Here is a 56,672-nt window from a genome sequence, read left to right as displayed (position 1 = left end):
AGGGCGTCGAGGTCGTAGACGTACCGGCCGGCGCCGCCGTCGGGCGCGGCCTCGCGCACCAGCGGCACCTGGAGGATCTCGCGCCCGAGGGTGCGCGGCAGCTCCAGAAACGGCATGTACGCCGGCGTCGGCACGATCACCGGCGAGCCGGGCGACGTGAAGTGCGTGATGGCGGCGCCCAGGGCGGCCAGCACGTCCGGCAGCGGCCGCACCCGGGCGGCGGGCACGTGCCAGCCGTACCGGTCGGCCGCGAACGCGGCGAACGCCGCCGAGGTGCGCTCGACCAGCGCCGGCGGGGCGTACCCCAGCAGCCCGCGGTCGACGACGTCGTGCAGCGCGCGCGTCACCTCCGGGGCCGTGCCGAAGTCCATCTCGGCGACCCACGCCCCGATGGCGCCGTCGGCCCCGGTCCACTTGAGCGAGCCGCCCGCGCGCAGCTGCGCGGCGGTCCGGGCGTCGAGCGTGCGGGCGAGCGGCGGGTGGGTCACGAGGTCCTCCGGTCGGGCGTGCGGTCGCGTGCCGTCACTGGTGCTGCCAGCTGTTCCAGAGCCGGGCGTACTCGCCGCCGGCGGCGACGAGCTCGTCGTGCGGCCCGATCTCCGTGATCCGCCCGCCGTCCACCACCGCGACCCGGTCCGCGTCGTGCGCGGTGTGCAGCCGGTGGGCGATCGCCACCACCGTACGACCCGCGAGCACGGCGTTGAGCGAGCGCTCCAGGTGCCGCGCGGCCCGCGGGTCCAGCAGCGACGTCGCCTCGTCGAGCACCAGCGTGTGCGGGTCGAGCAGCACGAGCCGCGCCAGCGCCAGCTGCTGCGCCTGCGCGGGCGTCAGCGGGTGCCCGCCGGAGCCCACCTCGGTGTGCAGCCCCTCGGGCAGGGCGTCCACCCACGTCAGGGCGTCGACGGCGGCGAGCGCGTCTCGCAGCCGCTCGGGGGCGGCGTCGACGTCCGCCAGGCGCAGGTTGTCCGCGACCGTCCCGACGAACACGTGGTGCTCCTGGGTGACCAGCGCGACGTGGCGGCGCAGGTCCTCCAGCGGCAGCTCGACGAGCGGCACCCCGCCCACCGTCACCGACCCGCCGGTGGGCGGGTGGATGCCGGCGAGCATGCGGCCCAGGGTGGACTTGCCGGCGCCCGAGGGGCCGACGATCGCCAGCCGCTCGCCCGGGCGCAGGTCGAGGTCGATGCCGTGCAGCACGTCGTGCCCCTCGCGGTAGGCGTAGCGCACGCCGCGCGCCGTCACCGTCTCGGACGCCGGCACGGCGTCGCCCGCCTCGCGGTCCGGCGCCACGAGCCGCACCCCGATGATCCGCGACAGCGAGGTGGCGGCGACCTGGATCTCGTCCAGCCAGAAGATGAGGTTCCACACCGGCCCGGTGAGCTGCATCGTGTACATGACGATCGCGGTGACCGTGCCGACGGAGACGCTGCCCTGGGCCGCGAGCCAGCCGCCCCACACGAGCACCGAGATCGGCGCCAGGACGAACGTGAGGTCCACGCTCGGGAACAGCACCGAGCGCAGGTTCAGCGTCGCCGTCTCGGCGGCGAAGGCCTCGGCCAGGTCGGCGTCGGCCCGGCCGGTGCGGCGCGCGCCCAGGTGCAGCGCGTCGACGGTCCGCACACCCTCGACCGACTCGGTGACGGTGCCGTTGAGCACCGCGTACGCGGCCGACTCGCGCTGGTAGGCGGGCTCGGCGCGGCGCAGGTACCAGCGGGTCGCCACCAGCAGGATCGGCAGCCCGACGAACATCGCGACGGCCACGAGCGGGGAGAGCAGCAGGGTCGCCGCCACGGTGAGCACGATCGTCACCACGGCGACGACGAGCTGGGGCAGGCCGAAGCGCACCGTGTGCTGGATCTTGTTGACGTCGTTCGTCGTGCGGGCCACGAGGTCGCCGGTGCCGGCGCGCTCGACGACCGACAGGGGCAGCGCGGTGACGGTGTCGAGGAACTCCTCGCGCATCTCGGCGAACACCGACTCGCCGAACACCATCGACCGCTGCTGGGCGACCTTCTGCAGCACGGCGCGCGCGACGATCGTCGCGACGGCGAACAGCACGAGGTCGCGCACGTGGTCGGCGGTGGTGCCGGCGGTGACGTCGTCGACCAGCCGCCCCAGGAGCCACGGCCCCACGAGGCCGGCCGTCGCGGCGAGCACGTGCAGCACCGCGATGACCGTGAAGGCCCCGCGGTGGCGGCGCAGCATCCCGACGGCGTAGCGCCAGGTGGTGCGCCCGTCGGCGATGGGCAGCTTCATGCGCGGTCCTCCGCGAGGTCGGTGGTGGCGGCGTCGGTGGCGCCGAGGCCCGTCGGGGCGAGGGCGTCGGCGGGCGCCTCGTCCAGCGAGCGGCCGACGACGGCGCGGTAGCGCGCCGCCGCCTCGCCGCCCTCGGCGGCGCGCGGACGCTCGAGGAGCTCCCGGTGCGTGCCGCGGGTCGTGACGCGCCCGCCGTCGAGGAACAGCACCTCGTCGACGTGGTCGAGCACGAGCGGGCTGGCCGTGACGACCAGGGTGGTGCGTCCGCGCCGGGCCTCGGCGAGGCGCGCGGCGATCCGCGCCTCGGTGTGCGCGTCGACGGCGCTCGTCGGCTCGACCAGCACGAGGATCTCCGGCTCGGTGAGCAGGGCGCGCGCCAGCGCCACGCGCTGGCGCTGCCCGCCGGACAGGGACCGGCCCTTCTCCGGCAGCTCGCCGGCCAGCCCGTCCGGCACGGAGTCGAGCACGTCGCCGGCGTCCGCGACGTGCATCGCGCGCTCCAGGTCGGCCACCGCGGCGCGGTCGCGGACGTCGAGCTCGGTGCCCAGGCGGCCGGAGAAGATCGTCGGCGTCGCCTCGGCGACCACGACCCGCTCGCGCAGGTGGTCCTTCGGCAGGTCCGCCAGCGGCACGCCGCCGAGCGTGACGGGCGTGGCGGCCTCGGCCGCGTCGTCGAACCGCCCCAGGCGCACCGCGACGCGGGCCGACTCGTCCGGGTCGGGGGAGACGAGCGCGACCACCCGGCCGGGCTCGAGCGCGACGCCGGTGGTCTCGTCGCGCAGCACGGCGCCGGGCGCGGGCGGCGTGGCCGTGGCGGGACGGGTCCCGGTGGCGGGCTGCACCCGCAGCACGGTGATGAGCTTCTTCGCCGAGACGTGGGCGTTGGTCGCGATCTTGAGGAACTGGGTGGCCAGCTGCACGGGCCACGACAGGAACGCGGCGTAGCCGTAGAACGACACGAGCTGGCCGGTGCTGATCCGCCCCGACATGGCGTGGACGGCGCCGAGGTAGACGACCAGGGCGACGAAGAGGCCAGGCAGCAGCACCTGCAGCGCGTCGAGCCACGACTGCGTGTGGGCGACCTTGACGCCGGCGGCGCGCACCCGCTGCGACTGGGAGCGGTAGCGGTCGGTGAAGACCTTCTCGCCGCCGATGCCGCGCAGGATGCGCAGCCCGGAGACGGTGTCGGCACCGAGCGTCGTCAGCCGGCCCGACGCCTCGCGCTGCGCGGACTGGCGGCGGTTCAGCGGCCGCACCAGGAGCGCCAGGACGGCGGCGACGACGGGCAGGCCCAGGGCGATGACCAGGCCGAGCTCCACCGAGGAGGCGAGCATGAGCCCGGTGACCACCGCGTAGGCCACGAGGGAGCCCAGGAACTGGGCGGCCATCGCGTAGAGCTCGCCGATGCGGAACGTGTCGTTCGCGACGGCGGAGACCACCTCGCCGGTCGGCAGCTCGGCGGAGACGGCCTGCCCGGAGCGGCTGACGGTGCGGCTGACCAGCTGCGAGGAGCGGAACGTGGCGTGCAGCCAGTTGCGCACGTCCAGGCGGTGGCCCAGCACCGCGGTGCCGGTGAGCGCGAGCCCGACGGCGAGCAGCAGCGCCGCCAGGCGCCACGTGGCGGCGTCGAGGCCGCCGGCCGTGGCGCTGTCGACGATCTCGCCGACGAGGTAGGGCTGGACGGCCTGGCAGGCGAAGACCACGACGCCGCACAGCAGGGCGGCCGTCAGCACGCCCGCCTGGCGACGGGCCACCCACCGCAGGTAGGCCCAGGGGCCGCGCAGGTCGGGCGTGCCGGGGTCGGCGAAGGGGAGCGGGCGCACGCGCCGACGCTACGGGTGACCACCGACACAGTGCGACTGTTTAACCAGGCCCGCCCCGTAGGCTGGGGACGTGAGCACCGCCCCGCAGCACACCCCCGAGCCCACCCCCGAGCCCACCCCCGCGACGCCCGGCGACGCCGCCGGCGCCGTCTCCCGCGCGCAGGCGGCCGACGCGATCCGCAAGGCCCGCGGCGCCCTCGCCCGCTACCGCGTGATGGCCATCGTCACCGGTGTGATGCTGCTGCTGCTCACCGTCTGGATGATCCTCAAGTACCCGGTGCAGTGGTGGGTCGGCGACGTCAGCGGCCTGGTCGACGCCACCTGGATCGTCGCGCCGGTGCACGGGTGGGTCTACGTGGTCTACCTCGTCACCGTGCTCCAGGCCTGGGCCACCATGCGGTGGGGCTGGGGCCGGCTCGCGACGATGGTCTTCGCCGGCGTCGTGCCCGTGATGTCGTTCATCGTGGAGCGTCGGGTGCACGCCGACGGGCAGGAGAAGCTGGCCGCGCTCGAGCGGCGCTACCTGGCCTGACGCGCCCGGAGCGCCGGCGCCCTCCGGCGGGGCGCCCGCCGGAGCGGTGAGCGGCCTCACGGCTGCGCGCCGTGCGCGGCCACTAGACTGGAGCGGTGACGTCTCCCGCCACCGCCCCCGTCTCCCACGCCGCCGCCGAGTCCGCCGCCGAGCAGCAGCACCGCCCCGTCCTGGTCGTCGACTTCGGCGCCCAGTACGCCCAGCTCATCGCGCGCCGCGTGCGCGAGGCTCGCGTGTACTCCGAGATCGTCCCGCACACGTGGTCGGTCGAGCAGATGCTCGCCAAGAACCCGGCGGCGATCATCCTGTCCGGCGGGCCCGCGTCGGTGTACGCCCAGGGTGCGCCGTTCGTGGACCCGGCGCTGTTCGACGCCGGCGTGCCGGTGCTGGGCATCTGCTACGGCTTCCAGGCGATGGCCAAGGCGCTCGGCGGCGAGGTGGCCCAGACGGGCCTGCGCGAGTACGGCGGCACCGAGGTGGAGGTCTGCGCGGCCGGCGTCCTGCTCGCGGACACCCCCGCCAACCAGACCGCCTGGATGAGCCACGGCGACGCCGTGCACCGCGCGCCCGAGGGCTTCGAGGTCCTCGCGACGTCGGACGGCTCCCCGGTCGCGGCGTTCGAGGACACCGCCCGCCGCCTGTTCGGCGTGCAGTGGCACCCGGAGGTCAAGCACTCCGCGCACGGCCAGTCCGTGCTCGAGCACTTCCTCTACGAGGGCGCCGGCCTGGCCCCGGACTGGACGCCCGACAACGTCATCGCCGAGCAGGTCGAGAAGATCCGCGCCCAGGTGGGCGACGCGCGCGTGATCTGCGGCCTGTCGGGCGGCGTCGACTCCTCGGTCGCGGCCGCGCTCGTCCAGCGCGCCGTCGGCGACCAGCTCACCTGCGTCTTCGTCGACCACGGCCTGCTGCGCGCCGGCGAGGCCGAGCAGGTCGAGCGCGACTTCGTCGCCGCCACCGGCGTGCGCCTGGTCGTGCGCGACGAGAAGGAGCGCTTCCTGACCGCGCTCGCCGGCGTCACCGACCCGGAGACCAAGCGCAAGATCATCGGCCGCGAGTTCATCCGCGTGTTCGAGGACGCCGCCCGCGACCTGGTCGCCGAGGCCGGCGCCCACGGCGAGGAGGTCAAGTTCCTCGTCCAGGGCACGCTCTACCCCGACGTCGTCGAGTCCGGCGGCGGCGAGGGCGCGGCGAACATCAAGTCGCACCACAACGTCGGCGGCCTGCCGGACGACCTGCAGTTCGAGCTGATCGAGCCGCTGCGCACCCTGTTCAAGGACGAGGTGCGCGCCGTGGGCCTCGAGCTCGGCGTGCCTGAGGCGATCGTCTGGCGCCAGCCGTTCCCCGGACCCGGCCTGGGCATCCGGATCATCGGCGAGGTCACCGCCGAGCGCCTGGACGTGCTGCGTGCCGCCGACGCGATCGCCCGCGAGGAGCTCACCCGCGCCGGCCTGGACCGCGAGATCTGGCAGTGCCCCGTGGTGCTGCTGGCCGACGTGCGCTCGGTGGGCGTCCAGGGCGACGGCCGCACCTACGGCCACCCGGTCGTGCTGCGCCCGGTGTCGTCCGAGGACGCGATGACCGCCGACTGGACCCGCCTGCCGTACGACGTGCTGGCCACCATCTCCACCCGCATCACCAACGAGGTGCGTGAGGTCAACCGCGTGGTGCTCGACGTGACGAGCAAGCCGCCGGCGACGATCGAGTGGGAGTGAGGGTGGTCGTGGCGGTCGGTCGGGCCGCGGCGGCGCCGTCCGCTCGAATGATTCGCTCGCTGCGCTCGCTCGGCTCTCGCTGACGGCGCCGTCGCAGCCCGTCCTCGCGTCGGGTGGTGCGTGCGGAGAAGGGCCGGAACCCCGAGGGGTTCCGGCCCCTTCGCGCGTCTCAGGGGTTCTCGGCCAGCTTGGTGGCGCGGGCGTAGGCGTCCTCCGTGGCCGCCAGGACCTGCGGCCAGTCGGCGGCCAGGGCGTGGGCGCGGTTGTGGGCCACGATCCGGTCGAGCAGGCCCGGCTCGGTCACGAGGCGCTCGAGGGCGCGGGCCATGGCGGCGTCGTCGTCGGCCAGCAGCGCGTCCACGCCGTCCGTGAGCCGCTCGGCGACGCCCGACTGCGAGCGGGAGACGACGGCGAGCCCGGCGGCCTGCGCCTCGAGCGCGGCGATGCCGAACGCGTCCTGCACCGCCGGGGCCACGAACACGTCGGCCCGGGTGTACAGCTCGCGCAGCTCGTCCGGCGTCATCCGCCCCGGCAGCCGCACGACGTCGGCCAGGCCGGCCGCCGCCACCGCGCGGCGCGCCTGCTCCAGCTGCTCGCCGGCGCCCGCCACCGTCGCGACGAGGGCGCCGGGCGGCAGCCGCCGCGCCGCCGTCGTGACCGCCTCGACCAGCGGCAGCACGCGCTTGCGCGGGGCGAACCGGGTCGCCGAGACGACGTGCACCGCCGCGCCGTCGGGCCGCTCGCCGCGCTCGGTGCGCGCCAGGCGCCAGGCGGCGACGTCGACGCCGTTGCCCAGCACGACCACCCGCTCGTCCGGGTCGCCGCCGCCGGCCGCGACGATGCGGCGCAGGGGTGCGGCCGTCAGCTCGCTCACCGCCGACCACAGCACGGGCCAGCGCGACCAGCCGGCGGCCCGGTCGAGGGCGGCGAAGGCGTGCCGCGCCGCGCCCCAGACGCTGTGCACGGTGAGCACCGCGGGCAGGCCGGTGCGGGTGATCGGCCGCAGCGCCGCCTGCACCGTCGGGGCGAGCACGCCCATGTGCAGGTGCACGACGTCGGGCCGCTCGCCCGCGGCCTCCAGGGCGCGCAGCCGATCGAGCACGTGGGCGGTCGAGCGCGGGTGGACGGGGAAGCCGCCCGGGACCCGGGCGGCGACGCGGTGCACCCGCACGCCGTCGGCGCCCACCGTCGTCGACCGGCCGCGCGCGCCGGGCGCCGCGGGCGTCGTCGTCACCACCTCGACGTGGTGACCGGCGGCGGCCTGCCGGCCGGCGAGCCGGGCCACCTGGGTCTCGATGCCGCCGAGCAGCGGCAGGTAGGAGTCGGTGACGTGGAGGATCCGCACAGGGCCATCCTCTCGTGCCCGCCCGGCGCTCCTGCGCGCGACGACCGTGACGCGAGCGCCTACCGTGAGAGCAGCGGGGCCGGGACGGCCGGCGCCGCCGTGCGAAAGGGGGTTCGCATGTCGAGCACCGTCACCGTCCGTCCCACCCGGGGGGTCCGGGGGATCGGGCTGGTCAGCATCCTGGCCGGCGTGGTGCTGATCCTCGCCGGCGTCGCGGTGTGGGTGGTCGTGGCCTCGCAGCTGGCGGCGGAGGACATCACCGTGTCCGACGACGCCGACTTCCTGGCCGGTCAGCAGGTACGGGGGCCGTTGACGGCGTACGCGCAGGCCGAGGTCATCAACGCGCACGCCCTGGAGGCGTCGGGCGGCCGGACGTACGCCGAGCTGGGTCAGGACGACCCGGTCCGGGCCACGGTCATGAACGCCTCGTTCCTGCGGGCGTCGCTGTTCACGTCGGTCGTCGCGTTCGGCGTGTGCGCGCTCGCCATCGGGCTGGGCGTGCTGTTCCTGCTGCTGGGCAGCGCCCTGCGGCGGCTCGCCGGCGGCCCCGAGGTCGCCGTGACGGGGCCGGCGGCGGGCGGACCCGGTGTGGCCGCGCCCACCGGGCGCCACGCCGACCCGACCACGACGTCGTCACCGGGGCGCGAAGGTCCCGTCCCGCCCCGCTGACGCAGCACACTGGTGGGGCCGTCCGGTCGGACGGCCCCACCCGGTGTGCTGCCGCGCGTCGGGTCAGGCTCCGTCGGTGCGGCTGCGCCGGCGCACGCTGCCGACCACCGAGGCGACCACGAGCACGAGGCCGGCGCCGCCGAGCAGCCAGATCACCCCGAGCCCGACGTCGAAGCGAGCACCCGCGGCGACGGCGACCACCGCGAGGCCGACGGCGAGGATCACCAGTCCCCAGACGATGGTGCCGGTGCGGGGCGTGGTGCTCACCGGCGGTGCGGGCTGTGGCGCGGCCGGTGCCCACTGGGGGGACGCCGGCGGGTAGGGCTGGCCGTACCCCGGCGTGGCGTACGGCTGCTGCGGCCCGGGCGCCGACCGGTCGGCGTCCCGGTCGGACGGCTGCGCGTACCGGGACGGCTGCGCGTACCCGGACGGCTGCGTGTACCCGGACGGCGCGGGAGCCGCGGCGGGCGCGGCGGACGCGGCGGCGGGGGGCACGTCGGTGCGGGAGGCCGAGGAGGCCGGCGGCAGCGGGCCCGGCTCGTCGAAGACGGCGAGCGGGACGTCGGCGCGCTGCGCCTCCGGCTCGTCGTCGTGCTCGGGCGCGGCGACCGGGGCCGGGCCGCGGTCCGTGGCGTCCGGCGCGGCGTCGGCCGTCGCCGGCGGCGCGGCGGACGGGAGCACCTGGGTCTCGCCGGGCCCGGCGGGGAGCACCCGCGTCGCGCCGGCGGCGTCGACCACCTGGGTCTCGCCCGCGGCCGGCTCGAGCACCTGGGTGTCCTGCGGCTCGGCGACCTCCGGCTCGCGCACGGGCTCGGGCGTGCGGCCCTCGCGGGCGTCGTCGCGGGGGTTCTCGCTCATCGGTTCTCCTCCTGGATCCGGATCTCGCCGGCGGCCACCTCGACGTCGAGCACCAGCACGGGCTCGGCGGTGCGGGCCTGGTCGTTCACGAACGTGGTGCTGCCGAACCCGGCCTGCTGGGCGCCGTCGGTGTCGACGTCCCAGACCACGCTGCCGGCTGCGACCTCGACGTCCGCGACCACCGGCACGCCGTCGGGCACGATGACGGTGGCCGCCCCGGCGGCGAGGTCGATGGGCACCTCGACCGGCTCGTCAGCGCTGGCGCCGGACAGGTCCAGGCGCGTGAGGTCGATCGTCGGGTCGCCGAAGCGCAGCGAGTAGCCGGCCTCCGCCTCGTCGACGCCGGACGGGACGACGACGGCGTCGCCGCGCAGCTCGCGGCCGGAACCGTCGAGGCTCAGGACCGGCCACGGGTCGCGGTCGGCGAGCATGCTCCCGAAGGGCACGGCGACGACCAGCCCGACGATCGCCAGGAACCCCAGCACCCCGCTGGAGCGGCCGCGCATGCCGGCGACCACGATGCCCAGGCCGACGACGGCGAGGGCCGCGCCCAGCCACACGAGGCCGACGTTCGCGTCCCACGTCCACGGCAGGTCGAGCAGGCCCTGCTCCTGGGCCAGCAGCAGGGCCCCGAGCAGGAGCGCGACGCCGAGCACGGCGGCCACGGTGCTGCCCCCCGGGCCGCGGACCACCGGCCGCGCGGCGCGTGCCTGGGCACGCTCCTGGGCGGCCCACGCCCGGGCCTGCGCCTTGTCCTGGGCCGCGCGGGCGCGGTCCTGCGCCGCACGCGCCCGCGTCTCGGCCTTGAGCCGGGCGGCGTCGGCCTGCACGTCCGGGCCGTGGGGTGCGCCGGCGGGCGCACCCGGCGGCGGGGCGCTCGTGGTGGCGCCGGGCGCCGGCACGGCGAACGCCGCGGGCCCGCCGGCGGGGGCGCCGGCGGGGGCGCCGGCGTCCGGCGTCGGGCCCTGCCAGCCCTGCGCCCAGGCCTGGCGCTCGTCGCGCCGCTGGACCGCGTACCGCACGACGAGCCAGATCACGGTGCCCCACACGGCGATCCAGACCAGCGCGACCAGCCAGTCCCAGCCGCCGTCCCACCAGCCGCCGAACCCGCCGTTCCAGGCGAAGCCCACGACGGCGGTGGCGGCGGCGCCGAGGATCGCGACGTCGAAGTCGCCGTGCAGCGCGCGCTGGAGGTGGATCCGCCCGTCGCGCTGCTCGGGCAGCAGCGCCCAGCCGATGCCGTAGAGGACCAGGCCGGCGCCGCTGAGGAAGAAGCTGAGGAACAGCAGGCCGCGCACGAGCAGGGGGTCCCAGCCGAGGCGGTCGGCCACGCCGCTCGCGACGCCGCCGACCCACCGGTCCTCGGAGCGGTACAGGCCGGTGCGGCGGATGGAGTCGAAGAAGCGGTCGCCGCCGGCGGGCGGGGTCGGGCCGGGGCCCGGGGGCGTCGACGACGGTCCGGCGCCGGCGGGGCCGGTGGTGCCCGGCCCAGGATGCGGGGGGAACGGCTCGGTGCTCATGACGACGATCCTTCCGGCGCGCCGCGTCGCGGACCATCGGGTGTCGCCCTGAGCCGCCCCTGAGATCCGCTGCCCGGGGCGGGCGGGCGACCCTGAATCCGCCCCCGGGGGGACCCGGTCGCCCTCCTGACGTGCCACGATCGGGGGGTGAGCACGACCGCACCCCCCGGCCCGGCAGGCGCCGGCGGCGCCCGCCCCCGCGGCGCTGCCGCCGCGCCCGCCCGCCTGCCGCTACGCCGCCCCGAGGAGGGGCGGTGGATCGGCGGCGTGTGCGCCGGCGTGGCCGCCCACCTCGGCGCGCCGGTGGGCCTCGTGCGCGCGCTGCTGGCCGTGCTCGCGCTCGCCGGCGGCGCCGGCGCCGCGGTCTACGTCTTCTGGTGGGTCACGATCCCGTCGGGCGACCCGCGCGCGGCCGCGGCGGCGAGCGAGCCCGCCGCGCTGCACCGGCTGGCACCGCGGCTGCGGCTCAGCGGCGCCGCGGCCCGGATCCCGCGGCGCGAGGCGATCATCGGCGGCGTGCTGCTCGCGGGCGCGGCGCTGCTCGTCGCGGTCCGCGCGGGCTGGGACTGGGGCGCCTCGTGGGTGCTGCCGGCGCTGCTGGCGCTCGGCGGGCTGGCGCTCGCGTGGAGCCAGCTCGACGCCGCCCAGCGCGGCATCGAGGCGGAGGGCCCCGGTGGCTGGCGCCGTGGCGCGGCCGTGGCGCGGCTGGCCGGCGGCGTCGTGCTCGTGACGGCGGGCGTGCTGCTGCTCGTGGGGCAGGACACCCCGGGCTGGGCGGCGCTCCAGGCGGCGCTCGCGGCGCTCGCGGTGCTGGCAGGCTTCGCGCTCGTGCTCGCGCCGTGGTGGCTGCGGCTCGTGCGCGAGCTCGGCGACGAGCGGCTGGCGCGCGCCCGCGAGGCGGAGCGCGCCGACATCGCCGCGCACCTGCACGACTCCGTGCTGCAGACCCTCGCGCTCATCCGCGCCCAGGCCCACGACGGCGACGCCGTCGCGCGCATGGCGCGCGCCCAGGAGCGCGAGCTGCGCGAGTGGCTCTACGACGACCGGCGCGAGCCCGGCACGTCGCTCGCGGCCGAGCTGCGCGCGCTCGTCGCCGAGGTGGAGGACGGGCGCGTCGGGCACCGCGCCGACGCCGCCGGTCCCGTGGCGATCGAGGTCGTCGTGGTGGGCGACTGCCCACCCACGGAGGCCACCACGGCGCTGCTGCAGGCCACCCGCGAGGCGCTGGTCAACGCCGTGGCCCACGGCCGGCCGCCCGTCACCGTCTACCTCGAGGTCACCGACGTGGCGGCCGAGGTGTTCGTCCGCGACCGCGGCGACGGCTTCGACATGGCCACCATCGCCTCCGACCGGTTCGGCGTGCGCGAGTCGATCCTCGGGCGGGTGCGCCGGCGCGGCGGCAGCGCCGAGGTCAGCAGCCGGCCGGGCTGGGGCACCGAGGTGCGCCTGCGGATGCCGCAGACGGCGACGGCGCCCGCCAACGGCGCCAACGGCTCCCAGCCCGCGAACGGCCAGGCCGCCGACGGGGCGGCGCCGCGGCCCGCCCCCGCCGCGCCGCCGCCCGCCGCACCCCCGACCAGCAACCCCGACGAAGCGAGGAACCGCCTGTGAGCAGCCCTGCCGCACCCGCCCGGACCGACGTCGCCCTGCCGGTGCCCGTGGTCCTGGTCGACGACCACCACATGTTCCGGGCCGGCGTGCGCGCCAGCCTCGACGAGCGCGTCACCGTCGTCGGCGAGGCGGCCGACGTCGACCAGGCGGCGCGCGCGGTGCGCGAGCTGCGGCCCGCCGTCGTCCTGCTCGACGTGCACCTGCCCGGGGGCACCGGCGGCGGCGGGGCGGAGGTGGTCCGCCTGTGCGCCGACCTGCTCGGCGAGACGCGGTTCCTGGCGCTGAGCGTCTCCGACGCCGCCGAGGACGTCGTCGCCGTCATCCGCGCCGGCGCCCGGGGGTACGTCACCAAGAACATCTCCGGCCCGGACCTGTCGGGCGCCGTGGTGCAGGTGGCCGGCGGCGACGCCGTGTTCTCGCCGCGGCTGGCGGGGTTCGTGCTGGACGCGTTCGGCACGGCGGCCGGCGAGGTGTCCGTGGCCGACGACGAGCTGGACCGCCTGTCGCGGCGCGAGCAGGAGGTGATGCGCCTCATCGCGCGCGGCTACTCCTACCGCGAGGTCGCCGGCGAGCTGTTCATCTCGATCAAGACCGTCGAGACCCACGTGTCCGCGGTGCTGCGCAAGCTCCAGCTGTCCAACCGCTACGAGCTCACCCGGTGGGCGGCCGCGCGCCACATCCTGTGACCGGGGGTCCCGTGATCGGCTGCTCGGTGATCGGCGGCCCCGTGAGAGGCCCCGTGACCGGCCCTGTGACCGGCTCCGTGACCGTCCCTGTGACCTTCGTCGCCGCCGTGCGGGCGTGCGGGCGTCAGCCGACCTGCGCGAGGCGTCGCCGCTAGGCTCGCGGGCGTGAGCTTCCTGTACAACGTCTTCGTGTTCCTGCACTTCCTGGGCTGGGCCATCGTCCTGGGCGGCTACCTCGCGTCGCTGCGCAGCCCGGGCCTGTACCGCGGCGTCTTCCACGGCGCGGCGACCGCGCTCGTGGCCGGCATCGTGATGTTCGGCCTCCTCGAGGCCGGGGCCGTGGACAACCCCTTCGACCGGACCAAGCTGACGGTCAAGCTGGTGGTCGCGCTGGTCATCACCGTGCTGGCGTTCCTCGCCCGGCGCCAGGGCGCCAAGGGCGACAACGGCACGGGCGCGGTGACGCCGGGCCTCAAGCACGCGATCGGCGGCCTGACGATCGTCAACATGCTGGTCGCCGTCTTCTGGAACTGACGTGGGCGTCCTCGGCGAGGTCCTCGTCGGCCTCGCGATCGCCGTCGGGCTGGTCGGCATCGTCGTCCAGGTGCTGCCGGGCAACCTGCTGGTGCTCGGGTCCGTGCTCGTGTGGGCATGGGTGACCGGCGGGGCGGCGTGGTGGGTGTTCGGCGTCGCGGCGCTGGCCGTCGCCGCCGCGGAGGCCGCGCAGTGGCTGCTGGCCGGCCGCCACATGCGCCGGGCGGACGTGCCGTGGTCGACGCTGGTGTGGGGCGGGCTGGCCGGCATCGTCGGCTTCTTCGTCGTCCCCGTCGTCGGGCTGTTCCTGTTCTTCCCGGCCGCGGTGTTCCTCGCCGAGCTGCTGCGGCGCCGCGACCGCGCCGCCGCCTGGCGCGCCACGGTCGCGGCGCTGCAGGCCACGGGCATCACGATCCTCGTCCAGCTAGCCGGCGGCCTCGTCGCGGCCGGCGCGTGGGTCGTGGGACTCTTCCTCACGTGACCGCGCCCGACAGCACCGAGACGCCCGCCCACGGCTCGGCGGGCGCCGCACCGCTCGCGGCGCCCGCCGACCCGGCGCAGCTCACCGTCCGGGTCGCCGGGGTCGACCGGCTCGACGCGCGCACCGCGTACGCCGCGTGGCGGCTGCGTCAGGACGTGTTCGTCGTCGAGCAGGACTGCGCCTACCCCGACCTCGACGGCCGCGACCTCGAGCCGGGCACGCGGCACGTGCTGCTGCTGACGCCGGGCGGCGACGTCGTCGCCACCGCCCGCGTGCTCGACGACGGCGAGAGCTGGCGCATCGGGCGCGTGGTGTGCCACCCGGCCGTGCGCGGGACGGGCGCGTCGCACGTGCTCATGACGGCGGCGCTCGACGCCGTGCGCGACGCCGACGGCGGGCGCGACGTCGTGCTCGACGCGCAGTCGCCGCTGACCGGCTTCTACGGCCGGTTCGGGTTCGTGCCGGACGGCCCCGAGTTCCTCGAGGACGGCATCCCGCACACGCCCATGCGCCTGCGGCGCCCCTGAGGGCCGGCGGCTCGCCCGTCGCCGGCCCGCCCTCAGTCCACCCGGACGGCGAGCTCCACGACGGGGCCGCCGTCCGGGTCGTCCACCACGGTCTGGCGCAGCTCCTGGTCGGTGAGCTCCAGGCTCCGCGCCGCCACGGCGTCGAACAGGGCGACGGCCGCGGGGTGCAACGCCCCGCCACGGGCCTGGTCGTCGTCCGCGTCGTCCGCCCGCTCGTTCGCCGCGTCGGCGGGCAGCCGCACGACGAGCTCGGTGCCGCCCGGCATCTCGCCGACCTCGACACCCGGCCCGCCCCAGCCGGTGGGCAGCCGGCGCGACGTCGGCCACCACAGCAGCAGCTCGACGGCGTCCGGCGCCGGGCCGCGGCGCATCGTCGTCCAGAACTGCCCCGCCGGCCCCACGCCCTCGACGTGCAGGGAGCGCGCCAGCTCGGTGAACCGCGCGTCCGCCGCGTCGTCGGCCGTCGCGACGTCGTCACCGTCGCGGACCATCAGGACGTGGCCGGCATACGGCTGGGCCGGCACGTGGCGCTCCCGGACCTCGGCCGGCCGGGCGAGCGCCGCGAGCGTGCGCTCGGCCACTGCGTGCGCCCGGTCCTCCCGCTCGCGCTCCGCGAGCACGCGCCGCCGTTGCGCGGCGAGCGCACGCGCCGGGTCGCCGTCGGCCAGCGCCGCGGCGACCTCCGTCAGCGGCACGCCGGCGTCCCGCAGGGTTCGCGCCTGGACGCCCGTGCGCACCTGCTCGGCGCCGTAGCGGCGGTAGCGGGTGACGGGGTCCACGTCGGCCGGCGGGAGCACGCCCGTCGTGTCGTAGTGGTGGAGGGCCTTGACGGATAGGCCCGTGAGGGTGGAGAACTCGCCGATGCTGAGCATGCTGCCAGCATCGGGCCTCCGGCTGCGGGAGGGTCAAGCGGCGCTCAGGCCCGCTCGTAGGTGGCGAGCAGCACGCCCGACGGGGTGCTGCGCGCGGCGGCGAGCCGCAGCTGCGCGGACGGCCCGTCGGCCGCGAACAGGCGGCGGCCGGCGCCGAGGACCACCGGGTGCACCTGCAGGTGCAGCACGTCCACGAGGCCGCGGGCCAGCAGCGAGCGCACCAGCACGCCGCTGCCGAAGACCGCGAGCGTCGTGTCGCCGGTGGCGCGCAGCCGCTCCACCGCGTCGGCCGCGTCCCCGTCCAGCAGCTCCGAGCGCTGCCAGCCGAGCGGCGCGCGCAGCGTGCGGGAGGCCACGAGCTTGGGCACCGCGTCGAGCGCGTCGGAGAACGGGTCGGGCCGCGGCCGGGCAGGCCAGAAGGCCGCGAAGTCCTCGTACGTCCGCCGGCCCAGCAGCAGCGACCACGGGCCGGCGAGGAAGGCACCCATCGCCTCCACGACCTGCGGGTCCTGCCGCACGGCGGCCCAGCCGCCGTGGGCGAAGCCGTCGCGCTCGTCCTCGTCGGCTCGTCCGGGGGCCTGCATCACCCCGTCCAGCGACAGGTGCTCGATCACCACCACCCTGCTCATCGCGGCTCCCTCCCCGCCGTCGTCCTGCGCCGTCGTCCCGCCCCGTCGAGAGGCAGACGACGCCGGGGCGTGCGACTCGTCGCACACCCCGGCGTCGGGACCTGCGGCTGTCCCCGGGTGTCACCTCGCGCGCCTAGGCTTGGAGGCACGATGACCTCTCTCTTCGACAGCCTCTCGCTCCCCGGATTCGAGCCCCCGGCCGCGCGTGACGACACCGCGCGCCTGCCCAGCACGGCACCGCGCTGGGACGCGTGGGCCGAGGGCGACGTCGGCGGCGCGCCGGACTGGGTGCGCGACGCCGCGGGCGCGCCGGGCCAGGGCGCCCCAGGTCCGGGCGCGCCCGGTGACGCGCCCGTCCGCCGCGGCCCGTACGCGCACATCGACCCGGACCAGCTCGTCGAGGGGCTCAACGACCAGCAGCGCGCCGCCGTCGTGCACCACGGCTCGCCGCTGCTCATCGTCGCGGGCGCCGGCTCGGGCAAGACCCGCGTGCTCACCCACCGCATCGCCTACCTGCTGGCCACCGGCCGGGCGCGGGCGGGGGAGATCCTCGCGATCACGTTCACCAACAAGGCCGCCGCGGAGATGCGCGAGCGCGTCGAGACGCTCGTCGGCCCGGCGGCGCAGCGCATGTGGGTCTCGACGTTCCACTCCGCGTGCGTGCGGATCCTGCGCCGCGAGGCCAAGACGCTGGGGCTCAAGACCAGCTTCTCGATCTACGACGCCGCCGACTCCCAGCGCCTGGTCACCCTGGTGACGCGCGAGCTGAACCTGGACCCGAAGAAGTACCCGGCCCGGACGCTCGCCAACAAGATCAGCGACCTCAAGAACGAGCTGGTCGACCCCGAGACGTACGCCCGCGAGTCCGGGGCGCGCTCCACGGAGGACGGCTGGCGCGAGCGCGCCGCCCGCGCCCAGGGCGGCCTGCCGGCGGCGGCGCCCGAGTTCGACCAGGTGCTCGCCGACGTCTACACCCGCTACCAGGCCCGGCTGCAGGCGGCGCACGCGCTCGACTTCGACGACATCATCATGTCGACGGTCAACCTGCTGCAGGCCTTCCCGGCCGTCGCCGAGCACTACCGCCGCCGGTTCCGGCACATCCTGGTCGACGAGTATCAGGACACCAACCACGCGCAGTACGTGCTGGTGCGCGAGCTGGCGGGCGTGGGGGCGGACTCGGCGGCGGCGCACGACGGCTCGGGGCTGCCGGGCGGCGAGCCGCAGGCCGTCGCGCTCGACCCGGCCGAGCTCACCGTCGTCGGCGACTCCGACCAGTCGATCTACGCCTTCCGCGGCGCCACCATCCGGAACATCCTCGAGTTCGAGGACGACTACCCGGACGCCACCACGATCCTGCTGGAGCAGAACTACCGCTCCACGCAGACGATCCTGTCGGCCGCCAACGCCGTCATCTCGCGCAACGCCGACCGCAAGCCGAAGAACCTGTGGACGGCCTCGGGCGAGGGCCCGCGGATCGTCGGGTACGTCGCCGACGACGAGCACGCCGAGGCCCGGTTCGTGGCCGAGGAGATCGACCGGCTCGGCGACACCGAGGGCGTGCGGCCCGGCGACGTCGCGATCTTCTACCGCACCAACGCCCAGTCCCGGGCGCTGGAGGAGGTGCTGGTGCGCGTCGGCCTGCCGTACAAGGTGGTCGGCGGCACCCGCTTCTACGAGCGCCGCGAGATCAAGGACGCCATCGCCTACCTGCGGGCGCTGGCCAACCCGGACGACGACGTCAACGTGCGCCGCGTGCTCAACGTGCCCAAGCGCGGGCTCGGCGACAAGGCCGAGGCCATGGTGGCGGCGTTCGCCGAGCGGGAGCGCACCTCGTTCGGCGCGGCGATCGAGCGCGCCGAGGAGATCCCCGGCATGACGACGCGCACGCTCAACCCGCTGCGCGCCTTCCGCGACATGATGGCCGAGCTGCGCGCCATGGTGGCCGACGGCGAGCAGCCGGCCGCGGTGCTCGGGGCGGTGCTCGACCGCTCGGGCTACCTCGAGGAGCTGCGCGCCAGCGACGACCCGCAGGACGCCTCGCGCGTGGAGAACCTCGCCGAGCTGCACGCGGTGGCCTCCGAGTTCTCCGAGACCGACCCCGAGGGCACGCTCGACGACTTCCTCGAGCGGGTGTCGCTCGTGGCCGACAGCGACCAGATCCCGGACGAGGACGTCGCCGACGGCGCGGCCGAGGAGGCCCGCGAGGACCAGGGCGTCGTCACGCTGATGACCCTGCACACCGCCAAGGGCCTGGAGTTCCCCGTCGTCTTCCTCACCGGCATGGAGGACGGCACGTTCCCGCACATGCGGTCGCTGCACGACGACGCCGAGCTGGCCGAGGAGCGGCGCCTGGCGTACGTGGGCATCACCCGGGCCCGCGAACGGCTCTACGTCTCACGCGCGGCGATGCGCTCCGCCTGGGGCATGGCGAACGAGTTCCCGCCCAGCCGGTTCCTGGCCGACATCCCCGAGGAGCTGTGGGACTGGCGCCGGCGGGAGTCCTCGACGCAGTACCTGCGCGGCGGCGGCTCCGCCTGGGGCGGGCGCGGCGGGTACGGCGGCTCGGGCGGCGGGGCGTACGGGTCGCGCGGGCGGTCCGACGACGCCGGGCGGCGCACGCCGTCGTCCGCCCCTGTCGGCGGGCGGCTGGGCACGCCCCGCGACGGCGGGGCGGCGGCGCCGTCCACGGTGGCGAAGTTCGGCTCGGCGACGCCGCGCAAGGACGCCGAGATCCCGAGCCTGTCCGCCGGTGACAAGGTGGTGCACGACGCCTACGGGCTCGGCACCGTCGTCGCCATCGAGGGCACGGGCCCGAACGCCGTGGCCCGGATCGACTTCGGGTCGGACGGCACCAAGCGCCTGCTGCTGCGCTACTCGCCGGTGACGAAGCTCTGACGCCACGGCGACCGCCCCGCGGCGGCCGCCCGGCAGCGGCGCAGGAGCGGCGCACCGGCGCGGCGTGGTGGCGTGCGGCGCCCGGCGCGCGGTCGCATGCTGTCGGGACAGAAGCGGTCGCGCACGACGGAGTGGGGTGGTCGCCGTGGGAGTCGTCGACGACACCGTGGGCAACGAGCTCGCGGAGGTGGTGGCGGGCAGGGCCGGGCCGGCCCTGGGCGAGGCGGCGTGCGACGCTCTGCTGGAGCTGCTGACCTCGACGGCCGCGCAGGCGGTGCCGAGCGCCTCGGGCGCGGCCGTCTCGCTGTCCGACGAGGGCTGGCGGACGGCGACGGCCACCGGGCCGCTGGTGCGCAGGGTCGACACGCTGCAGGCGACCCTCGGCGAGGGGCCCTGTCACACCGCCGCGGGGGAGCGGCGCGTCGTGGTCGCCCCGGACCTGCACGAGGAGGCGCGCTGGCCGCACTGGGCCGCCGCAGCCACCCGGCTCGGCCTCACCGGCGCCATCTCGGCGCCGCTCGTGGTCGGCGACGACGTGATCGGCGCGCTGTCCCTCTACGCCCGCCATCCCAGGGCGCTGACCGAGGCCTCGTCGGTCGTGCTGTCGCTGTTCGCCGCGCAGGCGGGTGTGCTGGTCGCGAGCGCGCGGGCGGCCCGCAGCGCGGAGCGGCTGCCGAGCCGCGTCCAGTCGGCCCTGCGGACGCGGGACGACGTCAACGTCGCCGTGGGCCTCGTGATGGTCGAGGAGAAGGTGTCCCGCGACGCGGCGTTCGCCTACCTGACCGCGCTGGCGCAGCAGTCCGGGCGGTCCCTGGGGGAGACGGCGGACCGGCTGGTCCGCCGGCACGACGGTCACCACCGCGGGCGTCGGGGGGCCGGGGATGGCCACCGCAGCTGAGGTCCAGCGGCGCCGGCTGCGCGGAGCCCTGGCACGGCTGCGGGCGGGCGTCGACGACCTGTGGCTGCGCTATCTCGGGGTGGGGGGCACGGCGGATCCCGCCGAGGTGCAGGCATTCCTGGACGGCGCCGGGACGCTGTCGGCCGCAGAGCGCGACCGCCTGGCCCTCGTCGCGAACGAGCTGCTCGTGGAGTCCGCCGGCCGCCTGCGCGTCCCGTTCGAGCGGACGGTGCGGGACGTGGAGCCGCCGAGCGGGCAGGTCGCCGCGTTCGTCGAGCTGATGGTGCGCACCCACCTGGCCCCGCCCGAGGCGCTGGCGCCCGCCGTCGACGTGGCGGCCGAGCGGCTGGGCGTGCGGGCGGTCGTCTACCTCGCCGACTACGAGCGCGTGCACCTGGTGCCGCTGCCGTCGGAGCACGGGGCGGCCCGCAAGCCGCTGCGCATGGAGGGCACCGTGGCGGGGCGTGCGTTCCGCCTGCTGGAGCTGACGGCGGCCACCGCGGGCGGGCAGCCGCGGCTGTGGGTCCCGATCGCCGACGGGGTGACGCGCATCGGCGTGCTCGACGTCATGGTCGACGACCGGCGGGAGCTGGAGGACCCGGTGCTGCGGCGCCAGTGCTGGTGGCTGACGCACTTCATCGGGCACCTCGTCACGTCGCTGGACGCGCGCGGCGACGGGTTCGACGCCGTGCGGCGCCGCCGGCCGCGCGCCACCCAGGCCGAGCTGATCTACCACATGCTGCCGCCGCGCACGGCGGGCACCGACCGGGTGCTCGTCAGCGGCCGCGTGGAGCCGACCTACGGCGTGGGCGGCGACGCCTTCGACTACGCGCTGTCGCCCACGTCCGCCCAGTTCGGCGTCCTGGACGCGACCGGCCACGACCTGGCGGCCGGCATGGTGGCGGCCACCGGCCTGGCTGCCTACCGCAACGCGCGGCGCAACGGCCTGGGGCTGTTCGAGCAGGCGGAGTTCGTCAACCAGACGCTGGAGGACCAGTTCTACGGCAAGATCTTCGCCACCGGGGTGCTCGGCGACCTCGACGTCCGCACGGGCCGGCTGCGCTACCTCGTGGCCGGCCACCCCAACCCGCTGCTGCTGCGCCACGGGCGGGTGGTCAAGCAGCTGGTCGCGGGCCGCCGGCCGCTGCTCGGGCTCGAGCTGCGCCGCAGCGTGACGATCGGCGAGGAGCTGCTGGAGCCGGACGACATGGTGGCGGTGTACACCGACGGCATCACGGAGGCCCGCAACGGCACCGAGATGTTCGGCCTGCCCCGCCTCATCGACATCCTCGAGCGCGAGACCCTGCACAAGGTGCCGCTGCCCGAGGTGGTCGACCGGGCGACCCGCGCGGTCCTGCGCCACCAGGACGGGGTGCTCCAGGACGACGCGACGCTGTTCCTGCTGCACTGGACCCGCACCGCCCAGGAGGCGCTGGAGCCCGGCCCACCCCGGTGAGGCCGGGCCCCGGCCGGTCGCCGGGGGCGCCGGACCGCCCGCCCTGCCCTGATGCGTGCCCGATGCGTGCCCGATACTGCCGGGGTGGACGACTCGACGACTGGCGGTGTAACCCTGCGCCGGGCGGCGGCCGGTGACGCCGCGCAGGTCGGCCGGTTCCAGACGACGGCGTGGGACCAGAGCTACCGCGGGATCGTCCCCGACGCGGTCCTCGACGCGACGACCTGGCAGGAGCGCGCCGCGCGCTGGCACGACCGGATCGTGGGCGGCGCCCGGGACGTCTGGCTGGCCCACCGCGACGGGCGGCTCGTGGGCGTGGCGAGCACGGCGCCCAGCGACGGCGACCGGCCGGACCTGCACGCCCTCGAGCTCGCCACGATCCAAGCACGGGTTCCGGGCCACGGGGGAGGCGCAGGTCGACCCGGGCACCGGCCTCGAGGAGGTCCGCTGGATGCGGGGCTGACGGGCCCGGCCCGGGTCAGGCGGCCGGACGCTCGCGCTCGAGGGCCTCGCGCACGGCGACCAGGTCGCTGCCGGCATCCTGGGCGAGGGCCACGACGACGCGCCCGCCGGGGCTGTCGGCGCGCAGCACCCCGAGCAGGACGTGCGGCGCGTCGATGCTCCGGTCGCCCAGGCGGATCGCCTCGCGCAGCGACAGCTCGAGCGCCTTCTTCGCGTCACCGGTGAACGGCCGGGTGCGGGCGCGGCGGCGCCGGGGCCGCGCCGCCCGCTCCAGCGCGCCGGGGCCGAAGACGGCGTCGGCGCGGTCGCGCACGGCGTCCAGGTCGATGCCGAGGGACGCCAGCGCCTCGCCGTCCAGCACGGCGCCGGCAGCGATCGCGGACCGTGCGGCAGCGGCGACGTCGGCGGGCTCGACGCCGACCGAGCGCAGGGCGGTGGCGACCGGCCCCGGCACCGCGACCGCGCCCTCGGCGAGGGCCACGACGAGGTGGCGGGTGTCGACGGCGTCGCTGCGCAGCTCCTCGGCAGTGACGACGGCGTCGCGCACGACCGTGCGGGCCGACTGGGTGAACCGCTCGAACATCAGATCCTCCTGCCGTGCTTCTTGTTGACGGCCTGCTTGGTGACGCCGAGCTCGCCGGCGATCTGCTGCCAGGACCACCCGAGCTCGCGGGCGCGGCGCACCTGGAGCGTCTCGAGGCGGTCGGCGAGCTCGCGCAGCGCGCGCACGGCGCGCAGGCCCTGCTGCGGGTCGTCGCCCGCTGCCGCCGTGACGAGCGTCCTGTGGTCGGTCACGTGTCAACTCTGGTTGACCCGATCCCGGCTGTCAACCTTTGTTGACGGACGGCGGGTGCCGGCCGCGGCCGGCGGCGCGGTCGCGCCGCGGGCCGGCGGGGCGGCGGAGTGACGTCCGTCACCTCCGGAGCCGTGGCCCGGCCGCCGGATAGGACGGTCCACCCGCCGGGACTACGCTGTGAGGGGATGTCTTGACGTCGAGACATTGATGTCAGGGCACTCCCGCAGGCAGGCCTCTGCCGACCCAGAGGCTCAACCGATGGAAGGACGCAGCAGGGTGGACCTGTTCGAATACCAGGCGCGCGACATCTTCGAGAAGCACGGTGTGCCCGTGCTGGGTGGCATCGTCGCGACCACGCCGGAGGAGGCCCGCGCGGCCGCGGAGAAGCTGGGTGGCGGCACCGTCGTCGTCAAGGCCCAGGTCAAGACCGGCGGCCGCGGCAAGGCCGGCGGCGTCAAGCTCGCCCACTCGCCCGCCGAGGCGCAGGAGAAGGCCGGCGAGATCCTCGGCATGGACATCAAGGGCCACACGGTCCACCGCGTGATGATCGCCGAGGGTGCCAAGATCGCCGAGGAGTTCTACTTCTCGGTGCTCCTGGACCGCTCGAACCGCAACTACCTGGCCATGTGCTCGGTCGAGGGCGGCATGGAGATCGAGCAGCTCGCCGTCGAGCGCCCCGAGGCCCTGGCCAAGGTCGCCGTGGACCCGATCGTCGGCATCGACGAGGCCAAGGCCGCCGAGATCGTCGAGACCGCCGGCTTCGCCGAGGACCTCAAGGCCCCGGTGGCCGAGGTCATCCGCAAGCTCTGGACCGTCTTCACCGCCGAGGACGCCACGCTCGTCGAGGTGAACCCCCTGGTGCGCACCGAGGACGGTGCCATCATCGCGCTCGACGGCAAGGTCACCCTGGACGACAACGCGTCCGAGGTGCGTCACCCGGAGCACGCGGAGCTCGAGGACAAGGCCGCGGCGGACCCGCTGGAGGCCAAGGCCAAGGCGAACGGCCTCAACTACGTCAAGCTCGACGGCGAGGTCGGCATCATCGGCAACGGCGCGGGCCTCGTGATGAGCACGCTCGACGTCGTCGCCTACGCCGGCGAGGCGCACGGCGGGGTCAAGCCCGCCAACTTCCTCGACATCGGCGGTGGCGCGAACGCCCAGGTGATGGCCAACGGGCTCGACGTCATCCTGAACGACCCGCAGGTCAAGTCGGTGTTCGTCAACGTGTTCGGCGGCATCACCGCCTGCGACGAGGTCGCCAAGGGCATCGTCGGCGCGCTGGAGATCCTGGGCGACGAGGCCACCAAGCCGCTGGTCGTGCGCCTCGACGGCAACAACGTGGACCTGGGCCGCCAGATCCTCACCGAGGCGAACCACCCCCTCGTGACCCTGGCCGAGACGATGGACGGCGGCGCCGACAAGGCTGCCGAGCTGGCCAACGCCTGATCGCCCGCCGACCGCAGAGAGCAGAGACACCACAACCATGTCGATCTATCTGAACTCCGACTCGAAGATCATCGTCCAGGGCATCACCGGCGGGATGGGTGCCAAGCACACCGCCCTCATGCTCGACTCGGGCGCGCAGATCGTGGGCGGCGTGAACGCCCGCAAGGCCGGCACCACGGTGACCCACAAGGATCACGAGGGCAACGACGTCACCCTGCCCGTGTTCGGCACGGTCAAGGAGGCCATGGCCGAGACCGGCGCCAACGTCTCGGTGCTGTTCGTCCCGCCGGCGTTCACCAAGGACGCCGCGATCGAGGCCATCGACGCCGAGATGCCGCTGATCGTGGTCATCACCGAGGGCGTGCCGGTCCAGGACACCGCCGAGGTGTGGGCCTACCTGCAGGGCAAGTCCACCCGGATGATCGGCCCGAACTGCCCCGGCATCATCACCCCGGGCGAGTCGCTCGCCGGCATCACCCCGCACACCATCACCGGCAAGGGCCCGATCGGCCTGGTGTCGAAGTCGGGCACGCTGACCTACCAGATGATGTACGAGCTCAAGGACTTCGGGTTCTCGACCGCCATCGGCATCGGCGGCGACCCGATCGTGGGCACCACGCACATCGACGCGCTCGAGGCGTTCGAGAACGACCCCGAGACCAAGGCCATCGTGATGATCGGCGAGATCGGCGGCGACGCCGAGGAGCGCGCCGCGGCGTACATCAAGGAGCACGTGACCAAGCCGGTCGTGGGCTACGTCGCGGGCTTCACCGCCCCCGAGGGCAAGACGATGGGCCACGCCGGCGCCATCGTGTCCGGCTCGGCCGGCACCGCGCAGGCCAAGAAGGAGGCCCTCGAGGCCGTCGGCGTCAAGGTCGGCAAGACGCCGTCGGAGACCGCCGCCCTCATGCGGGAGATCCTGCAGAACCTGTGACCCTCCGGGCCGCCCCGCGGCCCGGTGCGGGCCCTGCCCGCCGCGTCCACGGCGCCCCGCCTCCCCGAGGCGGGGCGCCGTCGTCGTCCCGGCCTCCCTCCGGGCTCGCCGAGCGTCCCGCTTCCCCGGACTCCGGCCGTCGGCGCCGCTTCGCCCGGCCCCGGCGTGGCCGCGCGGCCCGGGGGGGCGGCGCGGGGGAGCATGGACGCGTGAGCACCACCCGCCCCGCCCCGCGCAGCACCTCCCGCACGCCCCGGTCGCCCCGCACCGTCGAGGCGGCGCTGGGGGCGCCCGTGCTGGGGTCGCGCATCGCGGACGCGATGTCGGGCGTGTGGGCGGTGGTCCAGTCGGTGGTGCTGTCGTCCCTGCTGGTGCTGCTGCTGACGGTGGTCGCGATGCTCGGCGCGCCCGGCACGGGTGCCGTGCCCTGGGGCGTCGCCACCCGCACCGCCGGCGGCGTCTGGCTGCTGGGGCACGGCGTGCCCGTGACGGTGGGCGACGCCGCGGTGACGATCGTGCCGCTCGGCGTGGCGGCCCTGGCGGCCTTCTGCACGTACGTGTGCGCCAAGCGCGCGACGGCGCCCGTGGCGTCCGGAGTGCTGGCCGGCACGGTCCTGTACGCGGTGACGACGACGGCGGTGGCCGCGGCGGGCGGCCTGCGCGGCGGGGCGCTGCTGACCGCGGCGGTCGGCGGCGCGGTGGTCGGGGGCGTCGGGCTCGGCGTCGGCGTGCTCGCGCAGCCCGACGCGCCGCGGGTGGCCGAGGTCGTCGAGGCCACGTTCGGCTGGGTCCCGCCCGTGGCGCGCCTCGGCGTGCGCGCCGGCGCGCTGGCGACGGCGCTGCTGCTCGGCGCCGCGGCGGTGGTCACGACGCTGTGGGTGCTCGCCGGCCGCGCCACGGCGGGCGACGTGCTCGCCGGCCTGGCGCCCGGCTGGATCGGGGGCGTGGTGCTCGGCGTCGCCCAGCTCGCGCTCCTGCCCAACCTGGTGCTGTGGGCGCTGGCGTGGCTGGCCGGGCCGGGCTTCGCCGTGGGGGAGGGGACCTCGTTCACGGTGCGCGGTGTCGTCGACGGCCCGCTGCCGGCCTTCCCGCTGCTCGGGGCCCTGCCGGGGCCGAGCTGGTCGGGCGGCGCGTCCCTCGCCGCGCCCGCCCTGGTCGTGCTGTGCGGCGTCGTGGCCGGCGGGTTCGCGTGGCGCCGGCTCGAGCCGACGCTGGTGCGGTGGTCCGACGTCGCCTGGGTCGCCGGTGCGACGGCGGTCACGGCGGGCGCCGTCGTGGCGCTGCTGCAGCGCTGGGCCGGCGGCGCCGTCGGCATGGGGCGGCTCGCCGAGATCGGCGCGCAGCCGCTCGCCGTCGGGGCGGTCGTCGCCGCCGAGGTGCTCGTCGGTGTCGGGGCGGTGCTCGCCGTCGCGCACTCGGGCGTGCTGACGCGGCGCGGGGGGAAGCGCGGACGCGGCTAGGCTTGCCTGCCGTGCAGACCCCCTCCGGCCACCCCGTCGAGTCCACCTCCGCCACCCGCGTCGTCGTGCTCGCCTCGGGCGCCGGCTCCAACCTCGCCGCGCTGCTGGCCGCGCACGACGACCCGGCCTACGGCGCCCGCGTCGTCGGCGTCGTCTCCGACCGGCCCGCCGCCGGCGCGCTCGACCTCGCCCGCGACGCCGGCGTCGCGTCCGCGGTGGTGGCCCCCGCCGACTTCGCCGACCGCGCGGAGTGGGACAAGGCCGTGGGCGACGCGGTGGCGGTGTTCCACCCGGACCTCGTGGTGCTCGCCGGGTTCATGCGGATCCTGTCGCCCCGGTTCGTCGGCCGGTTCGAGCACCGCATCGTCAACACCCATCCCGCGCTGCTGCCCAGCTTCCCCGGCGCGCACGGGGTGCGCGACGCCCTGGCCCACGGCGTGAAGGTCAGCGGGTGCACGGTGCACGTGGTGGACGCCGGCGTCGACACCGGCCCGATCCTCGCCCAGGCGGCGGTGCCCGTGCGCGAGGACGACGACGAGGCGGCGCTGCACGAGCGCATCAAGGTCGCCGAGCGTGCGCTGCTGGTGGAGACGGTCGGCCGCATCGCGCGGGAGGGGCTCCACGTGGTGGGGCGCCGGGCGGTCATCGGCCGCTGAGCGGTCACCGGCTCCGCGGTGACCGGGCGTCGTCCGGTGCGGGGTCGCCGGCCGGGTCGTCCGTCGCCGTCGCGGTGCCGGGCGAGTCGTCCCGCGGCGCGAGCACGCTGAGCACCTGGTAGGCCTCGCGCGGTGTGCCCTGGTCCGTCCGGGCCTCGGCGAGGCTCTGCTCCGACCACCGGGCGAGCAGCTCCTCGAGCTCCCGCGCCATCGCGCGGCCCTGCTCGGGCGTGAGCAGCACCGTGGTGAGCACGAACTGCCGCGCGGCCTGCGTGCGCTCCCGGTCGTCTCCGGCCGGGGCGGCCGCCCCGCCGCGGTCGTGCTCGCCGTCCCCGTCCCCGGCGTCGTCCCCGGAGTCGTGCCCGGGGTCGTCCCCGGGGTCGTCCCCGTCGTCCTGCCGCGCGCGCCGGTGGAAGACGTCGGTCACCCAGCGCAGCGCTGGCCGCAGGATCGTCTCGGCCGCGTCCCCGGCGTCGGGCCTGACCTGGTAGCTCGTCGCGACGTTGGTCCACACGCGGTCGCGCCGGTCACGGGCGTGCTCCGGCGCCTCGGCGATCATCCCGGCCCGCGCGAGCACGCGCAGGTGAAAGCTCACCGAGTTCGCGGGCTGCCCGATCGCCTCCGCGAGGTCCGCGGCGCGGGCGTGGCCGGCCACCGCCAGCTGCATGAGGATCCGCTGGCGCACCGGGTGCGCCAGCGCGCGCAGGGCGGCCGGGTCGCGCACCTCCATCGTCTCGAGCACGTCCTCACGCTAGCAAGGTTCATCAACACATGTTGCGCAATGGATATTGCGCAACAGTTGTTGCGCGACTACGGTCGCCGCATGACCGACGACCTCGCGGCCGCCGCGCCGCCCGCCGATCCCGCGCCGCCCGCACCCACGCAGGTCCCCGAGCGGCCGCTGTGGCGCAACCGTCCGTACGTGCTGCTCATGTCGGGCCTGACGGCCGAGTCGCTGGGCGCCGGCGTCGCGCTGTTCGCCGTGCCCCTGCTGGCGCTGCAGCTCACCGGGTCGCCCGCGGCCGCGGGCGTGGTCGCCGCCGTCGGGCAGCTCGGGGCGCTGCTCGTCACGCTCCCGGCCGGCGTCGTCGCGGACCGGTCCGACCGGCGGCGCGTCGTCGTCGTCGCGGCCGGCGCCACCGCGCTGCTGTGGGGGACCGTGGTCGCGGCCGGCGCCGCAGGCACGCTCGGCGTCTGGCACCTGGCGGCGGTGCTGTTCGGGACGTCGGTGGCCGGCGCGTTCGTCGACCCGGCGGTCAGCGGAGCCTTCCGCACCGTCGTGCCGGCCGCGCAGCTGCCGACCGCCTACGCCACCGCCCAGGGCCGCGACGCGGCGGCGGGGATGGTGGGGGGCCCGCTGGGCGGCGTGCTGTACGGCATCGCGCCGGTCGTGCCGCTGGTGGGCGCCGTGCTCGGCTACGCGGCCACGGCCGTGGGGGCCTGGCTGGTGCGTGCGCCCCTGAACGACGACGTCGCCGCCGCCCGGGCGACGCGGCCGCTCGAGGCGCTGCGCGCCGGGCTGCGCTACGTCTGGGCGTCACCGCTGTTCCGGGCGTGCATCGTGCTGTTCGTGGCGGTGAACGTCGCGGTCAACGGCATCCTCGTGGGCATCAACCTCGAGCTGGCGCGCACCGGCACCCCGCCGGTGCTCATCGGCGTGCTCGACACGGTCGCCGCGGCGAGCATGCTGGCCGGGGCGGCCCTCGCTCCGCTGCTGGTGCGGCGCCTGCGGCTGGGCGTCGTCGTCGTGCTCGCGCTCGGCGTCCTGCTGGTGGCCCTCGCGGGCATGGCCGTGGCGCGCAGCTACCTCGGCTACGTCGTCCTGCTCGGCGTCGGCGTGCTGCTGGTCCCGGCGGTCAACGCGGCCATGGCGGGGTACACGGCGGCCGTCACCCCGGCGCAGATGCAGGGCCGCCTCAGCTCGGTGCTCGGGCTCACCGGGCTCGCCGCCGCGCCGGTCGCCCCGCTGGTGGGGGGCGGCCTGCTGGCCGCCGGCGGCATCGGCGTCGTGCTCGGGGTGCTGGTGGGGCTCCTCGCGCTGGTCGTCGCGGCCCTGTTCGGGGTGCGGTCCCTGTGGCGGGTGGGCACCCCGGACACCTGGGCCGCGGACGCGCGCCCGGTGCCGGTGTGACCCCGAGGGGAGAGCGGCCGGGCCTGGGCCCGCCGCGCGGCGGGCGGTAGACTCGCCGCGGCCGTGACTGGCGAGGGTGGGTCACCACCGGGGAGCGGCCGCCGCACCGCCCCACCGTGTGCGCCGCCCGCCTGGGCGCCAGGGGTCCTTCGCAAGAACGACCCGAGGAGAACGCCATGTCCGGCGCCCCCGCCGCCCCCGACGTCCAGCTCGCCGACGACTCGCGCCGCCCGGTGCGTCGCGCCCTGCTGAGCGTCTACGACAAGACCGGCCTGGTGGAGCTGGCCACCGCCCTGCACGCCGCGGGCGTCGAGCTGGTCTCCACCGGCTCCACCGCCGGCACGATCGCCGCCGCCGGCGTCCCGGTGACCCGCGTGGAGGACCTGACCGGGTTCCCCGAGTGCCTCGAGGGCCGCGTCAAGACGCTGCACCCGCGCGTGCACGCCGGGCTGCTGGCCGACACCCGCAAGGCCGACCACCTCGCCCAGCTCGACGAGCTCGGCATCGAGCCGTTCGAGCTCGTGGTCGTCAACCTGTACCCGTTCGCCGCCACGGTCGCCTCGGGCGCCGGCCAGGACGCCGTCATCGAGCAGATCGACATCGGCGGCCCGTCGATGGTCCGCGCCGCGGCGAAGAACCACCCCTCGGTGGCCGTCGTCGTCGACCCGGCCCGCTACGGGCTGGTCGTCGAGGCCGTGCAGGCCGGCGGCTTCACCTACGCCCAGCGCAAGGAGCTCGCCGCCGCCGCGTTCGTGCACACCGCCACCTACGACGTCGCGGTCGCCTCGTGGATGGGCAGCGTCGTCGCCCCGACGGACGCCGTCGAGACCCTGGAGGGGCAGGTCTCCACCGGCTTCCCCGCGTGGATCGGCGGGACGTGGGACCGCGCCGACGTGCTGCGCTACGGCGAGAACCCGCACCAGCGCGCCGCGCTGTACACCGTCGGCCACGGCGAGCCGGGCCTGGCCCAGGCCGAGCAGCTGCACGGCAAGGCGATGAGCTACAACAACTACGTCGACGCCGACGCCGCCTGGCGCGCCGCCTGGGACCACGAGGGCCCCGCGGTGGCGATCATCAAGCACGCCAACCCGTGCGGCATCGCCGTCGGCGCCGACATCGCCGAGGCGCACCGCCGGGCCCACGCCACCGACCCGGTCTCCGCCTACGGCGGCGTCATCGCTGCCAACGGCGTGATCACCAAGGCCGCGGCCGAGCAGATCGCCCCGGTGTTCACCGAGGTCGTCGTCGCCCCCGGCTTCGAGCCCGAGGCGCTGGAGATCCTGCAGGCCAAGAAGAACGTCCGCCTGCTCGTGGTGCCGAACCCGCCGCGCGCCGCCGTCGAGACCCGGCCGATCTCCGGCGGCCTGCTCGTGCAGGCGGCCGACCGCTACCAGGCCGACGGCGACGACCCGGCGACCTGGACGCTCGCCGCCGGCGCGGCCGCCGACGACGCCACGCTCGCGGACCTCGCCTTCGCGTGGCGGGCCGTGCGCGCCGCCAAGTCCAACGCCATCCTGCTGGCCTCGGACGGCGCCGCCGTCGGCATCGGCATGGGGCAGGTCAACCGCGTGGACTCCTGCCGCCTCGCGGTCGAGCGGGCCAACACGCTCGCCGAGGGCCAGGAGCGGGCGCGGGGCGCCGTCGCGGCGTCGGACGCGTTCTTCCCGTTCGCCGACGGCCTGCAGGTGCTGCTCGACGCGGGCGTGCGCGCCGTCGTGCAGCCGGGCGGGTCGATCCGCGACGCCGAGGTGGTCGCCGCCGCCGAGGCCGCCGGCGTGACGATGTACTTCACGGGCACGCGCCACTTCGCGCACTGACCCTCTCGCCGAGATAGAGACCCGACCGCGCGAGATAGAGAGGCGCCCCGGCGAGATAGAGAGGCCACCTCTCTATCTCGCCGGGGCGCCTCTCTACTTCGGCGGGCTGGCTCTCTATCTCGGCGTCAGAGGACGGCGTCCTTGAGGCGGACCGTCGGGTCGAGGGCGCGGTCGACGTCCACCCGCAGCGGCTCGCCGCGGTTCATCAGCCGGCGCACGGCGCCCACCTCGCGCGGGGAGTCGACCAGCAGCACCGCGCGCACGAGCGCGACGCGGTGGCCCTCGTGCGTGTGCTGGGGGTGCCGGTCGAGGGCCTGCTCGAGGTAGAGCGCCGCCCACGGGCCGCCCGACGCGGGGTCGCCGCGCAGCGCCACCTCCTCGACGCCGCTCGGCAGGCCGAGCAGCGCGAGGTCGTGACCGAGCTGGCGGGAGAACACGTACGGCGCGTGCCGCGGCACCGGCGGCAGGCCCAGCCGGGCGCGCAGCTCCTCGGGCTCGGCGGGCGACTCGTCGATGCCGAGCAGCGCCCGCACCGTCGTCTCGGGGTCGTGCAGCGCGGCCGACCAGTGCCCGCCCGGCACCGGACCGAACACCGGGTGCTCGCGGGTGGCGACGTCGCCCACCGCCCAGATCCGCGCGAGCGTGGCGGCCCCCAGCCGGCCGGCCGCGTCGGTGGGCGAGGCCCGGCCGGTCAGCCGGCCGGCGGCGTCGACGCGCAGCCCGCCGCGGGCGTCGAGCGGCAGGCTCCCCGCGAGCCAGCCCGACGCCGGCCGGGCGCCGACGGCCGCGAGCACGACGTCGGCCGGCAGGTGCTCGCCCGAGGCGAGCGTGACGCCCCCGGCGTCCACGTCCGCGACCGGCTCGCCGGTGCGCAGCCGCACCCCGGCCGCGGCGTACCAGGGCACCAGGTGCGCGCCGACGGCGGGGCCGAGCTGGCGGTCGAGCGGGGCGGGCGCCGCCTCGACGACGGTGACGTCGGCGCCCGCGCCCGCGGCGACGCCCGCGAGCTCCGCGCCGATCCAGCCCGCGCCCACGACGACGAGCCGCAGCCCGGCCTTCTCCTTCAGCACGGCACGCAGCCGGTCGGCGTCGGCGGCCGTGTGCAGCGTCCAGGCCGTCTCCCAGCCGGGCGGCCGCACGGGCTCGGACCCGACGGCGAGGACGACGGCGTCGGCCACGAGGCGGTCGCCGGAGGCCGTGGTCACGGCGACGGCGTCCGGCTCGGGCTCGAGCCGCACCGCGGGGTCGGCGAGGCGCACCTCGTCGGCGAGCTCCTCGACGTCCACGCCCAGGTCGTCGCGCAGCCACACCGGCTCGGGCCGGGTGAGCAGCTCCTTCGACAGCGGCGGCCGGTCGTACGGGGCGACGCCCTCCGCGCCCAGCAGGGTGATCCGCCCGTCGAACCCGTGGTTGCGCAGCGCGGCGACGCTCTGCGCGCCGGCGAGCCCGGCACCGACGACCACGACGGAGCGCGGCCGCGGCAGCGACGGCGGGGTGGGGAGGGTGGGGTAGCGGCGAGGGGCGGGACGGACTGGCACGCCGTCACGCTAACCCCCGCACGCGTCGAGGGGTGTGGTGGGGGCCACTCGGCGACGCCGGGCCGGCGGTCCCGCGGCGGTAGGCTCGACGCCGTGGAACCGCGACCGACCGCCCAGGGCCCGGCCTGGCTCCCCCGGGCAGCGGCCGGGGGAGCGGACCCCGTTCCCGGCCCGTCGGACGACGAGGCCGCGGCCGCCCGCGCGCCGTCGCCGGGTGACGACGGGCCCGCCGAGCCGGCGGTCCCGGGCCGGGCACCGGCCGCGGCGGCCGGCCCGGCGTCGTCGACCGAGCCCGTGCCCGCGCCCGCGACGCCGGGCTCGCCCTGGGGCAGCGTCCCGCCCGCGGCAGCGCCCGCCCGGCGCCCCTACCGCGGGCCGAACCCGCGGGCGTCGCTCACCGTCGCCATGGTGGGTGTCCTGCTGACCGGCGCGATGGGCCTCCTGGTCGGGGTCCGCGCCGGGGCCGTCACCCTCGCGCTGACGCTCGCCGTCGTGGGCACCTGGCGGGCGCTCGCACCGCGCGCGAACGCCGCCGCCGGCATCGTCGTGCGCAGCAAGCTGCTCGACGTCGCCACGTGCTGGGGGCTGGCGGCGATGATCCTGTTCCTCGCGCTCACCATCCCGTTCCTCGGCTGACCCCCGCGCCGGCCGCAGACGGGACGAGCCCCGCCGTCCGAGGACGGCGGGGCTCGTCGCACGAGCGGCGCGAGGTGTCAGCGCGGCGTGACCCCGCCGTCCTCGCCGTCGCGGCGCTCCTCGGCGTGGGCCTCGGCCTCGGCGGCCTCGACCTCCGCGTCGGTGACGGCAGCCTCGATGCGGGTGTCCGAGGCGGCGTCCGGGTCCGCGGCGGTCGCGGCGGGGGCGTCGCGCTCGGTCGCGATCTCGACGGAGGCGCCGTCGGCGGTCTCGTCAGCGGTCGCGGTGTCACCGGCCGGGGCCGTGGCGTGGGCCTCGTCCGCGGCGGCCGGCGACGTCGAGAACGCCCGGTAGAACAGCGCGGCGACGGCGCCACCCAGCAGCGGCGCCCAGAGGAACAGCGAGAAGAACTGCCCCCACGTCCACCCGCCGGCGAACAGCGCGGCGGCGAAGGAGCGGGCCGGGTTGAGCGAGGCGTTGGTGACGGGCCACGCGATGATGATCAGGGCGCCGAGCACCAGGCCGACCAGCACCGGCGGGTAGGGCGCCCGGCTCGTGCGCTCGCGGCCGGAGGAGAGGATGACGCCGACGAGCACGGCGGTCAGGATCACCTCGACCAGCAGCGCGGCGATCTGCGTGAACTCCGCCTGCTGGTTGGTGAGGGTGAACAGCGGCGAGTGCTCGCCGTAGCCGTTGGCGGCGGTGCGCAGGACGCCGGCCTTGCCGTCGGCCCCGATCAGCTGGGCGTAGCCGGACGGGATGACGGCGAAGACGACCAGCGCGCCCAGCGCGGCGCCGACGAGCTGGGCGACCCAGTAGGGCAGCAGGTCGCGCCACGGCGTCCGGCCCGCGAGCGCGAGGCCGAGCGTGACGGCGGGGTTGAAGTGGCCGCCCGAGACGTGGCCCACCGCCGCGACCCCGGCCATGAGCATGATGCCGCCGGCGAGGGCCACCGGGAGGATCGACCCCCCGTTCACCGCGTTGAGCGCGGCGGTGCCGACGATCCCGAGGATCAGGATGAACGTGCCGAAAGCCTCGGCGGCCAGCCGTGAGGTCATCGAGTACGAGGGCTGCGGGGCGAGGGGCGCCTCGGCAGCGGTGCCGCTGGGCGCGGCGAAGTCCTGGGACATGAGGATCCTTGGAGTGTCGGCAACTGCTGTCATGGGCACCGTACCGGCCGATGCTGGACGTACGCCGGAAATATGCCGGTCCGGGGCCCGGGAGCGGCGGCGATTCGCGGAATTCGTCCGGAACTGCTGTCGCCAGGTCGCGACGCGTGGGCCACAGTGGCCTCATGACGACCGTACCCGTGAACGTCACCGTCACCGGGGCCGCCGGCCAGATCGGCTACGCGCTGCTCTTCCGGATCGCGTCGGGCGCGATGCTCGGGCCGGACACGCCCGTGCGCCTGCGCCTGCTCGAGGTGCCGCAGGCGGTGAAGGCGGCCGAGGGCGTGGCGATGGAGCTCGACGACGGCGCCTTCGACCTGCTGCACGGCGTCGACATCAGCGACGACCCGCGCCGGGCGTTCGACGGCGCCGACGTGGCGCTGCTGGTCGGCGCCCGGCCGCGACAGGCCGGCATGGAGCGGCGCGACCTGCTCGAGGCCAACGGCGGGATCTTCGGACCGCAGGGCGAGGCGATCAACGACGGCGCGGCGGACGACGTGCGCGTGCTCGTCGTCGGCAACCCGGCCAACACGAACGCGCTGATCTGCGCCGCGCACGCCCCGGACGTGCCCAAGGACCGGTTCACCGCGATGACGCGCCTGGACCACAACCGGGCCCTGTCCCAGCTCGCCCGTCACGCGGGCGCGCACGTGGCGGACGTGCGCCGCGTCGCCATCTGGGGCAACCACTCGGCCACCCAGTACCCCGACGTCTTCCACGCCGAGGTGGCCGGGCGCCCCGGCGCCGAGCTCGCCGCCGACCGGGAGTGGCTGGAGAAGGACTTCATCCCGACCGTGGCGCAGCGCGGCGCGGCCATCATCGAGGCGCGCGGCGCCTCGTCGCAGGCCTCCGCCGCGAACGCCGCGCTGCAGCACGTGCACGACTGGGTGCACGGCACGCCCGAGGGCGACTGGACCAGCGCCGGGCTGTGGTCGACCGGCGAGTACGGCCTGCCCGAGGGGCTCGTGTGCTCGTTCCCGGTCACGGCGTCCGACGGCGCCTGGCACGTGGTCGAGGGCCTGGACGTCGACGAGTTCTCGCGCGAGCGGATCGAGCGCTCGGTGGCCGAGCTCGTGGAGGAGCGCGACGCCGTGCGCGCCCTGGGCCTGCTCTGATGCCGAGATAGAGACCTCCGGCGCCGAGATAGAGAGGTGCGCCGCCGAGATAGAGAGGCACCTCTCTATCTCGGCAGCGCACCTCTCTATCTCGGCGCTTCCATCTCGGCGTTGAGTTCGGGGAGCGAAGGCGTGGGTACGCCGTCGGCATCCGGCGCCGCGGTAGCCCAGACGCCCGGGCGAATCGCAGCAAACTGGTCGAATCTCGCCCCGCGCCGCCTCCCGTCCCGGATCGTGACGCGATCGTGACCCGCTGACCCGGTCCCGGCTTTGACTTCGAGTCTCGAACCCATCACTCTGGTGTCCGGACCGGCCCGACCAGGGCCGGGACGCCCCTGGTCCCGCCCGCGAGGGCACCGGCACACGGCTGCGCCGGAGGGACCCTCGACGACGAGTGAAGGAGCGCGAGGATGCGACTCGGCAAGAAGATGGGCGTGGTCGCCGCGGGTGCGGCGCTGACGCTCTCGCTGGCCGCCTGTGGTGGCTCGGGCGCCGGTGGCGGCGGGGACGAGAGCGCCCCGGCCGGAAACGGCGACGACGACGTCACGATCGGCGTGGCCATGCCGACCGAGACCTCGGAGCGGTGGATCCAGGACGGCAACGCCGTCAAGGACGCCCTCGAGGACAAGGGCTACACGGTCGACCTGCAGTACGCGGGTGACGACATCCCCACCCAGACGCAGCAGATCGACCAGATGATCACCGGCGGTGCCGACGTGCTCATCGTCGCGGCGATCGACGGTACGGCGCTGACGAGCCAGCTCGAGGCTGCCGCCGCCGCGAACATCCCGGTCATCTCCTACGACCGCCTGATCCGCGACAGCGAGAACGTCGACTTCTACGTCACGTTCGACAACGAGGCGGTCGGCGTCGCGCAGGCCACGGCGCTGCTGACGGGCCTCGGCCTCACCGACGCCGACGGCAAGCCGACGGGGGAGAAGGGGCCGTTCAACATCGAGCTGTTCGCCGGCTCGCTGGACGACAACAACGCGCACTTCTTCTGGAAGGGCGCGATGGACACGCTCCAGCCGTTCATCGACGACGGCTCGCTCGTGGTCCCCTCGGGCCAGACCGACATCGAGCAGGCCGCGACGCTGCGCTGGTCGCAGGAGACCGCGCAGAAGCGCATGGAGGACCTGCTCAGCCAGAACTACTCCGACGGAACCGAGCTCCACGGCGTGCTGTCGCCCTACGACGGCATCTCGCGCGGCATCATCACGGCGCTCCAGGGCGTCGGCATGGGCCCGTCGATCGCCGACGGCCTGCCGGTCGTGACCGGTCAGGACGCCGAGATCGCCTCGGTCAAGCTGATCCAGGACGGCGTGCAGCAGTCCACGATCTTCAAGGACACGCGCAAGCTGGCCGACCAGGCCGTCGTGGCCGCCGAGGCCTACATCAACGGCGAGGAGCCCGAGGCCAACGACACCGAGACGTACGACAACGGCGTCAAGGTCGTCCCGTCGTACCTCCTCGAGGTCGACACGGTCTACTCGGACAACATCAAGCCGCTCCTGGTCGACTCCGGCTACTGGACGCAGGACGAGATCGACGCCGGCGTCGCCGGCTGACGTCCCGGTGCAGCCCGCCCGGCGGCCCACGGCCGCCGGGCGGGCCCACCCCGCACCACCCGCCCCACCGAAGGAGGAACGAGGGCGCATGAACACCCACGCAACGCGCTCCGGCGTCACCGGGAGGGACCCGCGATGAGCACCATCCTCGAGATGCGCTCCATCACCAAGGAGTTCCCCGGCGTCAAGGCGCTCCAGGACGTCACGCTGACCGTCGAGAAGGGCGAGATCCACGCCATCTGCGGCGAGAACGGTGCCGGCAAGTCGACGCTGATGAAGGTGCTGTCGGGCGTCTACCCGCACGGGACGTACGGCGGGCAGATCCTGCTGGACGGCGAGGAGGTGCGCTTCGGCTCGATCAACGACTCCGAGGCGCGCGGCGTCGTCATCATCCACCAGGAGCTCGCGCTGGTGCCCTACCTCTCGGTGGCCGAGAACATCTTCCTCGGCAACGAGGTGCGCGGCGCCGGGCGCCTGATCGACTGGAACAAGGCCAACCACGAGGCCGCGCGCCTGCTCGAGCGGGTGGGCCTGCGGGAGAACCCGACCACCCCGGTCGGCCAGCTCGGCGTCGGCAAGCAGCAGCTCATCGAGATCGCCAAGGCGCTGTCGAAGGAGGTGCGCCTGCTCATCCTCGACGAGCCGACGGCGGCGCTGAACGACAACGACTCGGAGCACCTGCTCGAGCTGCTGCGCCAGCTGAAGGCCGAGGGCATCACCTCGATCATCATCTCCCACAAGCTCAACGAGATCGCCGAGATCGCCGACTCCACGACGATCATCCGCGACGGGCGCACGATCGAGTCCATCGACATGAAGGACCCGTCCTCGACGCAGGACCGCATCATCCGCGGGATGGTCGGCCGCGACCTGGAGCACCGGTACCCCGAGCGCACGCCGGACATCGGCGACGTCGTGCTGTCCGTCGAGCACTGGACGGTGCACCACCCGACGCAGCCGGAGCGCGTGGTCATCGACGACGCGAGCTTCGACGTGCGCGCGGGCGAGGTCGTCGGCATCGCCGGCCTCATGGGCGCGGGCCGCACGGAGCTGGCGATGAGCATCTTCGGCCGCACGTACGGCCGCAACATCTCCGGCCGGATCGTCAAGGACGGCAAGGAGATCACGATCCGCACGGTGGCCGACGCCATCCGCCACGGCATCGCCTACGCCACCGAGGACCGCAAGCGCTACGGCCTCAACCTGATCGAGGACGTGCGCCGCAACATCTCGTTGGCGGCGCTGGACAAGCTCGCCCGCCGCGGCTGGGTCAACGCGAACGAGGAGCTCAAGGTCGCGGACGAGTACCGCGCCAGCCTCAACATCAAGACGCCGACGGTCATGTCGGTGGTCGGGAAGCTCTCCGGCGGCAACCAGCAGAAGGTCGTGCTGTCGAAGTGGCTGTACACCGACCCGGACGTGCTCATCCTCGACGAGCCGACGCGCGGCATCGACGTCGGCGCGAAGTACGAGATCTACACGATCATCAACCGCATGGTCGCGGCCGGGAAGGCCGTGATCGTCATCTCCTCCGAGCTGCCCGAGCTGCTGGGCATCTGCGACCGCGTGTACACGCTGGCGTTCGGTCGCATCACGGGCCAGCTGCCCGTCGCCGAGGCCACGCAGGAGCGCCTCATGGAGCTCATGACGCTCGAGCGCGACGCCGCGGTGCCCGCCGGCGCCACCGCGCCGACCGGTGACGTCGGCCCCGACGACGTCGCCGCCGAGTCCTCCGCCCGTCTGCGAAACACCACGAAGGAACTGTCATGACCGCCATCGCCGGCTTCAGCGACCTGGTGACGAGGAACCTGCGTCAGAGCGGCATCTTCGTCGCGTTCGTCGCGATCGTCGCCCTCTTCGCCGCGCTCAACCCGAACTTCCTGAGCCCGGGCAACCTCACGAACATCGTCCTGCAGTACTCGTACATCCTGATCCTCGCGATCGGCATGATCCTGATCATCGTCGCGGGGCAGATCGACCTGTCGGTCGGCTCGGTGGTGGCGCTGACCGGCGCCGTGTCCGCCGTGCTGGTGATCAAGAACGGGATGCCCTGGTACGTGGGCGTGCTGGCGGCGATCGTCGTCGGCCTGCTCGTCGGTGCCTGGCAGGGCTTCTGGGTGGCGTTCGTCGGCATCCCCGGCTTCATCGTCACCCTGGCGGGCATGCTGCTCTTCCGTGGTCTGACCTACCGCGTGCTCGACAACGTCTCGCTGTCGCCGTTCGGCGGCACGTACTACGACATCGCCAACGGCTTCCAGAACGGCCTGCTCGGCGGGTACGGGGTGGACACCTTCACGCTCGTGATCTTCGGCATCGCGGTGGTCGGCTACGCGGTGGCGCAGTGGCGCAGCCGCAAGGGCCGCATCGCCTACCAGCAGGTCGTCGAGTCCATGCCGCTGTTCGTGCTCAAGATCGTCGCCGTGGCGGCCGTCGTGATGTGGTTCGGCTACCAGCTGGCCAGCAGCCGCGGCCTGCCGAACATCCTGATCCTGCTCGCGATCCTGATCATCGTCTACACGCTGGTCACGCAGAAGTCGGTGTTCGGCCGGCACGTGTACGCGGTGGGCGGCAACCTGCACGCCGCGGAGCTGTCGGGCGTGAAGGTCAAGAAGATCAACTTCTGGATCTTCGTGAACATGGGCTTCCTGGCCGCGGTGGCGGGCATCGTCTACTCGTCGCGCATGAACGGGGCCCAGCCGGGTGCCGGCAACATGTTCGAGCTCGACGCGATCGCGGCCTGCTTCATCGGCGGCGCCTCGACGACGGGCGGCGTCGGCCGCGTGGGCGGGGCCATGATCGGTGGTCTGATCATGGCGGTCATGTCGAACGGCATGCAGCTCATGGGTGTGCCGCAGTCCATCCAGCAGGTGGTCAAGGGCCTGGTGCTGCTGCTCGCCGTGGCCTTCGACATCTGGAACAAGCGCCGCGCCGCCGCGCTGCGCTGACCGACGCGACGCGCGGGCGGACGACGATGTCGTCCGCCCGCGCCCGCGTGCTCCTAGACTCCCCGGCGTGAGAGGACGGCTGCCGATGGCTGGCTCCCAGTCCTCGTTGCGCGAGGCCAACCGCGCCAAGATCGTCGAGGCGGTCAAGCAGTACGGCGGCCTGACGCAGGTCGAGCTGACCGGTGCGACCGGGCTCTCGCCCGCCACCGTGTCCACGATCGTCAAGGAGCTGGTGGCCGCGGGCCTCGTCGAGGTCCGCGGCACGGTGCGCTCCGGGCGCCGTGCGCAGCTGGTGACGATCGCGCACCGGCTCGGCCTGGTCGCCGGCGTCGTCGTCGGCCAGCGCCACCTGCGCGTGGCGATCGCCGACGCGTCGCACGAGGTGGTGGCCGAGCAGGCGCTGCCGCTGCCCGCGGAGCACAAGGTGGACACGAGCCTGGACCGCGTCGCGCTGCTCGTCGTCGACCTGCTCGAGCGCATCGGGGCCAACCTCGACGAGCTGCTCGGGATCGGCCTCGGGCTGCCCGCGCCCGTGGACGTCGACACCGGGCTGATCTCGGTGCGCGGGATCATGCGGGGTTGGGACGACGTCCACGTGGCGCAGGTGCTGGAGAAGCGCCTCTCGCGGCCCGTGTTCGTCGACAACGACGCGAACCTCGGGGCGATGGCGGAGTCCGCCCTCGGGGCGTCGCGGCACGTGCAGGACTCGGTGTTCGTCGGCGTCTCCCACGGCACGGGAGCCGGCGTGGTGATCGGCGGCCGGGTGCACCGCGGGTTCGCCGGCCTGGCGGGGGAGATCGGGCACGTCCAGGTCGACCCGGCGGGGCGCGTGTGCGTCTGCGGCAACCGCGGCTGCCTCGACACGGTGGTCGGCGGGTCGGCATTCTTGGCGCCGCTGCGCGACAGCCACGGCAACCTGACGCTGCGCGACGTCGTGCAGTACGCGAACGAGGGGGACCTCGGCTGCCGCCAGGTGGTGGCCGACGCCGGCCGGGTGGTCGGCCAGGTGGTCGCCGGCCTGACGACGGTGCTCAACCCCCAGTGCATCGTCGTGGGTGGCGAGCTGGCGCAGACCGGCGACGTGCTGCTCGAGCCGCTGCGCGAGGCGGTGCTGCGGCGCACGCTCGTCAACCGGGTGGCCCCGGTCGAGGTCGTGCCCGCGGAGCTGGGCACCCGGGCAGAGCTGACGGGCGCGCTGCTCCTGGCGCTGCAGTCCACCGACGTGTTCGACCGCGTCGACGAGGCGGGAGCCGGGATCGTGGAGGAGATCGGGTGACGAACGTGGTCCGCACGCCGCTGTTGTCGGTGCGGCAGGTGAGCAAGCACTTCGGGGCGGTGGAGGCGCTCGTCGGGGTGGACCTCGACGTGCACGCCCACGAGGTGGTGGCTCTGGTGGGCGACAACGGTGCGGGCAAGTCGACCCTCGCCAAGGTGATCGCCGGCGTCCTGCAGCCCGACGCGGGGATCATCGAGCGCGACGGCGTGCCCGTGACGTTCTCCTCGCCGTCCGCCGCGTCGGCGTCCGGCATCGCCACGGTGTTCCAGGACCTGGCGCTGTGCGAGAACCTCGACGTCACCGCGAACGTGTTCCTCGGTCACGAGCTGCGGACCTCCGGCGGGCTGCTCGCCGACGGCGAGATGGAGCGCGTGACGCGCCGCATCCTGCAGAACCTCACCGTGCGCATCCCGTCGGTGCGCACGCCCCTGCACCACCTGTCGGGCGGTCAGCGGCAGGCGGTGGCGATCGCCCGCACGCTCATCGGCGAGCCGCGGGTCGTGGTGCTCGACGAGCCGACGGCGGCGCTGTCGGTCGCGCAGTCGGCGGAGGTGCTCACGCACATCCAGCGGCTGCGCGACATGGGCCTCGGCGTCGTGCTGATCAGCCACAACATGAACGACGTGCGCGCGGTCGCGGACCGCGTCGAGGTGCTGCGGCACGGGCGCAACAACGGCTCGTTCCCGGCCGACGTGAGCCACGAGTCGCTGCTGGCCGCGATCACCGGCGCGGCCTGACGGCGCCGCGGGCGACGGCTGTCAGTGGAAGGCGACGGCCGTCAGCGGAAGGCGACGGCCGTCAGTGGAAGACGACGGTGCGGTGGCCGTTGAGCAGCACCCGGTGCTCGGCGTGCCACCGCACGGCGCGGGCCAGCGCCCGGCGCTCGACGTCCTCGCCGAGCGCCACGAGGTCCGTCACCGCGCGGGTGTGGTCGACCCGCTCGACGTCCTGCTCGATGATCGGGCCCTCGTCGAGGTCGCCGGTGACGTAGTGCGCGGTGGCGCCGATGAGCTTGACGCCGCGCTCGTGCGCCTGGGCGTAGGGGCGGGCGCCCTTGAAGCTCGGCAGGAACGAGTGGTGGATGTTGATGACCCGGCCCTCGAGGTCCCGGCACAGCTCGTCCGAGAGGATCTGCATGTAGCGCGCCAGCACCACCAGCTCGACGTCGAGCTCGGCGACCAGCTCGCGCAGCCGCTGCTCGGCCTGCGCCTTGGTGTCCTTGGTGACCGGCACGTGGTGGAACGGCTTGCCGTAGAAGGCGGCGATGTCCGCCAGGTCGGGGTGGTTGCCCACCACGCCGACGACGTCGACGGGCATGCCCTGGTTGCGCTCGCGGTAGAGCAGGTCGACGAGGCAGTGCGCCGCCTTGCTCACCAGCACCAGCGTGCGCACCCGCCGGCCGACGACGTCGAGCTCCCAGGTCATGCCGAACGCCTCGAAGGCCGGGGTCAGCGCGGCGACGAGCTCGGCGCGGGTCGCCGTCGTCTCCACCTGCAGGCGCAGGAAGAACCGGCCCGACGCCGGGTCGCCGAACTGCTGGGACTCGGTGATGTTGTCGCCGCGTGCCGCGAGCGCTCCGGTGATGGCCGCGACGATCCCGGGGCCGTCGGGGCAGGAGACGGTGAGCACCCACTCGGTGCGGGGCGAGGCGGCAGGAGCGTCGGTCACGGGGCACACGGTACCGGCGCGCCGGCAGGTGGTGGCGGTCCGATCCGCTGGGTGGGCGCGGGCCGGTCCCTACCGCCGGCGGGTCCGCGACGCGCGGCGTGGGCGCCGCTGCGCACGCCCCGGCGGTCTGGTTCGATGGGCGCATGAGCGAGGCACCACGCACTCGGATCGCACTGGTCGACGACGCCGACGCCGGCGAGCTGCTGACGCTGCGGCGCGCTGCCTTCGTCACGGAGGCGCAGCAGTACGGCGACCCGAACATCCCGCCGCTGACCCAGACCCTCGCCGAGCTGCGCGAGGACCTGGCCCGCGAGGACGTCGTCACCGTCGGCGCGTGGGAGGGACACCGCCTCGTGGGGTCCATCCGCGTGGAGATCGAGGGCAACAAGGCGACGCTCGGCCGGCTCGCCGTCGCGCCCGACATGCAGGGCCGCGGCATCGGCACGTCGCTGCTGTTCGCGATCCTGCCGCACCTGCCCGAGCAGGTCGCCGAGATCTGGGCGTTCACCGGCAAGGACTCCCAGAACCTGTCGATGTACACCAAGCACGGGTTCGAGGCGCAGTACGACGACCCTGCCGGCGAGCTGACCTACACCTACCTGCGGCGCGTGCTGCACGAGGTGGAGGCCCGCGGCGGCAGCGCGCCCGACTGACCGTCGCGCCCGCCGTCGGGCCGAGGGCCCTCGGCCGCCGGGCGCCGTTGCGCTACCCTGGGCGGGTCGCGACTGGCGCACCCCGGCAGCCTGCCCGCGCCCCGCACCCCCGGTGCGGGCGCCACGGGAACGGCCCCGCCGGGCGGGTGGATCACCACCGGGGAGCGACACGCTGTGCAGACGACGGGTCGTTCGCCTGGGCCCGGGGTCACCTCGTGCGAGGTGCGTGCCCGGGCGTGCCCGGGGCGGCCGAGCCCGAACCGCCTGAATCAGAACGCAGCCTGAGGAGACGCCCATGAGCGCCCGCACTCCCGACCCCGTGTTCGACGCGAGCATCGCCGACGTCGACCCCGAGATCGCCGCCGTCCTCGACGGCGAGCTCGCCCGCCAGCAGGGCACCCTCGAGATGATCGCCTCCGAGAACTTCGTGCCGCGCGCCGTGCTGCAGGCCCAGGGCTCGGTGCTGACCAACAAGTACGCCGAGGGCTACCCGGGCCGCCGCTACTACGGCGGCTGCGAGCAGGTCGACGTCGCCGAGAACCTCGCGATCACCCGCGCCAAGGAGCTGTTCGGCGCCGAGCACGCCAACGTCCAGCCGCACGCCGGCGCGCAGGCCAACGCCGCGGTGCTGCACGCGCTGATCAACCCCGGCGACAAGATCCTCGGCCTCGAGCTGGCCCACGGCGGCCATCTCACGCACGGCATGAAGATCAACTTCTCCGGCAAGCTCTACGACGTCGGCGCCTACGGCGTGGACCCGCAGACCTACCGGATCGAGATGGACGAGGTGCGCAAGAAGGCGCTCGAGCACCGCCCGGACGTCATCATCGCCGGCTGGTCGGCCTACCCGCGCCACCTCGACTTCGCCGCCTTCCGCGAGGTCGCGGACGAGGTCGGGGCGAAGCTGTGGGTGGACATGGCCCACTTCGCCGGCCTCGTGGCCGCCGGGCTGCACCCGTCCCCGGTGCCGCACGCCGACGTCGTGTCCTCCACGGTGCACAAGACCATCGGCGGCCCGCGCTCCGGGTTCATCCTGTCCAAGGCCGAGTGGGCCAAGAAGATCGACTCCGCGGTGTTCCCGGGCCAGCAGGGCGGCCCGCTCATGCACGTGGTCGCCGCCAAGGCCGTGGCCTTCAAGGTGGCCGGCTCCGACGCGTTCAAGGACCGTCAGGAGCGCACGCTGCGCGGCGCGCAGATCATCGCCGAGCGCCTGGCCCAGCCCGACGTCGCCGAGCGCGGCGTCGAGGTGCTGACCGGCGGCACCGACGTGCACCTGGTGCTCGTGGACCTGCGCCACAGCGACCTCGACGGCCAGCAGGCCGAGGACCTCCTGCACGAGGCGGGCATCACCGTCAACCGCAACGCCGTGCCGTTCGACCCGCGCCCCCCGCGCGTCACCTCCGGCCTGCGCATCGGCACGCCGGCGCTGGCCACCCGCGGGTTCGGCGACGAGGAGTTCACCGAGGTCGCCGACATCATCGCCGTCGCGCTGCGCGACGGCGCCGCGGCCGACGTCGACGCCCTGCGCGCCCGCGTGGCGAGGCTCACGGCGGACTTCCCGCTGTACCCGGACCTGCAGCAGTACTGAGGGGAGCGGGACGCATGACGACGACGGACGCCCCCGTGGGGGCCGCGCAGGCCCGCGTGCTGGACGGCAAGGCCACCGCCGCCGCGATCAAGGCCGAGCTGAAGGAGCGGGTCGCCGCGCTGCGCGAGCGGGGCATCACGCCCGGCCTCGGCACGCTGCTCGTGGGGGAGGACCCCGGCTCGCAGTGGTACGTGGCGGGCAAGCACCGCGACTGCGCCGAGGTGGGCATCGAGTCCATCCGCGAGGACCTGCCGGCCGACGCGACGCAGGAGGAGATCGAGGCGGCCGTGCGCCGGCTCAACGAAGACCCGGCGTGCACCGGGTTCATCGTGCAGCTGCCGCTGCCGAAGGGCATCGACACCAACCGCGTGCTCGAGCTGGTCGAGCCGGCCAAGGACGCCGACGGGCTGCACCCGACCAACCTCGGCCGCCTCGTGCTGCGGGTGGGCGAGGAGATCGACTCCCCGCTGCCCTGCACGCCGCGCGGCATCATCGAGCTGGTGGAGCGGCACGGCGTGTCGCTGGCCGGCAAGGAGGTCGTGGTGCTCGGCCGCGGCGTCACCGTCGGCCGGCCGATCGGGCTGCTGCTGACCCGCAAGGCGGTCAACGCCACGGTGACGCTCACGCACACCGGCACCCGCGACCTGGCGGCGCTGGTGCGCCGCGCCGACGTCGTCGTCGCGGCCGCCGGCGTCAAGGGCATCGTCACGGCCGACATGGTCAAGCCCGGCGCGGTGCTGGTCGACGTCGGCGTCTCGCGCGAGACCGACCCGGAGACGGGAAAGTCCCGCGTGGTGGGCGACGTCGACCCGGCCGCCCGCGAGGTGGCCGGCTGGTACTCGCCGAACCCCGGCGGCGTCGGCCCGATGACCCGGGCGATGCTGCTGGCCAACGTCGTGGAGACGGCGGAGCGGCTGGCCGGCTGACCGGCTCGCCACCCCGGTGGCTCCGACCGCGGCGCCCCGGGACTCGATGAGTCCCGGGGCGCCGCGTCGTCTTCTCCTGCGAGGGCCGGCCACGGACCGGGCCACGACCGAGGAGGACGACCATGGTCAGCGTGCGACCGCATCTCTGGTTCGACACCCAGGCGCTCGACGCGGCGCAGTTCTACGCCGAGCACATCCCCGGCTCGTCGGTCGACGTGGTGCACCACGCGCCCGAGGGCGTGCCGGACGCCAAGCCCGGCGCGCCGTTCGTCGTCGAGGTCACCGTGTGCGGGCTCCCGGCGATCTTCCTCAACGCGGGCCCGTCGCTGAGGCTCGACGAGGCGTTCAGCTTCTACCTGCGCGTGGACGGGCAGGAGGAGGTCGACCACTACTGGGACCTGCTGACCGCCGACGGCGGCAAGCCCGGCCAGTGCGGCTGGTGCACCGACCGGTTCGGGGTGTCCTGGCAGGTGGTGCCCGTGCAGCTCGAGCAGGCGATGGGCGACTACACGTCGGAGGGCTCGGGGCGCGCGATGCAGGCGATGCTCGCGATGGGCAAGATCGACGTCGCGGCGATCGAGGCGGCCTACGCCGGCCGCTGATCCACGACCTCGGGGGCCGGGGTGTCGGGGGACTCTGAGAGAATCGCCGGGTGCCTCAGCTCGTCGTCGCCACCGCCAACGTCAACGGCATCCGTGCCGCCTACCGCCGGGGGATGGGCGACTGGCTCGCCGCCCGCACGCCCGACGTCCTGCTGCTGCAGGAGGTCCGGGCGCCCGACGCGCTGGTGAACGAGTACCTCGACGGCTGGCACGTGGCGCACCAGTCGTGCGACATCAAGGGCCGCGCCGGCGTCGCCGTCGCCTCGCGCCTGCCGCTGCACGCCGTGCGCGTCGGCCTCGCCCAGCACGCCGCCGACGGCGGCCCGGAGCCCGACGTCGACACCGGCCGGTGGGTGGAGGCCGACGTCGAGCTGCCCGACGGCGGCCTGCTCACCGTGGTGTCCGCCTACCTGCACTCCGCCTCCGCCGCCCCGGGGCAGGAGCACACGCTCGTGGCCAAGTACGCCCACCTCGAGAAGGTCACCGCCCGCCTGGCCGAGCTCGCCGCCGACGGCACGCCCGCGCTCGTGGCCGGCGACCTCAACATCGCCCACCGCAACGTGGACATCGCGAACTGGAAGGGCAACCTCAAGAGCGCCGGGTTCCTGCCGCAGGAGCGCGCCTACCTGGACCGCTGGTTCGACGACCTCGGCTGGACGGACCTGGGCCGCGCCCACGGCGGCGAGGGCCCCGGCCCGTACACCTGGTGGACGTGGCGCGGGCGGGCCTTCGAGAACGACAAGGGCTGGCGCATCGACTACCAGCTCGCCAACCCGGCGCTGGCGCCCCGGGCCGTCAAGGTCGAGGTCGACCGCGCCGCCACCTACGAGGAGCGCTGGAGCGACCACGCGCCCGTCGTCGCGACGTACGCGCTGTAGCGCGCGGACCGCCCGGGCCGGCGGGCCCGGGCAGCGCCCGCCGACGCCGGACGTCAGTACCGGATCGCGTCGATCACCTTGACCCGCACGGCGTAGACCGCGGGGATGAGCCCGGCCAGCGCGCCGACGGCCACGGCGCACGCCATGCCCGTCAGCGCGGCGCTGAACGGGAACCCGGGCTCGTCCTGCAGCGCCGTGCCGAACACCGCCTCGACCGGGATGTTCTTGACCACCGCGACGGCGGCGACCACGCCGACCACCCCGGCCACCGTCGTCGCGACCACCGACTCCATGAGCACGCCGAAGAACACGCGCCCCCCGGTGGCGCCGAACGACCGCCGGATGCCGATCTCGCGGATGCGGTAGCGCACCGTCACCAGCGAGATGTTCAGCAGCCCGAGCCCGCCCAGGAGCAGGGCGAAGCCGCCCACGCCCAGCACCACCCACTGCAGCGCCCGGTCCATGACGAACGGCTGGTCGTACGGTGGGTCGACCTGCATCGGCACGCCCGCGGCGGTGAGGTCGCGGCTCAGCACGGCGGCGAGGTCGGTCGCCGTCTCGGGCGGCACCCAGAACCGGTAGCTGTCGGCCCGGGCCTGCTCCGGCGCCCAGCGCGCCAGGTGGTCGAAGAGCATGAGCGCGCGGGGGCCCTCGTCGGGCCAGCGCGCCCGGAGCTCGCCGACCACCGTCGCCGTCACGGGGGTCTCGCCCAGCAGGCGCACCTGCGGGTGCTCGGCCACCGCCGCCCCGCCGGCGTACTCGTCGAGGAAGGCGCGGTTGGCCACCAGGACCGGCCCGAGCTGCTCGGCGTCGCGGTCGGTGAACCAGCGGCCGGCCACGACGTCGGTGCGCATGATCGTGCCGTACGCGGGGTCGACTGCCATCAGGTCGGGGAGCATTTCCGTCGTGCCGCCCTGCACCCCGAGCTGCACCCACGACTCCACGGAGTGGTAGGAGATGTCGTACCGCGCGGCGACGGCGTCGACCGTGGCGTCGAGCGCGGCGGCGTCCTGGGTGCCGCCGGGCCCGGTGGACCAGGCCGACAGCGTGACGTCGCGCCCCATGTCGCGCTCGTTCTGCTCCTGCATGGCCTGGCCGAGCATGGTCACGGCCGCGGTCACCCCGGTGATGGCGGTGACCGCCACGGCCACGCCGACGAGGGCGAGCAGCACGCGCACACGGTGCACCCGCAGCTCGTCCCACGCCTCGAGGACCGCCCCGACGAGCCCGGTCACAGCGCCCCCACCTCGATCACGGTGGCGGGCGTCTCGAGGTCGATCGGCACCAGGACGCCGTCGGCGAGCCGGAACTGCCGGTCGGCTCGCGCGGCGATCGCCAGGTCGTGCGTGATGGTCACGAGCGCCGCCCCCGTGCGCCGCGCCGCGTCGTCGAGCAGGTCCATGACGGCGCGGCCGGTCTCGACGTCGAGGGCGCCGGTCGGCTCGTCGGCGAGGATGACGCGCGGCCCGCGCACCAGGGCCCGGGCGATGGCGACGCGCTGCTGCTCGCCGCCGGAGAGCTTCTCCGGCATGGTGTCCAGCCGCTCGCCGAGCCCGACGCGCTCGAGCATCTGCGCGGCCAGCCGGCGCCGCGACCAGAACCGGCGGCCGCGGGCGTACAGCAGCGGCGCGGCGACGTTCTCCAGCGCGGTGCGCCCGGCCAGGAGGTTGAACTGCTGGAACACGAAGCCGAAGTCGTCGCCGCGCCGTCGGGCCCGCGCGCGGGCGCCCAGCCGCTCGACCGGCACGCCCTCGAGCTCGTACTCGCCCGAGGTGGGCGAGTCCAGCAGCCCCAGGATGTTGAGCAGCGTCGACTTGCCCGTGCCGGAGCGGCCGACGACGGCGACGTGCTCGCCGGCGTGCACGCTCAGCGTCACGCCGCGCAGGATGCGCAGCTCGCCGCCCCCGGGCAGCGGCACGTGCCGGGTGACCGCGCGCAGGTCCACGAGCGGGGCCGCGGTCATCAGAAGCACGCCTGCTCGTAGGCCTGCATCGCCGCGACGTCGCCGGCGTTCGTGGCCGCGTCGTACGCGGCGGTGTCGTCGCAGTCCGGCCCGGCCTCGGTGCCGTCGTCGAGCGGGGTGAACTCGAGGATGCGGTCGCCGGCCGCCAGCCCCTTCGTCACCTGGACCTGCGCGCCGTCGGTGAGGCCGAGGTCCACGGTGCGCTCCTCGGGCTCGGTGCCCTCGGCGGTCACCACCCAGACCTTGCCGGACTGCGCGGAGCCGAGCACGGCGCTGATCGGCACCACCACCACGTCCGTGGCGTCGCCGTTGGTGATAGCGATCTCGGCGCCGAGGCCGGCGAACGCGGTGACGTCGGACGGGACGGCGCAGCGCACGGTGCCGGTCGAGGCCTCGCCCGCGTCGCCCGGCTCCGCGCCGCCGGGCTCGGACCCGCCGGCCGGCGGGCCGCCGATCGTGAGCCCGGTGCAGGTGAACGGGGCGGGCCCACCCTTGAGGGTCACCTGCGCCTCGCCCGACGCGCCGACGAGGCGGTACTGCTGCTCGGCGCTCAGCGTGCCCTGCACCGACAGCGTGCCGGGGGAGACCGTGCCGATCACGTCCCCGACGGCGACCTCCTGGTCCTCCAGCACGGTGACGTCGAGCGTGCCGGCTACGGGGGCGGTCACCGTGGTCACGGTGACGCGCGGGCTGCGCTCGGTCACCGTCTCGACGCCCGTCTCGGGGTCCACCTCCACGAGGGGGTCCCGGGGCTCCTCGAGCCGGATCCGCACCACCTCGGCGTCGGCCGCGACGGCGCCGTCGTCGGCCAGGACGCGCGAGACGACGCCGCGGGCGGTCGCCTTGACCTCGATCGGCGCGTCGGCGACGACGGACGCGGGCACCGTCACGGTGTTGGTCACGGTGCCGGTGCCCACCTCGATCACGGACTCCGTCACCTGCCCGGTCGGCTGCAGCGCGTCCGGCGCGTCCAGCTCCGCGCCGGTGAAGGCGATCTTGACCAGGGCGGCGGCGATCACCGCCCAGATGACAATCCGCAGGATCGGGAAGACGTACTGCCTGGTGACACTCACCGTCGGGCCCCCTCGCGTCGGCTTGCGTGCTGCTCGCTGCCGTGCTCGGGCGTCGGTGGGGACCCTAGCGGAGCCGCGTCCGGGGACGACAGAGGCCCGCGGGTGAAGCCGCGGGCCTCTCGCAGTCGGACGATCGCCCAGGTCAGAGCCTGTTTCAGGCGGGGTCAGGCGGGTCAGGAGCAGCCCGGCGGGCCGGTCGTCCGGCCCGCGGGGTCAGGCGTCGCGGCCCGCGGCGGCCGACGGCGGCGCCTGCAGGAACGCCGGCGCGGTCAGGCCCGCGTCGTCGAAGGCCCGCTGGACCCCGGAAGCGACGTCCGGGACCTCGTCGGTACGCACGAGCGCGATCGTCGAGCCGCCGAACCCGCCGCCCGTCATGCGCGCGCCGAGCGCGCCGGCGGCGAGCGAGGCGTCCACCGACAGGTCCGTCTCGCGGACGGTCACCTCGTAGTCGTCGCGGAGCGAGGCGTGCGAGGCGTTCATGAGCGGGCCGACCTCCTCGACGCGGCCGTCGCGCACCAGCGCGGCGAACTCGGCGGTGCGCGCCGTCTCGGTGACCACGTGGCGCACGCGGCGGCGCAGCACCCCGTCGGCGTCGTGCGGGGCGAGCGTCGCCAGCGCCGCGTCGAGCCCCTCGGGGGTGACGGCGCGCAGGTTCGGCACGCCGAGCAGCTCGGCGGCCTGCTCGCACGACGCGCGCCGGGCGGCGTACTGGCCGTCGACGAGCTGGTGCGGGGCGCGGGTGTCGATGACCAGCAGCGCGAGCCCGGCGGCGGCGAGGTCGAACGGGATCGGGGTCGCGTTCTCCAGCGCGGACAGCTCGGGGCGGCAGTCCAGCAGCAGGGCGTGGCCCGGGTGCGAGCGCAGCGCGGCCGCCTGGTCGAGGCCGCCGGTGGCGGCGCCGGCGATCTCGTTCTCCGCCCGGATGCAGGCGGCGACGAGCTCGACGCGGCCCGCGTCGTGGTCGGCGAGCCCCAGGCCCAGGAGGTCGTCGAGCGCGACGGCGAACGCGCACTCCAGCGCCGCCGAGCTCGACAGCGAGGCACCGAACGGCACGCACGAGTCGACGACGGCCTCGAACCCGCGCACGGCGTGCCCGGCCTGCTGCAGCGCCCAGGCCACGCCGGCCACGTAGGAGCCCCAGCCCTTGACCTCGCCGGGCACCACGTCGCGCAGCCGCAGCTCCCACGGCTCGTCGGTCTGCGCCGAGGCGACGCGCACGAGGTCGTCGTCGCGCAGGCGCAGCGCCACGTAGGTGCGGTGCGGCAGGGCGGTCGGCAGGCACAGCCCCGCGTTGTAGTCGGTGTGCTCACCGATGAGGTTGACCCGCCCCGGCGCCGACCACACCCCGGTGGGCTGCGCCGCGACGGCGACGCCGCCCTCGTCGTCGGCGAAGGTCCGGGCGAAGAGGGCGCGCACGCGGCGCTCGCCCTCCTCGGCGGTCCAGGCGGGCAGCCACTGGGGCTCGGTCATGGCGGGTCACCTCGTCGTGGGGTCGGGGTGCGACGGTCCTCGCGCGGCCAGCGGGGCGCGAGGGGCGACGTCGCGTCGGGTTCGCGCCCCAGTATCCCGGGGCGGGCAGGTGCGACGCGAGCCCGCCTCGCCGCGGCGTGGGCCGGCTGCGCTACGGTCGCCGCGTGACGACGAGGGACGGTGCCCGTGAGGGCGACCGCGGGGACGCCCGCTGGGAAGCCCGCTGGGACGCTGAGCTGGTGGCGGTGGGCCGGGCGCAGGTCCGGGGCTCGCGGGCCCGGGCGGGCCTGCTCGTGCTGGGCTGCCTGGCGTTCGTCGCCGCCGGCGTGTGGATGTGGGCTGCGGGCGGGGTCCTGGAGCGCGTCGTCGCCGTCGTCGCGGTGGTGTTCTTCGGCGCGCTCGGCCTCCCGGTGGGCGTGCGGCAGCTGCTGCGCCCCGCCCGGCTCGAGGTGACCCGCGCCGGCCTGCGGGGCGACGGCGTGCGCGGTCAGGCAGTGGACCTCGCGTGGTCCGACGTGGAGCAGGTCGCCGTGTGGGCGGTGGACCGCAACCGGTTCGTCGTGCTCCTCCTGACGGCCGAGGCCGCCGCGCGCCGGCGGGCGGACGACGCGGGCGCCCGCGGCGTGCTCACCGCGGTGGACGAGGACCTCGTCGGCGCACCGCACGTCATGGTCCCCGGCACGTACGCGCGGCCGGAGCGGCTCGCCGCCTGGCTGGAGCGGGTCCGCGCGCGCTCCGCCGACTAGCCCGCGGGCGCCCGCGGCGCCGCCGGTCGCGCCCGGGCGGACCGGCGTCAGACCGGCTGCACGCCCAGCCGCATCCCGGCCAGGCCGCGCTTGCGCGCCCCCAGCGACCGCGCCACGTCGCGCAGCACGACGGCGCCGGGGGAGTCCGGCGCGGCCAGGACCACGGGGGTGCCGTCGTCGCCCGCCTGCCGCAGCACCGGGTCGAGCGGCACCTGGCCGAGCAGCGGCACGTCCGCGCCCAGCGCGGCGCCCAGCGACGCCGCGACGCGCTCGCCGCCGCCGCTGCCGAACACCTCGAGCCGCGAGCCGTCGGGCTGCTCGAGCCACGACATGTTCTCCACGACGCCCACGACGTGCTGGTGCGTCTGCGTGGCCACCGACCCGGCGCGCTCGGCGACCTCCGCAGCGGCGGCCTGCGGCGTCGTGACGACGACGATCTCGCTGCCCGGCAGCAGCTGGGCCACCGAGATCGCGATGTCGCCGGTGCCGGGCGGGAGGTCCAGCAGCAGCACGTCGAGGTCGCCCCAGAACACGTCGGCGAGGAACTGCTCGAGCGCGCGGTGCAGCATCGGTCCGCGCCAGACCACGGGCTGCCCGGCCGGCACGAACATGCCGATCGAGACGACCTTGACGCCGTGCGCGATGGGCGGCAGCAGCATGGAGTCGACGCGGGTGGGCTGGCGGTCGACGCCGAGCATGCGCGGGATGGAGAAGCCGTAGATGTCGGCGTCGACGACCCCGACGTTGAGCCCGTCGGCGGCCAGCGCGACGGCCAGGTTCGCGGTGACCGACGACTTGCCGACGCCGCCCTTGCCGGAGGCGATCGCGTAGACCTTGGTCAGCGAGCCCGGCTGGGCGAACGGGATGACCGGGTCACCCGTGCCGCCGCGCAGGCGGGTGCGCAGCTCCTGGCGCTGCTCCGGCGTCATCACGCCGAGCTCGACGGTGGCGCCGGCCACGCCGTCGAGCGCCTCGACCGCGGCGGTGACGTCCCGCACCAGCGTGCCGCGCATGGGGCAGCCGGCCACGGTGAGGTCCACGCCCACGGTCACGTGCGCACCGTCGGCCCCGGGTTCCGCCACGTCGACCGAGCGCACCATCCCGAGGTCGGTGATGGGGCGGCGGATCTCCGGGTCGACGACGGTGGCCAGGGCCGCGCGCACGCGGTCGGCGAGGGGAGCGGGCATGCCTCGATCCTACGGCGGCGCCGTCGGCCCCCTCGGGGCCGGGCACCGCCTCCGGGGCCGTCCCGGCGTGCCGGGCGGCCCGGCGTCAGGACGCCTCGGCCTCCCGCTCCCTGTCCTCCTGCTGGCGCCGCTCCTCGAGCTCCTCGAGCAGGTTGCGGATCTCCGAGCGGACGAAGTCGCGCGTGGCGACCTCGCTCAGGGCCAGCCGCAGGGCGGCCATCTCGCGGGCGAGGTACTCGGTGTCGGCGAGGTTGCGCTCGGCGCGCTGGCGGTCCTGCTCGGCCAGCACGCGGTCGCGGTCGTCCTGGCGGTTCTGCGCGAGCAGGATCAGCGGCGCGGCGTACGACGCCTGCAGCGACAGCATGAGCGTCAGCGCCGTGAAGCCGAGCTCCGCCCGGTCGAACTGCAGGTGCGCCGGCACGAGCACGTTCCAGCCGATCCACAGCGCGCAGAAGATCGTCAGGTAGATGATGAACCGCGGCGTGCCCAGGAACCGGGCGATCCCCTCGGTGGCCTTCCCGACCGCGTCCTGGTCCACCTGGAAGCGGGGGATCAGCGTGCGGCGGTTCTCCTTCGGGGTGTCGAGCCTGTCCGCCACGGTCACCTCCCTGCCTTCTGGTCGGCCTGCCGGCCTGCGGTCCGCACCGGGCGCGGGCCCGGCCCCTGGTCTCGTGCGACGTCCTCGGGACGTTCTTGCTCGAGCCGTTCGTCGTCCGACTCGCGCCAGTCGTCGGGCAGCATGTGGTCGAGCACGTCGTCCACCGACACCGCCCCGAGCAGGCGTTTCTCGTCGTCGAGCACGGGCAGCGCCAGCAGGTCGTACGCGGCCAGCAAGCGCGTGATGCGGCCCAGCGGCGCGTCGGCGGTCAGCCACTCGGTGTCCGTGTCCAGCACGGAGCCGACGGCGGCGTGCGCGGGCTCGCGCAGCAGCCGCTGGAAGTGCGCGACGCCGAGGAACCGGCCCGTGGGCGTCTCCAGCGGCGGGCGCACCACGAACACCACCGACGCCAGCGCGGGCGGCAGGTCCTGCTTGCGGATCTGAGCCAGCGCCGTGGCGATCGTCGTCTCCGGCCCGAGGATCACCGGCTCCGTCGTCATGAGGCCGCCGGCCGTGTCCTCGGCGTAGGCCAGCAGGCGGCGCACGTCGCGCGCCTCCTCCGGCTCCATCAGCCCGAGCAGCTCGGCGGCCTGGGCGTCCGGCAGCTCGTGCAGCAGGTCCGCGGCGTCGTCCGGCTGCATCGCCTCGAGCACGTCGGCGGCGCGGCCCGTGTCGAGGCCGGAGAGGATGGCCACCTGGTCGTCCTCGGGCAGCTCCTCCAGCACGTCGGCCAGGCGCTCGTTGTCCAGCGCCGTGGCCACCTCGAGCCGGCGGGACCCGCCCAGCTCGTGCAGCACGTCGGCCAGGTCGGCGGCGCGGAGGTCCTCGTACGCCTCGAGCAGCCGGGCGGCGCCCTGCGTCTGCTCCGCCGTCGCGAGCCCGGTCACGGCGTCCACGGGGACCACCAGCGTCGCCCCTCGCCGGCGCAGCCCCAGCGTGCTCTTGCCCGCCGGCTTGCGGCGCACGAACAGCTGGTCCACCAGCCAGTCGCCCGAGCGCTGCCGCGCGATCGCGAGGTCCTCCACGATCGCGTCGCCGGAGCCGTCCTTGAAGGTGACCGTGCGGTCCAGCAGCTCGCCGAGCACGAGCGACTCCATGGCGCGCTGCTCGAAGCGGCGCATGTTGAGCAGCCCGGTGGAGATCACCTGGCCGCTGTCGATGGTGGTCACGCGCGTCATCGGCAGGAAGACGCGCCGCCGGCCCGGGACCTCGACCACCAGCCCGACCACGCGGGGGGCGCCCTTGGCGCGGACGAGCACGACGACGTCGCGCACCCGTCCGACGAGATCGCCGATGGGGTCGAAGACCTGCGTCCCGGCCAGGCGGGCGACGAAGACTCGGGTACCGGCGCTCACACGGTCACACTACGCGGCGGCGCGGCCCCCGACCTGGCGTGTCACCGTCGTCGGACCGGGCGTCCGCCCTGGTGTCCACCCGGCGTCCCACCTGGTGCCCCCGCGCGCGTGGCCGGTGGTGGTCCTGGTGCGTTGTCGGGATACTGACGCTATGAGCTTCAGCCGCCCCCAGCCCGCGCCGCGCGTGCCCACCCCGCCCAAGGGCGACGAGGTCGCCGCCTACGACACCTACCTCGAGGCCCAGCAGGCGGTCGACTTCCTCGCCGACAACAAGTTCCCGGTCGAGAACGTCACCATCGTCGGCACCGACCTCAAGATGGTCGAGCGGGTCACCGGGCGGCTCAGCTACGGGCGCGTGGCGCTCGCGGGCGCGATGTCCGGCGCCTGGTTCGGCCTGTTCGTCGGGCTGCTGCTCTCCCTGTTCTCTCAGGGTGCCAGCGCGGTCATCTTCGTCGGCATCGCGCTGGGTGCGGGCTTCGGCCTGCTGTTCTCCGTGCTGTCGTACGCGTTGACCGGCGGGCGGCGTGACTTCACGTCGTCGTCGCAGATCGTCGCGTCGGCGTACGCGATCCTCTGCGCGAGCGAGGCGGCGAACGACGCCCGCGCGATGCTCATGCGGTCGCCCGGCGGGCTGGGGCGCGCCCGCTCGGGCGGTGCGCGCGGGGCGTCCGCCGGAGCGCCCGGCGCCCCGACGGCGGGGGCGCCGGCC

52 protein-coding genes and 1 riboswitch (1 of these 53 running past the window's edge) are annotated in these 56,672 nt (G+C 75.3%); of the genes, 31 read left to right on the top strand and 21 right to left on the bottom strand.

Going from position 1 to position 56,672, the window contains the following annotated elements; genetic code table 11:
* The 3 genes in view from GSF02_RS10995 to GSF02_RS10985 are tightly spaced (at most 34 nt apart) and all read right to left on the bottom strand, a layout consistent with a single transcriptional unit that may run on beyond the window.
* Positions 1-488, bottom strand: partial view of a MalY/PatB family protein gene (locus GSF02_RS10995; protein ID WP_235915500.1) — the start only. 718 nt of this gene lie to the left of the window's left edge; only the first 488 of its 1,206 coding nucleotides appear in the window; it begins with the start codon at positions 486-488; its stop codon lies off the left edge, out of view.
* Between the two features lie 34 nt (positions 489-522).
* Positions 523-2,256: an ABC transporter ATP-binding protein gene (locus tag GSF02_RS10990; protein WP_159795987.1), complete on the bottom strand. Its 1,734-nt coding sequence runs from the start codon at positions 2,254-2,256 to the stop codon at positions 523-525.
* On the bottom strand, positions 2,253-4,079 hold the full coding sequence (locus tag GSF02_RS10985; protein ID WP_159795984.1) for an ABC transporter ATP-binding protein: 1,827 nt from the start codon (positions 4,077-4,079) through the stop codon (positions 2,253-2,255). Before GSF02_RS10985 ends, GSF02_RS10990 begins: the two co-directional genes overlap by 4 nt.
* Before the next feature lie 70 nt (positions 4,080-4,149).
* On the opposite strand from GSF02_RS10985, the gene GSF02_RS10980 reads away from it, so the two are divergent.
* On the top strand, positions 4,150-4,611 hold the full coding sequence (locus tag GSF02_RS10980) for a DUF3817 domain-containing protein (RefSeq protein WP_159795981.1): 462 nt from the start codon (positions 4,150-4,152) through the stop codon (positions 4,609-4,611).
* A gap of 95 nt (positions 4,612-4,706) precedes the next feature.
* Complete coding sequence (gene guaA / locus GSF02_RS10975; protein ID WP_268892869.1) at positions 4,707-6,326, top strand: glutamine-hydrolyzing GMP synthase; 1,620 nt, start codon at positions 4,707-4,709, stop codon at positions 6,324-6,326.
* Between the two features lie 169 nt (positions 6,327-6,495).
* Here guaA and GSF02_RS10970 read toward each other — a convergent pair whose 3' ends face one another.
* Positions 6,496-7,671: a glycosyltransferase family 4 protein gene (locus GSF02_RS10970; protein WP_159795978.1), complete on the bottom strand. Its 1,176-nt coding sequence runs from the start codon at positions 7,669-7,671 to the stop codon at positions 6,496-6,498.
* Positions 7,672-7,788: 117 nt separating this feature from the next.
* Between GSF02_RS10970 and GSF02_RS10965 the strand changes: the two genes are divergently transcribed.
* A complete protein-coding gene (locus tag GSF02_RS10965; protein WP_328799019.1) occupies positions 7,789-8,340 on the top strand; it encodes an aromatic ring-opening dioxygenase LigA in 552 nt (183 codons plus the stop codon).
* Between the two features lie 63 nt (positions 8,341-8,403).
* Here GSF02_RS10965 and GSF02_RS10960 read toward each other — a convergent pair whose 3' ends face one another.
* Both GSF02_RS10960 and GSF02_RS10955 read right to left on the bottom strand, forming a co-directional pair.
* On the bottom strand, positions 8,404-9,198 hold the full coding sequence (locus GSF02_RS10960) for a hypothetical protein (RefSeq protein ID WP_159795975.1): 795 nt from the start codon (positions 9,196-9,198) through the stop codon (positions 8,404-8,406).
* Entirely contained in the window at positions 9,195-10,718 is a 1,524-nt protein-coding gene (locus tag GSF02_RS10955; RefSeq protein WP_159795956.1) for a PspC domain-containing protein, read from the bottom strand. Before GSF02_RS10955 ends, GSF02_RS10960 begins: the two co-directional genes overlap by 4 nt.
* Positions 10,719-10,865: 147 nt before the next feature.
* Between GSF02_RS10955 and GSF02_RS10950 the strand changes: the two genes are divergently transcribed.
* The 5 genes from GSF02_RS10950 to GSF02_RS10930 all read left to right on the top strand — a co-directional run bounded on the left by GSF02_RS10950 (position 10,866) and on the right by GSF02_RS10930 (position 14,557).
* Positions 10,866-12,329, top strand: a complete 1,464-nt coding sequence (locus tag GSF02_RS10950) for a PspC domain-containing protein (protein WP_159795953.1) — start codon at positions 10,866-10,868, stop codon at positions 12,327-12,329.
* Positions 12,326-13,015: a LuxR C-terminal-related transcriptional regulator gene (locus GSF02_RS10945; RefSeq protein ID WP_159795950.1), complete on the top strand. Its 690-nt coding sequence runs from the start codon at positions 12,326-12,328 to the stop codon at positions 13,013-13,015. Before GSF02_RS10950 ends, GSF02_RS10945 begins: the two co-directional genes overlap by 4 nt.
* 165 nt (positions 13,016-13,180) lie before the next feature.
* Positions 13,181-13,549, top strand: coding sequence for a hypothetical protein (locus GSF02_RS10940; RefSeq protein ID WP_159795947.1), 369 nt, complete (start codon positions 13,181-13,183; stop codon positions 13,547-13,549).
* Between the two features lies 1 nt (position 13,550).
* Positions 13,551-14,030, top strand: a complete 480-nt coding sequence (locus tag GSF02_RS10935) for a DUF456 domain-containing protein (protein ID WP_159795944.1) — start codon at positions 13,551-13,553, stop codon at positions 14,028-14,030.
* The gene (locus GSF02_RS10930; protein ID WP_159795941.1) at positions 14,027-14,557 is read left to right on the top strand and encodes a GNAT family N-acetyltransferase; all 531 of its coding nucleotides are present in this window, start codon (positions 14,027-14,029) and stop codon (positions 14,555-14,557) included. Before GSF02_RS10935 ends, GSF02_RS10930 begins: the two co-directional genes overlap by 4 nt.
* 32 nt (positions 14,558-14,589) lie before the next feature.
* On the opposite strand, the gene GSF02_RS18615 is transcribed toward GSF02_RS10930, so the two are convergent.
* On the bottom strand, positions 14,590-15,429 hold the full coding sequence (locus GSF02_RS18615; protein ID WP_201308884.1) for a MerR family transcriptional regulator: 840 nt from the start codon (positions 15,427-15,429) through the stop codon (positions 14,590-14,592).
* 44 nt (positions 15,430-15,473) lie between these two features.
* Entirely contained in the window at positions 15,474-16,058 is a 585-nt protein-coding gene (locus GSF02_RS10920) for a dihydrofolate reductase family protein (protein ID WP_159795939.1), read from the bottom strand.
* A 150-nt stretch (positions 16,059-16,208) separates the two neighbouring features.
* On the opposite strand from GSF02_RS10920, the gene pcrA reads away from it, so the two are divergent.
* The 3 genes from pcrA to GSF02_RS10905 all read left to right on the top strand — a co-directional run bounded on the left by pcrA (position 16,209) and on the right by GSF02_RS10905 (position 21,307).
* The gene (gene pcrA, locus GSF02_RS10915; protein ID WP_159795937.1) at positions 16,209-18,953 is read left to right on the top strand and encodes a DNA helicase PcrA; all 2,745 of its coding nucleotides are present in this window, start codon (positions 16,209-16,211) and stop codon (positions 18,951-18,953) included.
* 145 nt (positions 18,954-19,098) lie between these two features.
* Positions 19,099-19,851, top strand: a complete 753-nt coding sequence (locus GSF02_RS10910) for a GAF and ANTAR domain-containing protein (protein WP_159795935.1) — start codon at positions 19,099-19,101, stop codon at positions 19,849-19,851.
* On the top strand, positions 19,835-21,307 hold the full coding sequence (locus GSF02_RS10905) for a PP2C family protein-serine/threonine phosphatase (protein WP_159795933.1): 1,473 nt from the start codon (positions 19,835-19,837) through the stop codon (positions 21,305-21,307). Before GSF02_RS10910 ends, GSF02_RS10905 begins: the two co-directional genes overlap by 17 nt.
* A gap of 478 nt (positions 21,308-21,785) precedes the next feature.
* Here the strand turns inward: GSF02_RS10905 and GSF02_RS10900 are convergent, their stop codons facing one another.
* Together GSF02_RS10900 and GSF02_RS10895 are read right to left on the bottom strand one after the other, a co-directional pair.
* Positions 21,786-22,352 carry a Clp protease N-terminal domain-containing protein gene (locus GSF02_RS10900; protein ID WP_159795931.1) on the bottom strand — a complete coding sequence of 189 codons (567 nt, stop codon included), beginning with the start codon at positions 22,350-22,352 and terminating at the stop codon, positions 21,786-21,788.
* The gene (locus GSF02_RS10895) at positions 22,352-22,564 is read right to left on the bottom strand and encodes an RNA polymerase subunit sigma-70 (protein WP_159795929.1); all 213 of its coding nucleotides are present in this window, start codon (positions 22,562-22,564) and stop codon (positions 22,352-22,354) included. The genes GSF02_RS10900 and GSF02_RS10895 overlap by 1 nt, the downstream gene beginning before the upstream one ends.
* Positions 22,565-22,841: 277 nt before the next feature.
* Here GSF02_RS10895 and sucC point away from each other — a divergent pair, with 277 nt between their 5' ends.
* From sucC to purN, 4 genes are all read left to right on the top strand, one after another.
* Complete coding sequence (gene sucC / locus GSF02_RS10890; RefSeq protein WP_159795926.1) at positions 22,842-24,011, top strand: ADP-forming succinate--CoA ligase subunit beta; 1,170 nt, start codon at positions 22,842-22,844, stop codon at positions 24,009-24,011.
* A 37-nt stretch (positions 24,012-24,048) separates the two neighbouring features.
* A complete protein-coding gene (sucD, locus tag GSF02_RS10885; RefSeq protein ID WP_159795923.1) occupies positions 24,049-24,945 on the top strand; it encodes a succinate--CoA ligase subunit alpha in 897 nt (298 codons plus the stop codon).
* A 209-nt stretch (positions 24,946-25,154) separates the two neighbouring features.
* Complete coding sequence (locus GSF02_RS10880; RefSeq protein ID WP_159795921.1) at positions 25,155-26,405, top strand: cell division protein PerM; 1,251 nt, start codon at positions 25,155-25,157, stop codon at positions 26,403-26,405.
* Between the two features lie 11 nt (positions 26,406-26,416).
* Complete coding sequence (purN, locus tag GSF02_RS10875; protein WP_159795918.1) at positions 26,417-27,061, top strand: phosphoribosylglycinamide formyltransferase; 645 nt, start codon at positions 26,417-26,419, stop codon at positions 27,059-27,061.
* A 4-nt stretch (positions 27,062-27,065) separates the two neighbouring features.
* Here purN and GSF02_RS10870 read toward each other — a convergent pair whose 3' ends face one another.
* On the bottom strand, positions 27,066-27,803 hold the full coding sequence (locus tag GSF02_RS10870; RefSeq protein WP_159795915.1) for an ArsR/SmtB family transcription factor: 738 nt from the start codon (positions 27,801-27,803) through the stop codon (positions 27,066-27,068).
* Positions 27,804-27,884: 81 nt separating this feature from the next.
* On the opposite strand from GSF02_RS10870, the gene GSF02_RS10865 reads away from it, so the two are divergent.
* Complete coding sequence (locus GSF02_RS10865) at positions 27,885-29,192, top strand: MFS transporter (protein ID WP_159795912.1); 1,308 nt, start codon at positions 27,885-27,887, stop codon at positions 29,190-29,192.
* A gap of 53 nt (positions 29,193-29,245) precedes the next feature.
* Positions 29,246-29,336: riboswitch (ZMP/ZTP riboswitch) on the top strand.
* Positions 29,337-29,368: 32 nt separating this feature from the next.
* The gene (gene purH, locus GSF02_RS10860) at positions 29,369-31,009 is read left to right on the top strand and encodes a bifunctional phosphoribosylaminoimidazolecarboxamide formyltransferase/IMP cyclohydrolase (protein WP_159795909.1); all 1,641 of its coding nucleotides are present in this window, start codon (positions 29,369-29,371) and stop codon (positions 31,007-31,009) included.
* A gap of 125 nt (positions 31,010-31,134) precedes the next feature.
* On the opposite strand, the gene GSF02_RS10855 is transcribed toward purH, so the two are convergent.
* A complete protein-coding gene (locus tag GSF02_RS10855) occupies positions 31,135-32,547 on the bottom strand; it encodes an NAD(P)/FAD-dependent oxidoreductase (RefSeq protein WP_159795906.1) in 1,413 nt (470 codons plus the stop codon).
* Positions 32,548-32,640: 93 nt separating this feature from the next.
* Between GSF02_RS10855 and GSF02_RS18875 the strand changes: the two genes are divergently transcribed.
* Positions 32,641-33,183: a DUF3017 domain-containing protein gene (locus GSF02_RS18875; RefSeq protein ID WP_235915499.1), complete on the top strand. Its 543-nt coding sequence runs from the start codon at positions 32,641-32,643 to the stop codon at positions 33,181-33,183.
* A gap of 77 nt (positions 33,184-33,260) precedes the next feature.
* Here the strand turns inward: GSF02_RS18875 and GSF02_RS10845 are convergent, their stop codons facing one another.
* The gene (locus GSF02_RS10845; RefSeq protein WP_159795902.1) at positions 33,261-34,346 is read right to left on the bottom strand and encodes an MIP/aquaporin family protein; all 1,086 of its coding nucleotides are present in this window, start codon (positions 34,344-34,346) and stop codon (positions 33,261-33,263) included.
* A 131-nt stretch (positions 34,347-34,477) separates the two neighbouring features.
* On the opposite strand from GSF02_RS10845, the gene GSF02_RS10840 reads away from it, so the two are divergent.
* From GSF02_RS10840 to GSF02_RS10815, 6 genes are all read left to right on the top strand, one after another.
* Entirely contained in the window at positions 34,478-35,467 is a 990-nt protein-coding gene (locus tag GSF02_RS10840; RefSeq protein ID WP_159795899.1) for a malate dehydrogenase, read from the top strand.
* A 410-nt stretch (positions 35,468-35,877) separates the two neighbouring features.
* Complete coding sequence (gene chvE, locus GSF02_RS10835; protein WP_159795896.1) at positions 35,878-37,035, top strand: multiple monosaccharide ABC transporter substrate-binding protein; 1,158 nt, start codon at positions 35,878-35,880, stop codon at positions 37,033-37,035.
* A 135-nt stretch (positions 37,036-37,170) separates the two neighbouring features.
* Positions 37,171-38,805 (top strand): multiple monosaccharide ABC transporter ATP-binding protein, encoded by a 1,635-nt coding sequence (mmsA, locus tag GSF02_RS10830; RefSeq protein WP_159795893.1) that lies wholly within the window; start codon positions 37,171-37,173, stop codon positions 38,803-38,805.
* The gene (mmsB, locus tag GSF02_RS10825; RefSeq protein ID WP_159795890.1) at positions 38,802-39,980 is read left to right on the top strand and encodes a multiple monosaccharide ABC transporter permease; all 1,179 of its coding nucleotides are present in this window, start codon (positions 38,802-38,804) and stop codon (positions 39,978-39,980) included. The genes mmsA and mmsB overlap by 4 nt, the downstream gene beginning before the upstream one ends.
* Positions 39,981-40,065: 85 nt before the next feature.
* Positions 40,066-41,256, top strand: a complete 1,191-nt coding sequence (locus GSF02_RS10820; protein WP_159796020.1) for an ROK family transcriptional regulator — start codon at positions 40,066-40,068, stop codon at positions 41,254-41,256.
* Positions 41,253-41,993 carry an ATP-binding cassette domain-containing protein gene (locus GSF02_RS10815; protein ID WP_159795887.1) on the top strand — a complete coding sequence of 247 codons (741 nt, stop codon included), beginning with the start codon at positions 41,253-41,255 and terminating at the stop codon, positions 41,991-41,993. Before GSF02_RS10820 ends, GSF02_RS10815 begins: the two co-directional genes overlap by 4 nt.
* A 61-nt stretch (positions 41,994-42,054) precedes the next feature.
* On the opposite strand, the gene purU is transcribed toward GSF02_RS10815, so the two are convergent.
* Positions 42,055-42,924 (bottom strand): formyltetrahydrofolate deformylase, encoded by an 870-nt coding sequence (gene purU, locus GSF02_RS10810; RefSeq protein ID WP_159795884.1) that lies wholly within the window; start codon positions 42,922-42,924, stop codon positions 42,055-42,057.
* Between the two features lie 143 nt (positions 42,925-43,067).
* Here purU and GSF02_RS10805 point away from each other — a divergent pair, with 143 nt between their 5' ends.
* The 5 genes from GSF02_RS10805 (at position 43,068) to GSF02_RS10785 (ending at position 47,571) form a co-directional block, all read left to right on the top strand.
* Positions 43,068-43,577 carry a GNAT family N-acetyltransferase gene (locus GSF02_RS10805; RefSeq protein WP_159795881.1) on the top strand — a complete coding sequence of 170 codons (510 nt, stop codon included), beginning with the start codon at positions 43,068-43,070 and terminating at the stop codon, positions 43,575-43,577.
* A gap of 295 nt (positions 43,578-43,872) precedes the next feature.
* The gene (glyA, locus tag GSF02_RS10800) at positions 43,873-45,165 is read left to right on the top strand and encodes a serine hydroxymethyltransferase (protein ID WP_159795878.1); all 1,293 of its coding nucleotides are present in this window, start codon (positions 43,873-43,875) and stop codon (positions 45,163-45,165) included.
* A 14-nt stretch (positions 45,166-45,179) separates the two neighbouring features.
* Complete coding sequence (locus GSF02_RS10795) at positions 45,180-46,091, top strand: bifunctional methylenetetrahydrofolate dehydrogenase/methenyltetrahydrofolate cyclohydrolase (protein ID WP_159795875.1); 912 nt, start codon at positions 45,180-45,182, stop codon at positions 46,089-46,091.
* A 122-nt stretch (positions 46,092-46,213) separates the two neighbouring features.
* The gene (locus tag GSF02_RS10790) at positions 46,214-46,693 is read left to right on the top strand and encodes a VOC family protein (RefSeq protein WP_159795872.1); all 480 of its coding nucleotides are present in this window, start codon (positions 46,214-46,216) and stop codon (positions 46,691-46,693) included.
* A gap of 50 nt (positions 46,694-46,743) precedes the next feature.
* Positions 46,744-47,571, top strand: a complete 828-nt coding sequence (locus GSF02_RS10785; RefSeq protein WP_159795869.1) for an exodeoxyribonuclease III — start codon at positions 46,744-46,746, stop codon at positions 47,569-47,571.
* A gap of 53 nt (positions 47,572-47,624) precedes the next feature.
* On the opposite strand, the gene GSF02_RS10780 is transcribed toward GSF02_RS10785, so the two are convergent.
* The 4 genes from GSF02_RS10780 to galK form a co-directional block, all read right to left on the bottom strand.
* Positions 47,625-48,806: an ABC transporter permease gene (locus tag GSF02_RS10780; protein WP_159795866.1), complete on the bottom strand. Its 1,182-nt coding sequence runs from the start codon at positions 48,804-48,806 to the stop codon at positions 47,625-47,627.
* Positions 48,803-49,534, bottom strand: a complete 732-nt coding sequence (locus GSF02_RS10775; RefSeq protein ID WP_159796017.1) for an ABC transporter ATP-binding protein — start codon at positions 49,532-49,534, stop codon at positions 48,803-48,805. The genes GSF02_RS10780 and GSF02_RS10775 overlap by 4 nt, the downstream gene beginning before the upstream one ends.
* Complete coding sequence (locus tag GSF02_RS10770) at positions 49,534-50,607, bottom strand: efflux RND transporter periplasmic adaptor subunit (protein ID WP_159795863.1); 1,074 nt, start codon at positions 50,605-50,607, stop codon at positions 49,534-49,536. Before GSF02_RS10770 ends, GSF02_RS10775 begins: the two co-directional genes overlap by 1 nt.
* 213 nt (positions 50,608-50,820) lie before the next feature.
* Positions 50,821-52,077: a galactokinase gene (gene galK, locus GSF02_RS10765; RefSeq protein ID WP_159795860.1), complete on the bottom strand. Its 1,257-nt coding sequence runs from the start codon at positions 52,075-52,077 to the stop codon at positions 50,821-50,823.
* Positions 52,078-52,241: 164 nt separating this feature from the next.
* Here galK and GSF02_RS10760 point away from each other — a divergent pair, with 164 nt between their 5' ends.
* Entirely contained in the window at positions 52,242-52,823 is a 582-nt protein-coding gene (locus tag GSF02_RS10760) for an STM3941 family protein (protein ID WP_159795857.1), read from the top strand.
* A 47-nt stretch (positions 52,824-52,870) separates the two neighbouring features.
* Here GSF02_RS10760 and GSF02_RS10755 read toward each other — a convergent pair whose 3' ends face one another.
* The 3 genes from GSF02_RS10755 to GSF02_RS10745 form a co-directional block, all read right to left on the bottom strand.
* The gene (locus GSF02_RS10755; RefSeq protein WP_159795854.1) at positions 52,871-54,010 is read right to left on the bottom strand and encodes an Mrp/NBP35 family ATP-binding protein; all 1,140 of its coding nucleotides are present in this window, start codon (positions 54,008-54,010) and stop codon (positions 52,871-52,873) included.
* An 85-nt stretch (positions 54,011-54,095) separates the two neighbouring features.
* Positions 54,096-54,608: a DUF1003 domain-containing protein gene (locus tag GSF02_RS10750; protein ID WP_159795851.1), complete on the bottom strand. Its 513-nt coding sequence runs from the start codon at positions 54,606-54,608 to the stop codon at positions 54,096-54,098.
* A gap of 2 nt (positions 54,609-54,610) precedes the next feature.
* A complete protein-coding gene (locus GSF02_RS10745; protein ID WP_159795848.1) occupies positions 54,611-55,963 on the bottom strand; it encodes a magnesium transporter MgtE N-terminal domain-containing protein in 1,353 nt (450 codons plus the stop codon).
* Between the two features lie 151 nt (positions 55,964-56,114).
* Here GSF02_RS10745 and GSF02_RS10740 point away from each other — a divergent pair.
* The coding region (locus GSF02_RS10740) for a general stress protein (RefSeq protein WP_328799018.1) at positions 56,115-56,672 on the top strand (558 nt) is incomplete at its 3' end.

It is taken from the genome of Puerhibacterium puerhi, assembly GCF_009846865.1.
Taxonomy (GTDB): Bacteria; Actinomycetota; Actinomycetes; order Actinomycetales; family Cellulomonadaceae; genus Puerhibacterium; species Puerhibacterium puerhi.
Note: the sequence above shows the minus strand (reverse complement) of the source record. Positions and strands in the feature narration are given on the sequence as shown.

Coding starts and splice junctions, on each gene's coding strand:
- mmsA (WP_159795893.1), top strand. CDS start 37,171: ATGAGCACCATCCTCGAGATGCGCTCCATCACCAAGGAGTTCCCCGGC.
- GSF02_RS10960 (WP_159795975.1), bottom strand. CDS start 9,198: ATGAGCGAGAACCCCCGCGACGACGCCCGCGAGGGCCGCACGCCCGAG.
- GSF02_RS10845 (WP_159795902.1), bottom strand. CDS start 34,346: ATGACAGCAGTTGCCGACACTCCAAGGATCCTCATGTCCCAGGACTTC.
- galK (WP_159795860.1), bottom strand. CDS start 52,077: ATGACCGAGCCCCAGTGGCTGCCCGCCTGGACCGCCGAGGAGGGCGAG.
- GSF02_RS10900 (WP_159795931.1), bottom strand. CDS start 22,352: ATGTTCGAGCGGTTCACCCAGTCGGCCCGCACGGTCGTGCGCGACGCC.
- GSF02_RS10865 (WP_159795912.1), top strand. CDS start 27,885: ATGACCGACGACCTCGCGGCCGCCGCGCCGCCCGCCGATCCCGCGCCG.
- GSF02_RS10805 (WP_159795881.1), top strand. CDS start 43,068: ATGAGCGAGGCACCACGCACTCGGATCGCACTGGTCGACGACGCCGAC.
- GSF02_RS10905 (WP_159795933.1), top strand. CDS start 19,835: ATGGCCACCGCAGCTGAGGTCCAGCGGCGCCGGCTGCGCGGAGCCCTG.
- glyA (WP_159795878.1), top strand. CDS start 43,873: ATGAGCGCCCGCACTCCCGACCCCGTGTTCGACGCGAGCATCGCCGAC.
- GSF02_RS10820 (WP_159796020.1), top strand. CDS start 40,066: ATGGCTGGCTCCCAGTCCTCGTTGCGCGAGGCCAACCGCGCCAAGATC.
- GSF02_RS10775 (WP_159796017.1), bottom strand. CDS start 49,534: ATGACCGCGGCCCCGCTCGTGGACCTGCGCGCGGTCACCCGGCACGTG.
- GSF02_RS10990 (WP_159795987.1), bottom strand. CDS start 2,256: ATGAAGCTGCCCATCGCCGACGGGCGCACCACCTGGCGCTACGCCGTC.
- GSF02_RS10965 (WP_328799019.1), top strand. CDS start 7,789: ATGTCGAGCACCGTCACCGTCCGTCCCACCCGGGGGGTCCGGGGGATC.
- sucD (WP_159795923.1), top strand. CDS start 24,049: ATGTCGATCTATCTGAACTCCGACTCGAAGATCATCGTCCAGGGCATC.
- GSF02_RS10840 (WP_159795899.1), top strand. CDS start 34,478: ATGACGACCGTACCCGTGAACGTCACCGTCACCGGGGCCGCCGGCCAG.
- chvE (WP_159795896.1), top strand. CDS start 35,878: ATGCGACTCGGCAAGAAGATGGGCGTGGTCGCCGCGGGTGCGGCGCTG.
- GSF02_RS10755 (WP_159795854.1), bottom strand. CDS start 54,010: ATGCCCGCTCCCCTCGCCGACCGCGTGCGCGCGGCCCTGGCCACCGTC.
- GSF02_RS10790 (WP_159795872.1), top strand. CDS start 46,214: ATGGTCAGCGTGCGACCGCATCTCTGGTTCGACACCCAGGCGCTCGAC.
- GSF02_RS10955 (WP_159795956.1), bottom strand. CDS start 10,718: ATGAGCACCGAGCCGTTCCCCCCGCATCCTGGGCCGGGCACCACCGGC.
- mmsB (WP_159795890.1), top strand. CDS start 38,802: ATGACCGCCATCGCCGGCTTCAGCGACCTGGTGACGAGGAACCTGCGT.
- pcrA (WP_159795937.1), top strand. CDS start 16,209: ATGACCTCTCTCTTCGACAGCCTCTCGCTCCCCGGATTCGAGCCCCCG.
- GSF02_RS10920 (WP_159795939.1), bottom strand. CDS start 16,058: ATGAGCAGGGTGGTGGTGATCGAGCACCTGTCGCTGGACGGGGTGATG.
- GSF02_RS10795 (WP_159795875.1), top strand. CDS start 45,180: ATGACGACGACGGACGCCCCCGTGGGGGCCGCGCAGGCCCGCGTGCTG.
- purH (WP_159795909.1), top strand. CDS start 29,369: ATGTCCGGCGCCCCCGCCGCCCCCGACGTCCAGCTCGCCGACGACTCG.
- GSF02_RS18615 (WP_201308884.1), bottom strand. CDS start 15,429: ATGCTCAGCATCGGCGAGTTCTCCACCCTCACGGGCCTATCCGTCAAG.